At 61.5% G+C, this 57,671-nt stretch carries 48 protein-coding genes and 3 tRNA genes (1 of these 51 running past the window's edge); 42 read left to right on the forward strand and 9 right to left on the reverse strand.

Features of this window, described 5'->3' with window-relative positions:
* Window positions 1–160 precede the first annotated feature (160 nt).
* The 3 genes from DW171_RS05640 to DW171_RS05650 all read left to right on the forward strand — a co-directional run bounded on the left by DW171_RS05640 (window position 161) and on the right by DW171_RS05650 (window position 4,011).
* Window positions 161–2,140, forward strand: coding sequence for an ATP-dependent DNA helicase RecQ (locus tag DW171_RS05640; protein WP_118270684.1), 1,980 nt, complete (start codon window positions 161–163; stop codon window positions 2,138–2,140).
* Between the two features lie 2 nt (window positions 2,141–2,142).
* The gene (locus DW171_RS05645) at window positions 2,143–2,898 is read left to right on the forward strand and encodes a GntR family transcriptional regulator (RefSeq protein WP_118270685.1); all 756 of its coding nucleotides are present in this window, start codon (window positions 2,143–2,145) and stop codon (window positions 2,896–2,898) included.
* Between the two features lie 144 nt (window positions 2,899–3,042).
* Window positions 3,043–4,011 (forward strand): SIS domain-containing protein, encoded by a 969-nt coding sequence (locus DW171_RS05650; protein ID WP_118270686.1) that lies wholly within the window; start codon window positions 3,043–3,045, stop codon window positions 4,009–4,011.
* A gap of 133 nt (window positions 4,012–4,144) precedes the next feature.
* On the opposite strand, the gene DW171_RS05655 is transcribed toward DW171_RS05650, so the two are convergent.
* The gene (locus tag DW171_RS05655; RefSeq protein WP_118270687.1) at window positions 4,145–5,122 is read right to left on the reverse strand and encodes an L-lactate dehydrogenase; all 978 of its coding nucleotides are present in this window, start codon (window positions 5,120–5,122) and stop codon (window positions 4,145–4,147) included.
* A 210-nt stretch (window positions 5,123–5,332) separates the two neighbouring features.
* On the opposite strand from DW171_RS05655, the gene metA reads away from it, so the two are divergent.
* Together metA and DW171_RS10070 are read left to right on the forward strand one after the other, a co-directional pair.
* Window positions 5,333–6,259, forward strand: coding sequence for a homoserine O-succinyltransferase (gene metA / locus DW171_RS05660; protein WP_055250586.1), 927 nt, complete (start codon window positions 5,333–5,335; stop codon window positions 6,257–6,259).
* Between the two features lie 438 nt (window positions 6,260–6,697).
* Entirely contained in the window at window positions 6,698–7,660 is a 963-nt protein-coding gene (locus tag DW171_RS10070; protein WP_147357344.1) for a hypothetical protein, read from the forward strand.
* Window positions 7,661–7,878: 218 nt separating this feature from the next.
* On the opposite strand, the gene DW171_RS05670 is transcribed toward DW171_RS10070, so the two are convergent.
* Window positions 7,879–8,475, reverse strand: coding sequence for a 5-formyltetrahydrofolate cyclo-ligase (locus DW171_RS05670; RefSeq protein ID WP_055250581.1), 597 nt, complete (start codon window positions 8,473–8,475; stop codon window positions 7,879–7,881).
* 123 nt (window positions 8,476–8,598) lie between these two features.
* Complete coding sequence (locus DW171_RS05675; protein ID WP_118270689.1) at window positions 8,599–11,637, reverse strand: insulinase family protein; 3,039 nt, start codon at window positions 11,635–11,637, stop codon at window positions 8,599–8,601.
* A 569-nt stretch (window positions 11,638–12,206) separates the two neighbouring features.
* Here DW171_RS05675 and DW171_RS05680 point away from each other — a divergent pair.
* Entirely contained in the window at window positions 12,207–13,673 is a 1,467-nt protein-coding gene (locus tag DW171_RS05680; protein WP_117645965.1) for an ATP-binding protein, read from the forward strand.
* A gap of 100 nt (window positions 13,674–13,773) precedes the next feature.
* Here DW171_RS05680 and DW171_RS05685 read toward each other — a convergent pair whose 3' ends face one another.
* Window positions 13,774–14,265: a hypothetical protein gene (locus tag DW171_RS05685; protein ID WP_117648206.1), complete on the reverse strand. Its 492-nt coding sequence runs from the start codon at window positions 14,263–14,265 to the stop codon at window positions 13,774–13,776.
* 11 nt (window positions 14,266–14,276) lie between these two features.
* Here DW171_RS05685 and DW171_RS05690 point away from each other — a divergent pair, with 11 nt between their 5' ends.
* A complete protein-coding gene (locus DW171_RS05690) occupies window positions 14,277–14,846 on the forward strand; it encodes a hypothetical protein (protein WP_117839824.1) in 570 nt (189 codons plus the stop codon).
* Between the two features lie 319 nt (window positions 14,847–15,165).
* On the opposite strand, the gene DW171_RS05700 is transcribed toward DW171_RS05690, so the two are convergent.
* Both DW171_RS05700 and DW171_RS05705 read right to left on the reverse strand, forming a co-directional pair.
* Window positions 15,166–15,852, reverse strand: a complete 687-nt coding sequence (locus DW171_RS05700; protein WP_117839823.1) for a DUF5710 domain-containing protein — start codon at window positions 15,850–15,852, stop codon at window positions 15,166–15,168.
* 335 nt (window positions 15,853–16,187) lie between these two features.
* Window positions 16,188–16,262 (reverse strand) — tRNA-Val (locus DW171_RS05705).
* 289 nt (window positions 16,263–16,551) lie between these two features.
* On the opposite strand from DW171_RS05705, the gene DW171_RS05710 reads away from it, so the two are divergent.
* From DW171_RS05710 to glmM, 3 genes are all read left to right on the forward strand, one after another.
* On the forward strand, window positions 16,552–17,574 hold the full coding sequence (locus DW171_RS05710) for a DMT family transporter (RefSeq protein WP_199586864.1): 1,023 nt from the start codon (window positions 16,552–16,554) through the stop codon (window positions 17,572–17,574).
* Window positions 17,575–17,723: 149 nt separating this feature from the next.
* A complete protein-coding gene (locus tag DW171_RS05715) occupies window positions 17,724–20,036 on the forward strand; it encodes a DUF4012 domain-containing protein (RefSeq protein WP_118270691.1) in 2,313 nt (770 codons plus the stop codon).
* An 83-nt stretch (window positions 20,037–20,119) separates the two neighbouring features.
* Window positions 20,120–21,451 carry a phosphoglucosamine mutase gene (gene glmM / locus DW171_RS05720; RefSeq protein WP_117736243.1) on the forward strand — a complete coding sequence of 444 codons (1,332 nt, stop codon included), beginning with the start codon at window positions 20,120–20,122 and terminating at the stop codon, window positions 21,449–21,451.
* A 205-nt stretch (window positions 21,452–21,656) separates the two neighbouring features.
* On the opposite strand, the gene DW171_RS05725 is transcribed toward glmM, so the two are convergent.
* Window positions 21,657–23,198: a carboxypeptidase M32 gene (locus DW171_RS05725; RefSeq protein ID WP_118270692.1), complete on the reverse strand. Its 1,542-nt coding sequence runs from the start codon at window positions 23,196–23,198 to the stop codon at window positions 21,657–21,659.
* 505 nt (window positions 23,199–23,703) lie between these two features.
* Here DW171_RS05725 and pheS point away from each other — a divergent pair.
* From pheS to DW171_RS05755, 6 genes are all read left to right on the forward strand, one after another.
* On the forward strand, window positions 23,704–24,780 hold the full coding sequence (pheS, locus tag DW171_RS05730) for a phenylalanine--tRNA ligase subunit alpha (RefSeq protein WP_055250566.1): 1,077 nt from the start codon (window positions 23,704–23,706) through the stop codon (window positions 24,778–24,780).
* Between the two features lie 184 nt (window positions 24,781–24,964).
* Window positions 24,965–27,418, forward strand: coding sequence for a phenylalanine--tRNA ligase subunit beta (gene pheT, locus DW171_RS05735; RefSeq protein ID WP_118270693.1), 2,454 nt, complete (start codon window positions 24,965–24,967; stop codon window positions 27,416–27,418).
* A gap of 326 nt (window positions 27,419–27,744) precedes the next feature.
* Window positions 27,745–28,827: a cobalt transporter CbiM gene (gene cbiM / locus DW171_RS05740; protein WP_117563716.1), complete on the forward strand. Its 1,083-nt coding sequence runs from the start codon at window positions 27,745–27,747 to the stop codon at window positions 28,825–28,827.
* The gene (locus DW171_RS05745) at window positions 28,805–29,641 is read left to right on the forward strand and encodes an energy-coupling factor transporter transmembrane protein EcfT (RefSeq protein ID WP_117786095.1); all 837 of its coding nucleotides are present in this window, start codon (window positions 28,805–28,807) and stop codon (window positions 29,639–29,641) included. Before cbiM ends, DW171_RS05745 begins: the two co-directional genes overlap by 23 nt.
* Window positions 29,642–29,685: 44 nt before the next feature.
* On the forward strand, window positions 29,686–30,456 hold the full coding sequence (locus tag DW171_RS05750; protein ID WP_229071777.1) for an energy-coupling factor ABC transporter ATP-binding protein: 771 nt from the start codon (window positions 29,686–29,688) through the stop codon (window positions 30,454–30,456).
* Window positions 30,457–30,534: 78 nt separating this feature from the next.
* Window positions 30,535–31,383, forward strand: a complete 849-nt coding sequence (locus tag DW171_RS05755; RefSeq protein WP_118270695.1) for a hypothetical protein — start codon at window positions 30,535–30,537, stop codon at window positions 31,381–31,383.
* Here the strand turns inward: DW171_RS05755 and DW171_RS05760 are convergent.
* Entirely contained in the window at window positions 31,380–32,453 is a 1,074-nt protein-coding gene (locus DW171_RS05760) for a hypothetical protein (RefSeq protein ID WP_147325422.1), read from the reverse strand. The genes DW171_RS05755 and DW171_RS05760 overlap by 4 nt on opposite strands.
* Before the next feature lie 422 nt (window positions 32,454–32,875).
* Window positions 32,876–34,336, reverse strand: a complete 1,461-nt coding sequence (gene pyk, locus DW171_RS05765) for a pyruvate kinase (protein ID WP_117637393.1) — start codon at window positions 34,334–34,336, stop codon at window positions 32,876–32,878.
* A gap of 442 nt (window positions 34,337–34,778) precedes the next feature.
* Between pyk and DW171_RS05770 the strand changes: the two genes are divergently transcribed.
* The 26 genes from DW171_RS05770 to proC form a co-directional block, all read left to right on the forward strand.
* The gene (locus DW171_RS05770) at window positions 34,779–37,460 is read left to right on the forward strand and encodes a cation-translocating P-type ATPase (protein ID WP_118270696.1); all 2,682 of its coding nucleotides are present in this window, start codon (window positions 34,779–34,781) and stop codon (window positions 37,458–37,460) included.
* A 384-nt stretch (window positions 37,461–37,844) separates the two neighbouring features.
* A complete protein-coding gene (gene rsgA / locus DW171_RS05775) occupies window positions 37,845–39,029 on the forward strand; it encodes a ribosome small subunit-dependent GTPase A (protein ID WP_233539113.1) in 1,185 nt (394 codons plus the stop codon).
* A 252-nt stretch (window positions 39,030–39,281) separates the two neighbouring features.
* The gene (gene cpaB, locus DW171_RS05780) at window positions 39,282–39,941 is read left to right on the forward strand and encodes a Flp pilus assembly protein CpaB (RefSeq protein ID WP_233539114.1); all 660 of its coding nucleotides are present in this window, start codon (window positions 39,282–39,284) and stop codon (window positions 39,939–39,941) included.
* Complete coding sequence (locus tag DW171_RS05785; RefSeq protein WP_118270699.1) at window positions 39,941–41,590, forward strand: P-loop NTPase; 1,650 nt, start codon at window positions 39,941–39,943, stop codon at window positions 41,588–41,590. The genes cpaB and DW171_RS05785 overlap by 1 nt, the downstream gene beginning before the upstream one ends.
* On the forward strand, window positions 41,587–42,915 hold the full coding sequence (locus DW171_RS05790; protein ID WP_118270700.1) for a CpaF family protein: 1,329 nt from the start codon (window positions 41,587–41,589) through the stop codon (window positions 42,913–42,915). The genes DW171_RS05785 and DW171_RS05790 overlap by 4 nt, the downstream gene beginning before the upstream one ends.
* Window positions 42,888–43,814 (forward strand): type II secretion system F family protein, encoded by a 927-nt coding sequence (locus DW171_RS05795; RefSeq protein WP_118270701.1) that lies wholly within the window; start codon window positions 42,888–42,890, stop codon window positions 43,812–43,814. Before DW171_RS05790 ends, DW171_RS05795 begins: the two co-directional genes overlap by 28 nt.
* Complete coding sequence (locus DW171_RS05800; protein WP_118270702.1) at window positions 43,811–44,452, forward strand: type II secretion system F family protein; 642 nt, start codon at window positions 43,811–43,813, stop codon at window positions 44,450–44,452. Before DW171_RS05795 ends, DW171_RS05800 begins: the two co-directional genes overlap by 4 nt.
* A 10-nt stretch (window positions 44,453–44,462) precedes the next feature.
* Window positions 44,463–44,696, forward strand: a complete 234-nt coding sequence (locus DW171_RS05805) for a hypothetical protein (protein ID WP_118270703.1) — start codon at window positions 44,463–44,465, stop codon at window positions 44,694–44,696.
* Window positions 44,660–45,223, forward strand: a complete 564-nt coding sequence (locus tag DW171_RS05810) for a hypothetical protein (RefSeq protein ID WP_147357345.1) — start codon at window positions 44,660–44,662, stop codon at window positions 45,221–45,223. The genes DW171_RS05805 and DW171_RS05810 overlap by 37 nt, the downstream gene beginning before the upstream one ends.
* Before the next feature lies 1 nt (window position 45,224).
* Window positions 45,225–45,443, forward strand: coding sequence for a hypothetical protein (locus DW171_RS05815; protein WP_117637386.1), 219 nt, complete (start codon window positions 45,225–45,227; stop codon window positions 45,441–45,443).
* Window positions 45,379–45,915 carry a TadE/TadG family type IV pilus assembly protein gene (locus DW171_RS05820; RefSeq protein ID WP_117563703.1) on the forward strand — a complete coding sequence of 179 codons (537 nt, stop codon included), beginning with the start codon at window positions 45,379–45,381 and terminating at the stop codon, window positions 45,913–45,915. The genes DW171_RS05815 and DW171_RS05820 overlap by 65 nt, the downstream gene beginning before the upstream one ends.
* Window positions 45,916–45,991: 76 nt before the next feature.
* Entirely contained in the window at window positions 45,992–48,052 is a 2,061-nt protein-coding gene (locus DW171_RS05825) for a hypothetical protein (RefSeq protein WP_118270705.1), read from the forward strand.
* Window positions 48,052–48,528 carry a hypothetical protein gene (locus DW171_RS05830; protein ID WP_118270706.1) on the forward strand — a complete coding sequence of 159 codons (477 nt, stop codon included), beginning with the start codon at window positions 48,052–48,054 and terminating at the stop codon, window positions 48,526–48,528. The genes DW171_RS05825 and DW171_RS05830 overlap by 1 nt, the downstream gene beginning before the upstream one ends.
* On the forward strand, window positions 48,525–48,884 hold the full coding sequence (locus tag DW171_RS05835) for a DUF192 domain-containing protein (RefSeq protein ID WP_233539115.1): 360 nt from the start codon (window positions 48,525–48,527) through the stop codon (window positions 48,882–48,884). The genes DW171_RS05830 and DW171_RS05835 overlap by 4 nt, the downstream gene beginning before the upstream one ends.
* Window positions 48,885–48,942: 58 nt before the next feature.
* On the forward strand, window positions 48,943–49,233 hold the full coding sequence (locus DW171_RS05840; RefSeq protein ID WP_117583813.1) for a hypothetical protein: 291 nt from the start codon (window positions 48,943–48,945) through the stop codon (window positions 49,231–49,233).
* Window positions 49,208–49,492, forward strand: a complete 285-nt coding sequence (locus tag DW171_RS05845) for a ribbon-helix-helix domain-containing protein (protein WP_035137167.1) — start codon at window positions 49,208–49,210, stop codon at window positions 49,490–49,492. Before DW171_RS05840 ends, DW171_RS05845 begins: the two co-directional genes overlap by 26 nt.
* A 123-nt stretch (window positions 49,493–49,615) precedes the next feature.
* Window positions 49,616–49,688 (forward strand) — tRNA-Phe (locus DW171_RS05850).
* Window positions 49,689–49,985: 297 nt separating this feature from the next.
* Complete coding sequence (locus tag DW171_RS05855; protein WP_055309641.1) at window positions 49,986–51,047, forward strand: glycoside hydrolase family 5 protein; 1,062 nt, start codon at window positions 49,986–49,988, stop codon at window positions 51,045–51,047.
* A gap of 6 nt (window positions 51,048–51,053) precedes the next feature.
* Window positions 51,054–51,932 carry a 16S rRNA (cytidine(1402)-2'-O)-methyltransferase gene (rsmI, locus tag DW171_RS05860; protein ID WP_089572680.1) on the forward strand — a complete coding sequence of 293 codons (879 nt, stop codon included), beginning with the start codon at window positions 51,054–51,056 and terminating at the stop codon, window positions 51,930–51,932.
* A 69-nt stretch (window positions 51,933–52,001) separates the two neighbouring features.
* Window positions 52,002–53,603, forward strand: a complete 1,602-nt coding sequence (metG, locus tag DW171_RS05865) for a methionine--tRNA ligase (protein WP_089572678.1) — start codon at window positions 52,002–52,004, stop codon at window positions 53,601–53,603.
* A 110-nt stretch (window positions 53,604–53,713) separates the two neighbouring features.
* On the forward strand, window positions 53,714–54,574 hold the full coding sequence (gene rsmA, locus DW171_RS05870; protein WP_117876698.1) for a 16S rRNA (adenine(1518)-N(6)/adenine(1519)-N(6))-dimethyltransferase RsmA: 861 nt from the start codon (window positions 53,714–53,716) through the stop codon (window positions 54,572–54,574).
* On the forward strand, window positions 54,564–55,481 hold the full coding sequence (locus tag DW171_RS05875) for a TatD family hydrolase (protein ID WP_117563695.1): 918 nt from the start codon (window positions 54,564–54,566) through the stop codon (window positions 55,479–55,481). Before rsmA ends, DW171_RS05875 begins: the two co-directional genes overlap by 11 nt.
* Window positions 55,482–55,524: 43 nt before the next feature.
* Window positions 55,525–55,611 (forward strand) — tRNA-Leu (locus DW171_RS05880).
* A 306-nt stretch (window positions 55,612–55,917) separates the two neighbouring features.
* Window positions 55,918–56,856: an SPFH domain-containing protein gene (locus tag DW171_RS05885; protein WP_117765456.1), complete on the forward strand. Its 939-nt coding sequence runs from the start codon at window positions 55,918–55,920 to the stop codon at window positions 56,854–56,856.
* A gap of 6 nt (window positions 56,857–56,862) precedes the next feature.
* Window positions 56,863–57,333 carry a 23S rRNA (pseudouridine(1915)-N(3))-methyltransferase RlmH gene (gene rlmH, locus DW171_RS05890; protein ID WP_117655498.1) on the forward strand — a complete coding sequence of 157 codons (471 nt, stop codon included), beginning with the start codon at window positions 56,863–56,865 and terminating at the stop codon, window positions 57,331–57,333.
* Window positions 57,334–57,407: 74 nt separating this feature from the next.
* Window positions 57,408–57,671, forward strand: the beginning of a protein-coding gene (gene proC, locus DW171_RS05895; RefSeq protein WP_117655499.1) for a pyrroline-5-carboxylate reductase. It continues 507 nt past the right edge of the window; only the first 264 of its 771 coding nucleotides appear in the window; its start codon is at window positions 57,408–57,410; its stop codon lies off the right edge, out of view.

The following is a 57,671-nucleotide window of genomic DNA, read 5'->3' on the forward strand; positions in this document are numbered from 1 at the left end:
CGGGCTGACAATTTCGACTGTAATGGACGTTCTTAAACGACTAGTCATTTAAGAACGTCCCCAATGACTGCCCTCAGAATGAGCGTGGCCGGCAACCGTGCGGCACCGGTCCGCATGGCGGCGTATAATCGGCGGCAGATGACTTGGACGTTAGGAAACCATGACCGATAGCATGCAGCAGATGGCGCTCGACACGCTCGGCGCCTATTTTGGCTACACCTCGTTTCGCCCGGGGCAGGACCGCATGGTCGATGCGATCCTTGCCGGTCGCGATGCGCTGGGCGTTATGCCCACAGGCGCCGGCAAGTCCATTTGCTACCAGGTGCCCGCGCTCATGCTGCCCGGCATTACCTTTGTGGTGAGCCCGCTGCTGTCGCTTATGGAGGACCAGACCCGTGCGTTGCTCGCGGCGGGCGCGCGACCCAGCTATCTCAACTCCAGCCTTACTCCGGCCCAGCAAAACACCGTGCTCAAGCGCGCACGCGAGGGCCGCTACCAGCTTATGTACGTGGCGCCCGAGCGCCTGCTCGAGCCGCGCTTTTTAGCCTTTGCGCAGGAGGCCGCGGCGGACGGCGGCATCGGCGTGCCGCTCGTGGCCATTGACGAGGCCCACTGCGTAAGCCAGTGGGGCCAGGATTTCCGCCCCGCCTACCTGCAGATTCGCGAGTTCATCGATTCCCTGCCGCAGCGCCCCATCGTGGCGGCCTTTACTGCTACAGCGACTGAGCGCGTGCGTGCGGACATTCAGCAGATGCTCGGCCTGCAAAACCCGGCGACGGTGGTGACGGGCTTCGATCGCAAGAACCTCTACTTTGGCTGCGAGGAGATGGGCGACAAGGCTAAGACCGCGTGGGTGCGCGACTATGTGATTGCGCATTCGAGCGAGAGCGGCATCGTGTATTGCTCGACCCGCAAGGCCGTCGATGCGCTGGCAGGAGAGCTTACCGAGGCTCTGGGCCCCAGCGGCATTCGCGTTGGTCGCTACCATGCCGGCATGGGCAACGACGCCCGCCGCCAAAGCCAGCGCGCCTTTATCGACGACGATATTCAGGTGATGGTTGCCACCAACGCCTTTGGCATGGGCATCGACAAGCCCAACGTGCGCTACGTGATTCACAACAACGTGCCCGAGAGCATCGAGGCCTACTACCAGGAGGCGGGCCGCGCCGGCCGCGATGGCGATCCGGCAAGCTGCCACCTGCTGTGGAACGGCAACGATTTCCGTATGCGCCGCTTTTTGATCGACCGCGGTGATGCTGCCGACGAGGCGCTCGACGACGAGCAGCGCGCGTGGGCGCTCCAGAACCGTTACCGCCTGCTCAGCCAGATGGAAGGCTACTGCAACACCACCGGCTGCCTGCGCGAATACATGCTGCGCTACTTTGGCGACGAGGCCGCGGCCGAGCATGCGACAGCCGCCGCGGGCGGCACCGCCACGGACGAAGCCGAGGGCTGCGGCAACTGCAGCAACTGCCTCACGCAGTTCGAGGTCGAGGACGTCACCGATATGGCCCGCGCTGCCGTGCGCTATGTGGCCACGCGACCCATGCGCTTTGGCAAGTCGCTCATTGCCGATGTGCTTCACGGCGGCAACACCGAGCGCATTCGCCAGATGCATCTGGACGAGGACCGCGGCTACGGTGAGCTGTCGAGCGAATCGGTCGGGCGCATCAAGGACATCATCGGCCAGCTGTGCGGCCGCGGTTATTTGGCCACCTCGCAGGGGCAATACCCGGTCGTGGGTCTGGGACCGCGTGCCGGCGAGGTCGAGGACGAGGCGTTTGCCTTTACCGTTAAGCGCCGCGCGTCCAAGCGCAAGGCCTCGGCACGCGCCCGCCGTGCGGTGGATCTGCTGCGCGAGGAGGCCGAGCTGGATCAGCGCCCGCGCGTTGGCGACGATGCCGAGCTGTTCGAGCGCCTGCGCGCCCTGCGCAAGGAAATCTCGACCGAGCTCGAGATGGCGCCGTACATGGTCTTTTCCGACAAGGCCCTGCGCGGCCTGTGCCGCCTGCGCCCGCAGACGCGCGACGAGCTTATCCAGGTCAACGGCATCGGCGAGAAAAAGGCCGACGCCTTTGGCGAGCAGTTTATGGCGGCGATTGAAGAGTTTGAGTCCGAGCATGCGCGGGATGGAGCGTAACGATGGCAACCGACGATAAAACCGACCGCGCTGGCGTATCCGCCGTGCCGCTGTACCAGCAGGTTATGGACGACCTAAAGGGCGAGATCGCGCGCGGCGTGTACGCGGCCGGCTCGCGTATTCCTTCCGAGATGGAGCTCGCGAAGTCCTACGGCGTGGGACGCATCACCGTGCGCCGCGCCATCGAGGAGCTGTCGCGTGCGGGGTATCTCAGCCGCCAGCAGGGGAGGGGTACCTTTGTGTGCGCTCCCAAGCTCAAGCGCAAGATTCGCCAGAAGGGTGACGTCCAGAGCTTTACCGAGGGTTGTGCTGCCAACGACATGGTGCCGGGTGCGCGTCTGGTGTCGCGCACGGTGGTCGCAGCGACGCACGAGGATGCGGCGTTTTTTGGGGTGGAACCCGGCTGTGAGCTTATCGTGGTCGAGCGCGTGCGCACGGCCGACGGCGTGCCCGTCATGCTCGAGAACAACGCCTTTGTGCTCGCCGACCATCCCTACCTGCAGACGCTTGCCGATAAAGACCTCGCCGATAACTCGATCTTTGCGCTCGTTGCAGAGCATTCGGGCCGCGCGCCGCTCAAGTCCGATCCCTGCACCGTGGAGATTGCGCTTGCCGATGCTCAGGCGGCCCCGCTGCTGGAGGTGCCGGTCGGCGAGCCGCTCTTTTATATGGAGGCGTACTTTACCGATGCGGACGAGCGGCCCCTACTGCTCGGTCGTCAAAAGATCGTTGGCTCGCGCTACGTGTTTGACATCTAACGTCCACAGATAGAACAACATAGAACAAGTTTGGCGAAATGACTTCACCCACGACAGCTTGCGTGCTATAAATAGGACAACATAGAACGACCGCAGGTACGAGCAGCCGTCACCAAAAGCCACCACACAAGGAGGAGCATCAGCATGAACGCACATGATCTGATTCAGGAAATTATCGAGCGCAACGGCAAGGTCGAGAATGTCTTTTGGATCGCCTGCGGCGGTTCGATGATCGACCTGATGCCGGCCAACGAGCTGCTCAAGCGCGAGGCGACCACGTTTACCTCGACGGTTTACACGGCGCGCGAGTTTTGCCTGATGGCCCCCAAGAGTCTTGGCGAGAAGTCACTCGTCATCGCCTGCAGCCACAGCGGCAATACGCAGGAGGTCGTCGACGGTTGCGAGATGGCGCTGGCAGCCGGCGCCGAGGTCGTTGCCCTCACCGACTGCGAGGGCTCAAAGATCGACAACGGCAAGTGGACCACCTGGGTCTACCCTTGGGGCGAGGGCGTGTCGCAGGCCGAGGTGCCGCAGGGCATCGGCGCTCTGATCGCCGCCGAACTGCTCCACCAGCAGGAGGGTTACGAGGCGCTTGCCGACATGTACGCCGGCCTTAAGCAGATGGATGCGCTGCTGCCCGCTGCCCGCGAGAAGGTCAACGCCGAGCTGGGCGATCGCTTTGCCGAGCTCTGCCAGCAGCACGAGTTCTTCTACATCCTGGGATCCGGCCCCAACTTTAGCCAGACCTACGCCATGGCCATCTGCTCGCTCATGGAGATGCAGTGGCAGCACTGCTGCTACATCCACTCCGGCGAGTACTTCCACGGCCCGTTCGAGGCTACCGAGCCCGGCGTGTTCTACTTTGTACAGCTCGGATCGGGCGAGTGCCGCCCCATGGAGGAGCGCGCGCTGGCGTTCCTCAACACGCACACCGATACGGTCATGGTGCTCGACGCACTCGAGTACGGCGTGGGCGACGTGCCTGCCAGCGTGCGTTCGTACCTGGAGCCGATCTTCTTCTACAACATGAGCTGCGAGCTGCGCGCCGCCCGCGGCAAGGTGTTCGACCACAGCCCCGAGGTTCGTCGCTACATGGGCATCGAGCAGTACTAGGTAACGGGAAAACCATTCACCTTCGATTCGCAAGGGCGCAGCGCGAGTCAAAAAAGCGGGCCGCGCCGGGGGTTTCCGGCGCGGCCCGCTTGGTATCGCGCTTAGATTCGCGAGGTGTCGCGGCAACCGACGCTTACTTTGCGTCGTACGCCTCGGCGTCCCACCAGTCGAGCTGGGAGATGTTGTCGCGGATGTGCCGGCAGCTCTTGTGGAAGCCCTCGAGCTCGTACTCGGACAGGTCGAGCGTGTAGACCTCCTCGACGCCCTCGGCACCGATCACGCACGGCAGGGAGGTAAAGATGCCCTCCTCGCCATACTGGCCGGTCATGAGCGTGGAGGCGGAAAGCACGGCGTGCTCGTTGTGCAGAACGGCAGCGCAGACGCGCGCGGCGGAGTTGGCGACGGCGTACTCGGTGCACTGCTTGCCCTGGTAGGTCACATAGCCGCCCTTACGCGCGAGCTCCTCGACCTCCATGTGGTCAAAGGCGTACTTGTCGGGGTTTTCGGCCTGAAGCTCGGTGAGACTCTTGCCGGCGATGGTTGCGGCCTTAAAGGCGGCAAGCTGGCTAAAGCCGTGCTCGCCGATCATGTAGGCGTCGATGGACTTGGGGCTCACGCCGACCTTCTTGGAGATCTCGGTGCGCAGGCGGGCGGAATCCAGACCGCAGCCCGAGCCGATGATCTTCTTGGGATCGTAGCCGGTCAGGTGCCACAGCTCGGTGCACACGACGTCGCAGGGGTTGGAGATGCTCACGAAGATGCCGTCAAAGCCGGCGTCGACGATGCGCTTGGCAAAGGTGCGGGCGGCGTCGGTGGTAAAGAACAGCTCGCCGTCGCGGTTGCTGGCGGCCAGCGCGACCTTGCCGGCGGCGTTGACGATGACGTCGCAGCAGGCCAGCTCCTCGTAGTGGTCGTAGCAGTTGACGATCTTGGTGTTGTACGGGACAAACGAAAGGGAGTCGCGCAGGTCCTGGACCTCGGACGTCACCTTGGCCTCGTTGATATCGCATAGGTACAGCTCATCGGCAATGCCCTGCATGAGCAGGCTGTTGGCGACATGTGCTCCTACGTGGCCCTGGCCGACCACCCCGATCTTACGCGTCTGGTACATATATGTATCCTTTCGGCCGAGTTTTTCGCGTCGAACCATTGTAGCGTCCTGTTGCCACTTTGCTAGGCTAAAGCGCCACAGATTTTGGGACATGCCGTAATCTCTACTTTTGGAGTGATTTGGGCCGCTGACGGCATCGCTGGGCGATGTGCTCGCGCGGATGGGGCCGGTCGTTGTACCATAGCTGCAACTGACTCGTAAGGAGCATCCATGCCCATTCGCATCCCCGACGCCCTCCCTGCCGCCGCGCAGCTCGAGAGCGAGAACATCTTTGTCATGACCGAGTACCGCGCGCTGCACCAGGACATCCGTCCGCTGCGCGTGCTCATCCTCAACCTCATGCCCACCAAGATCGCCACCGAGACGCAGATCATGCGCAAGCTCTCCAACACGCCGCTGCAGGTGGAGGTGGACCTGCTGCGCACCAAAACGCACGAGGCCACGCACGTGAGCGCCGGCCACCTGGAGACGTTCTACCGCACGTTCGACGACATCCGCGACATCCACTACGACGGCCTGATTATCACGGGCGCGCCCGTGGAGCAGATGCCGTTCGAGGAGGTCGACTACTGGCCCGAGCTCTGCCAGATCATGGATTGGTCCACCACGCACGTGCACTCTACGCTGCACATTTGTTGGGGCGCGCAGGCCGGTCTGTACCATCATTACGGTATCCAGAAGTACGATCTGCCGGCAAAGGCGAGCGGCGTGTTCGAGCATTATCTGGTGAAGCCGCAAAGCCCGCTGGTCCGCGGCTTTGACGACCGTTTCTATGCCGTGCATTCGCGCAACACCGATGTGCGCCGCGAGGACGTGGAGGCCGAGCCGCAGCTTGAGGTCGTGGCCGTGTCCGACGAGGTGGGCCTGTACATCGTCAAGTCGACCGACAGCCGTCGCTTCTTTGTCTTTGGCCATCCCGAGTACGATACCGACACGCTGCGTCTGGAGTACGAGCGCGACGTGAAGCGCGGCCTCAACCCTCAGGTGCCGGCGCATTACTTCCCGAACGACGACCCCACCGCCGAGCCGCGCAACGTCTGGCGCAGCCAGGCTCAGCTGCTCTACACCAACTGGCTCAACTACTACGTCTACCAGACCACGCCCTACGACCTGGCTCGCGCCGGCGAGGAGCACTAGGCCGCTGTCGTGGCTGTGGCTGCGGCGGTTACCGTGGCCGCTACGCGACGAGCGTGGATAATCGGACGCATGTTGAATGAGCGTGGATAATCTCCCACTTTTGGTCGAGGAACAGGCCCAAAGTGGGAGATTTTCCACGCTCGATTTTTCTGCGGCTGTCGTAGGCGGCAGCACCACGCGTCGAGTGTTTACGGACAGCATCGCAAACTAGGTGGTTTCGAGCCACAGCATATTTTCTTTTAAGGAAATCGACGGCTTTTGAGGCATAAAGATGTGGAGACAGGGACCTCTGGACAACCGCTCTACCTGCAGATATAGAGCATTGGCCTAAAACGTCCAAAACCGTCAAGCATTTGGTCAGCTGCTGGACAGCATTTGGTCAGACTTCGCATGAAACCGTCTGGTACGTTGGCGCCGTTCCAAGAGTTTGGAGGCGACATGGCAAACATGACGGCGAATCAAAGACTTGCAGGTCACATTAAGGCATGCGAACAGCAGATGAGCTGCGTGTACGCGCGAACTGCGGCGGAGGCAAAGCAGATTGAGCGACGGGTGGCGGCGGGAAGTCTAGAGGCGGTCATGCCAGGGCTGTATGCGCGTCCGGAATATTGGTCCGAACTCAAGTTTCGACAGCGTTATCTGCATCGGGTGCGGGCCCTTGCGCAAAAGCATCCCGACTGGACGTTTTGCTCCTATACGGCGGCTGTTATCTATGGCCTTTCGGTTTCGCATGCCGATTTGACGCACATCCATATCGCCGTGGCACCGGCACAATCAACGACGCCGGGCTCTCAGGTCGTTCGCCATCGTTATGTTCGTCAAACACGGGCCACCCAGATGGACATTGCCGTGACCGATATCGATCAAACGATTACGGATTGCCTGGTCGATGCATCGTTTGTCGAGGGACTGATCATTGCGGACTCGGCGCTTCATGAGCAGCTGTTGTCGAAGGAGCATCTCGTTGAGGCAGTCAACAAGCTTGGCTTAAGTCGTCGCGGTGTTGTGACGGCGCGCAGGGTTGCAAGGTATGCCGATGGCCTGTCGGAAAGCGGTGGCGAGTCCAAGGCGCGCGCCCTGATGATCGAGCGCGGCTGGCAGACGCCGGAGCTGCAAATTGAGCTGTTCGACCCGGTTGAGCCGGGACGGCCGTATCGCGTCGACTACTTGTGGCGCGTGGAAGATCGGCTGATCATCGGGGAATTTGACGGATTCGTTAAAAGCGAGAAGGCAGCGGAGGAGGGCAAGCTCGCAAAGGCGCAGTTTGATGAGCGCCAGCGCGAGTCGAGGCTTTCGCTGCTTGATAACTGCAGGATCGTGCGCTTGTGCTGGGATGATCTGAGGGATCCGGCAAAGCTCGATCGCAAGCTCAAAGTTGCCGGCGTGCCGCGTGCATGTTGAGGCGGTTGCGGGGCGTTAAGCTGCACGAGCGCGGATAATCGGACACACGAGCGCGGAAATCTGGACGCGCGTTGATTGAGCGTGGATTTTCAGACATACGAGCGTGGATTATCGGACGTTTGAATAATGAGCGTGGATAATCTCCCGTTTTTTGCCCCCGAACAGTCCCAAAGTGGGAGTTTTTCCACGCTTATCTTGCGGGTGCGATACAACGACATTTAGGCGCTGACGATGTTGGGCAGCGGCAGGTCGTGGACGTCGGTGGGGACGTGGTCGATGCGCTGTTCGTCAAAGGCGATGCCGACGATTTGACATGCGGGCGAGAGCATGGACAGGTAACGGTCGTAGCAGCCGCCGCCGTAGCCCAGGCGCGCGCCGGTTTGGTCGAAGGCCACGAGCGGCACAACAATCATGTCGAGTGCTTCGGCAGGCACGATGGGGAAGCGGTTGCTGCCGATGTCCGCGGCAGCGAAGGCTCGCGTGGGATGAGTGATAAACGGAGCCGCGGACGCATCGTCGGCGGCAACTGCCCGCATGCACATACGCTGGCCACAAGCTGCGGCTTCGGCTGCCGAGAGCATGCACGGATAGGCTGCGCGCCAGCCGCGCGCGGCGGCCGCAGCGGCAAACGCGGCAGGGTCTGCCTCGGAACCCATCGCGGCATAGACGGCAACGGTGCGCGGCGCCGCGGCATCCAAGCGGCCCAGCAGCTCAACCAGCCGTGCACAGATATCAGCAGACTTCGCTGCCCGCAAGTCCAAATCAAGAGCATCGCGCCGAGCAATCACCGCCCGCCGCAACTCAGCCTTATCCATTCCAGCCCCCTCTCCCAAACCTACCAAAAAGGGACAGGTTTATTTTGGCAGGTTTTATCTGGGCAAATGTCGAAACCACCACAAAGGTGCCTGTCCCCTTTGTGGTGGTTTTGCTTGCTGTGGCTAGCCCAGCAGGTCGACTACGTTGAAGTTGGCGTTGCTCTTGGCGATGACGTCGCGGCCGCCAAAGACGCAGGTGGGCGACTCGGCTGCGATGCGCGTCACGTCGGTGCCGAGCGAGCGCAGCTCACCGGGCGTGGCGGCGAGCATCTGGGCGCGACGCTCCTCGCGCGCATGCGGATCGAGCCCGGCCAGGTAGGTCGTGTTGCGGCGCTTGGTGAGCGCGTACGGCTTCACCGGCGCGTCCATGCCGCTCACGCAGCTCACGATAAAGCCCTCAAAGGCGGCTTCGTCGGGCTCAAAGCTGCCAAGCCATGCACCCGCGCGCTCCACGCGCTCAATCGAAGGATCGATCGCCGGGTCGCGGTAGGTGTAGAACGCCGCCTGACGCTCACCTGCCGCGCGGAATCCGCAGCCGTACGCCCCGCCCTTCACGCGGATCTCGTTCCACAGGTAGTCGTAGGAGAGCGCGTTGGCAGCCACGGCCCAAGTGCCTGTCACGTCAATGCCCAGGCGACGCGGGTCGCACGCGCTTGCCGCAAAGCAGATGTCGCTGGGGATCACGAAAGCCTCGTGGCGGTCGCACGGCGCCGGCACCACGAGCGCGTCGCGGCCGGCACCATCGCCCGCGCCAAGCCCCAGGTCGCCCGCGGCATCCCAGTACGCGTCAAAGTCCTCATCGCTGCCGGTAAAGCTCGCCAGGCAGCCGTCGGCCACAAAGATGCGGTCTGCCAGCTCGGCAAGCTTGGCGCGCAGATTGTCCAGTCGCTCGTCAAAGTGCTCGAGCAGATCGCGCAGGAACAGGTAGAAGTCCACGCCCGAAAGCTGCTCGCGCACCACGGCCGAAGGCGAGCTGTAGCTCATCGCGCGACCGAGCGCCGCCGAGTGACCGTTGTTGATAAAGCCCTGCTCAAGCCCAATGCGAATCTGCGTGAGCACGTCGCGCACGCGGTCGGCGTCGGCATCGAGCAAAAGCGTGCTCGACCACACCTCGCGCGGCAGGCTCGCCAGCGCGTCGATCTTCTCGGACAGGGCGCCGGCGCTCACCAGCAGGTAGGGGCGCACGCCGTCCACGTCGGGCTGCGTCATGACCTCGGTCGTAAAGCTCAAAAAGCCCAGCTTGCCGGCGAGCAAGTTGTCGAGTTCCTCGGCCGAGTGCTCGCTCGTGGGCAGCTGCTTGAGCAGGCGGCAGAGCAGCGTTACATAGGGCAGGTCCTCAAACGCGACGCAGCTCAGGTCGAAATACTGCATGGCGTAGGCCAGGCGGTTGGTGGGGATGCCGTGGCGCAGGCAGGGGATGGGCGCGGTCGTGTCTACGACCAGCGGCGGCTCGGGGCGCGCCTCGCCAATGTCGGACACGCGCAGGCGCGGCAGCGTGGCCTTGGCCTCGGGCGTGTCCTCCGCCTCCTGCGCGGCACGCAGCGCGGCCGTGCGCTCGACCACGTCGGCCAGCTCGGCATCGGTCATGGCGTCGCGTTTGGCTGCCAGCTCGGCGGCTCCGGCGCCCTCCGAACCCTCGGCGGCATCCACCGGTACCAGCTCGACCAGCGCCATGTGGTCGTTTTTCAGCACGAGCTCGCGCAGCAGGTCCTCAAAATAGCTGCCGTCCAGCTCGCCGCGCAGTTCCTCGTACACCGGACCGTACTTGAGCGCCAGCGTTGCAGCATCGTCATCGTAGAGCCAGGTGCTCAGCGCGTCGCACGCAATGGCCACGCCGTCAGCGATACCGTAGTCGCGCTGGCGCAGGTCGTATTCGTTGCTACTGATGATAGCTTCCAGGCGCTCGCGCGGAACGCCGTGCTCGCACAGGTCGCGGCAGGCGTCCTGGAACACGCGACGCAGCTCGCGCGCCACGCCGGGCTGCGCGTTTTGCAGCATGATGAGCTCGTAGGGCTGCAGGCTCTCGGCCGCGGTATAGCTCACCACGTTGCCGCCCAGGCCGGCGGCCAGAATGGCCTTCTTAACTGGCGCCTCGTTAGAACCCAGCAGCGCCTCAAACAGGATATCCGCCGCGATCGTACGCTTGCGGTCGAGCGCGCTGCCCAGCACAAGGCCCAGGCCCACCAAGGCGTTCTCGGGTGTGGTGGACATCTCGATGCGTTTGTACTCGCAGGTCACGGGTGCCTGCACGACCAGCGGATTGGGCGCCAGCATGGACGGGTCCTCGCCGGCGGCAACGGCTGCGTCCATGCGGCAGCTCGCGGCACTCGGCTGCGACAGATAGCGCTCGTCCAAAAAGGCCAACGCGCGGTCCACGTCCAGGTCGCCGTAGAGCGTGATGTAGGAGTTGGAAGGATTGTAGTGGCGCGCGTGCGTGTCCAGGAACTGCTCGTAGGTGAGCGTGGGAATCGCGCGCGGATCGCCGCCGCTCTCATGCGCATAGGCGGTGTCGGGATAGAGCGCGGCGTTGACGGCGTCGTCCAGCACGCTCATGGGGTCGGACAGCGCACCCTTCATCTCGTTGAACACCACGCCGTTATAGCGCAGCGTGCCCTCGTGCAGGCTCGCGGCGCTGCCATCGCCCTCGCCCTCGGCGCCCTCCGGCAGGTCCAACTCGTAGTGCCAGCCCTCCTGCTCAAAAATGGTGGGTTTGGTATAGATGGCCGGGTTGAACACCGCGTCCAGGTACACGTCCATCAGGTTGTACAGATCTTGCTCGTTGGTGGTGGCAACGGGGTAGATGGTCTTGTCGGGGTAGGTCATGGCGTTGAGGAACGTCTGCATGGAGCTCTTGATCAGGTCGACAAACGGCTCCTTGACGGGAAACTTAGCCGATCCGCACAGCACCGAGTGCTCAAGAATATGGAACACGCCGGTGGAGTCGGCCGGCGGCGTCTTAAAGCCAATGGCAAAGGCTTTGTTTTCGTCGTCGCACGCCAGGTACAGCAGGCGAGCGCCCGAGGCGGTGTGGCGCAGCACGTAGGCGTCCGAGTCGAGCTCGGGCACGGTCTCGCAACGCTCGACGGCAAAGCCGTGGCAGGTGGTGCCGGGTGCCAGCAGCGCGGCGGCTGCGGCGCGCGGGTCGGTTGAGGTGGTGGGCATATGCAGTCTCCTTTGACGCCCCAGCGGGGGCGAATCGAGTCGAATCCCCGAGAGTATACCCATATGGGGCCGCGGCTCTGCGACGAACTGAAGACGATGCCAGCGGATTGGACAAAGGCCCCGCGCGTTCACCGCACGAGCGTGGAAACTTGGACGCCTATCGAATGAGAGTGGATTTTCGGACGGAATCAGCCTCAAAACGCCCAAAAACCGTCCAAATATCCACCCTCATTTCCCGACCGTCCAAAATCCACGCTCATCCGCCGCCCGCACATCTCTCATATCTCATTCGTCTCTAATACGAGAGATAACAGAAAGATGAGAGATAAATATGAGAGATAACAATGCTGCAAAGAGACAGACAACCATGGTATTGTCTCAATATAGATTGTTTTACCAGCGAAAACATGTTTAAATGAAACAGATGACAGACATCTTATCTTTCATCTCTCACTCCTCTCTAATATGAGAGATAACAGAAAGATGAGAGATAATTACGAGAGATAACTGAGAGACGAAGGAAATCTATTCGCGGTATTCTTCGCAGAACCGAGCGAAAGGACGTGCAGATGAACGAAAACGAACTGACCGGTCTGCTCGAGTCTTTAAGGCGCATGGGCTCGGACGATCTTAACGTTGAGGTCAAGGAGAGCGCCACGACGCTTTCCCGCGACGTATGGGAAACGGTCAGCGCTTTCGCAAACACCGCCGGCGGCATCATCGTACTCGGAGTGAGCGAGCGCGCGGGTTTTGTCCCAGTTGCAAACTTTGAGACCGAGAAAGTGCTCAACCAATTCGTGGCGGGCATGGGCGATGCTGGCGGTCGCGGAAAGCTGGCCAATCCGCCCAAATACACCATTGAGCGCGTGGAGCTCCAGGGCACCGTGGTTCTAGTCATCGCGATTGAGGAGCTTGACCCGTCGAGCAAGCCTTGCTATGTCATGGAGCGGGGCGCTCAAGGTGGCAGCTACAAACGCATCGATGACAAAGATGTCCCGCTTTCGTCGACCGAGGTTTTGGCACTGTCGTCATATGAACGGACGAGTCCTAGCGATCGCGATGCGGTGCCCGGCACGAGTGTGGGCGATCTCGACGAGTCGCTGGTCGACCGCACGATAGAGCGTGCCTATTCGTTGACGCCTCGAGCGATGCGCGGTGCGGCGGACAAGAAGACAAAGATGGAGCGTCTGAATTTCCTCGACTTCCAGGGCAATGTTACCAAGGCCGGCCTCCTTGCCGCGGGCGTTTACCCTCAGCAGTTCTATCCCAAGCTCTTCATTGATGTGGCTGTCCACGTGGGAACTCAAAAGGGAGCTGCGGGGCCACTAAGGTTTATGGACCGCACAATCTGTGAGGGAACGTTGGGCGAGATGATCTCGGATGCTGTCGCGGCCGTCGCCAAGAATTTGCGGCGAACCTCGACCGTCCAAGGCGTCTCGCGTGTCGACTCGCTGGAGATTCCCGAGGAGGTTCTGCGCGAGGCAATCGCCAACGCCGTAATCCATCGAGAATACGGGGATCGGTTCTGTGGACAATCGATTGCCGTCGACGTCTTTGACGATCGTGTCGAGGTGACGAATCCTGGCGGCCTTTACGGGGGAAAGACTCGCGAGAACTTGTTTGACGGCAGCTCCCGATGCCGTAACGCGACGCTCGTGAAACTCATGTCGATTGTCCCGCTGCCGGATGGCGCAGGTTCGCCGGCTGAGGGCAATGGCTCGGGCATCCCGATGATGATCGATGCCATGCGCGCGCATGGTCTGGCCGAGCCCCTGTTCTGCCCGGGGTTCGATCGGTTCAAGGTCGTACTTTACCGTCCAAAGATCGAGCCGGTCGATCATGGCGGGGACTTGATTATGACGGCACTCAAGCGCTACGGCGAATTGGGGACGCGCGAACTGGCGGAGCGCACGGGACTCACGGTTTCCCAGGTTAGGGCACGCGTCAATGCGCTCATTGAGCAGGGTGAGCTTGAGCCGACGGCGCCGTCGACAAGCCGCAACCGCAAATATAGACTGTCAGAGCGCGTGGAATAAATGCGTTAGTGGACGAGGCGACCCAATAATCGACCCTCGATTGGCGCCCACTAAGGTAAAGCGGTTGTTGCCCAGTCGACGGTGATGCTAAAGACTCGGCTTACGCCGGCATGGCCCCGAACCCGTCCATCAAGAACAGCCTAAGAACCAGCTTGATGACATATCCCGGTTTGATTTCTGCCGTGCCAAAGACGCTGCGCTCGGCGAGCTCGCTGCAGTATGCGTAGATGTCGCGGATAAGGTCCGCGCCCGAAAGCGTAAACATGTAGCCTGCGTCCGAAAGCGCATTGGGCGCGGCGGGCAACTTGGCCATGTGGCAGAACGTTTGCAGGTCGGGCGCCATGGCGTTCTGGTAGTCAAGGTGGCTGCCGTCTTCTTGCGCGGCGAATTCCAGCTGGCGTACTCGATCAAGCGCCGCTGCCAGCACAAAGCTCGGTGTGGGAGCATTGACGTCCTCCGTGCTCGCCACAAGCCTGCCCGCCGCCTGCGTGACAAGCCAAGCGACCTCGCGCTGGCAACGCACGGCCTTGCGCGTAACCGGCTTGATGGACGAAGAAGAAACGCTCCCCTTAGGCGGATTCGAAGCAGCCATAAGACCCTCCCATGAACGACCCGGTCCAACAAGCCCGGATGAAACACGTGCTACATCAGTATACAGGGGAGTGGGGTAGCGGGGTACAAGCGCGCCAGCGGCAAACCGAGAGCATCAACAATGTGCCTCCGCTCTATTTGGACGATGGTACGTGGGTCATTAAGTACTCGGTTCAAGCGTCGGGTACCGTTGGTTTTCGAGACCAGAATTACAACCGTAAAATGCTCAACTGCATGGAATGTGACGTCCCAGTCGGAGTCATATTTGCAACCGAGGTGGGCTATAAGGTGCTCGGCCTTGCGTTTGTTGAGCGGTTCGAGCCCGAAAACGGATGGTTTGTTCTGCACGGTCCTGTTCATAAAGGCGGACCGGACCCTCGTTTTGCGCCCGACATGAGTTATCTGAAGCACATACCCGTCGATATTGAGTTTGCCGGACAGGGTGCGACCGACGATGAAATTTGGCTTTGGCGGTCTTTTACGATCGTGCTGTTTGATCGGATCGCGTGGCGATGCAATCTCGCACACGCCTGCCGGTGCATGCTCTTCCTGATTTGTATAGCGAGAGGGGAGCGAACGTGAGCTGGCGAGGCGATATTGCGATGGGGAAGTACGGAAAACTGCCGTGCGCCCTTATAGACAACAAATTGTTTCCGAGCGTAGAAGTTGATTGCGGGTCGTTTGTCGTCGCCTGTCCTTGCTGCGGCTCGCAAATACCGTGGCTCGACATTCGGTTCATCGATGCGTGCGACAGACTTAGCGACGAAGTGAGAAAACGGACAGGCGTTCATATGCCGGTGTATCAGGAGAAATGCCCTGTTTGTGGCCTCGATATCGTGTACGACGCCGGCGACGAGGGATAGGTGATGCGGAGGAGCTGGCTGTGAAGGCATCTCTGTCCCTATAAATAAATCCCCTCACCGAGCTGCTTGTGGAACTTGGCGTGATGGTCGCGTGCCCAGGTAAAGAGCGCCTGGTCAAAGTCGGTGCGTGTGGCCGGGACGCCGAAGACGCCGGCAACTTCGACGCGCACAAACTCCAGTGCCGGCAGTTTGTTGATGGCAGTGAGGGCAAACGGGGACGAGGGCTCCTCGAACAGATAGCGGCTGCCTTGCAGCGCGTCGCAACTGGTGCACGTGTTGCCGAGCGACGGGGCTTTGGAGGCTCGCGCGCCTACGGGCTTGTAGCCGCAGCGCTTAGAAAGATAGTCGCGGATCTCGCCCGGCACGCAGCCAAGAGCGGGAACAATGGCGAGCGCGTTGGCATTGGCCGTGTCGATGGTAATGTGCCCGGCTTCGTTGGGCGCGTGCGCGATGGCGATGCCCTTGTCGTCATCGATTCGATAGGGAATGCCGAAGGCCGCGACCGAGGTCTCTTTGTGACACTTCCAGCACTCGCGCTTGCCCAGTACTAGATATATATACGGCGCTGAGGGGTCGGATCGGTCAACACCGGGCAGCCACTCGGCAAAGGGCTCGGGGTTGACGCCGCTGGGTACATACCAGATCTTCTTGGTCCGGTCCCATTTGGCGCCCAGCGCTTTGGCTTCTTCTTTGTGCGAAAAGGGGACATCGAGCTCGGTGCGCATGGCGGCTCCTTGGTGCTGCAGGTGCGAGTGGCTCAAGGATACCGCAGGGCGCAGACATCGCGGCGTTTTGTTGAGAAGTTGCGGCGCGGACTGCTTGGTTACGCCGTTAGATAAATTGGCAAGTAGATGGTCGGCTTTTGACCAGTTGGGCGGTTGGAGCAGCTTGCGGCGCAGTTTTGTGCCTGGCTATTGTTGATGTTGGGGTATTGAATATATTTGGCTGCCATTCGTCAGGTGAATTGATGTTACGTTGCGATGACGGTTGGAACTGCCAGCGGATTTAGCGACATAAAACAAAACAGCCCAGAGGACATAGCCTCTGAGCTGCGAACATTTGGTGGGCGTTAGAAGATTTGAACTTCTGACCTCTTCCGTGTCAGGGAAGCGCTCTCCCCCTGAGCTAAACGCCCGATCAAGGGTGCGCAAGCGCGCAAGGGATAATATAACGGAGCCTGAACTCGGTGGCAAGAACATTTTTAAAAATCGCTTACATTGTGGAATTCGGGGGCTTTGTCATATCCATTTCAAAAGAGCCTGCTGCCGCGATTTGACTGTCGCATAATGCAAGGCCATTGCGGTATCGAGCTATGGAAAGACGTCTGCGGAATTGTCCTACCGATAAGCGGACAAGCCTTCGGCTGGTGCCTTCGCCGTGGTAAGGTAAGCCGAATTGTTTCCAGGTTGCTTCGAGGGAATGGAATGAGCAAAGAGCGTGTCGAGCAGGTCGAAGGCGCAGGGGCTTCGGTGCCGATGACCGATATATCGAACATTGATGTGCCCGAGGGCACCGATGAGCTCAGCCGTAGCACCCGCCGCGCTTGGCGCGAGCGCCTGAACAGCGCTTCGACGCGCAAGATGATCACGGGCGTCTTGGCTACGCTGGTGGGCGGTTCGTTTTGGGGCTTCTCGGGCACCAGCGCGAGCTTTCTGTTCGATACCTACCACGTCGACACCTTGTGGCTTATGAGCGTGCGTCAGATTCTCGCCGGTCTACTCTTTATGGCCGTGGTTGTTACGCGCGACCGCGAGCGCCTGATTAAGCTCTGGACCACACCCGCCGATCGCAAGCAGCTGCTGCTCTTTACCGCCTTTGGTCTGCTGTTCAACCAGTTTTGCTATCTTTCGGCCGTGCGCCTGACGAACGCCGGAACCGCGACGGTGCTCCAGTGCCTGCAGCTCGTTATCATCATGGGCTACACCTGCGTGACCGATCGCCGCATGCCGCGTACTCGCGAAGTTATCGGCATTGGCCTGGCTCTGGGTGGAACCTTTTTAATCGCCACCGGCGGCGACCCCACCAGCCTGAATATCTCGCCGCTTGGCCTGGCAGCAGGTCTTATGTGTGCGGTCAGCGCCACGTGTATGGCGGTGATTCCCGCCAAGATCCTGCCCGAATACGGCAGCCCCATCGTCACGGGCTCGGCAATGCTCACGGCGGGCGTGTTCTCGTGTGTCTTCGTGCAGCCCTGGACGCATATGCCAGCGCTCGACGCTGCCGGCGTCGAGGCGCTCGCGGTGTTCGTGGTTATCGGATCGTTTTTTGCTTACATGCTCTATATGCAGGGCGTTAAGGACATCGGCTCGGTGCGTGCGAGCCTCATCGGAACTGTGGAGCCGGTTTCGGCGACCATCACCAGCGCCGTTATGCTGGGCACGGTGTTTTTGCCGACCGACCTTATCGGCTTTGCCATGATCATCGTGATGATGTTCCTCACGGTGTAGCTGGCGCCGCCGCCAAGACGGAAAAGGTGTTGTGCCGCATTTTCGCCAATTGATGTCCGTGTCTGGAGTTTAGCTGTCGATGCCCAAAATGCCATAAACTAGTAACGTTATGGACTTTTTCATTGCGACTCAATTGCGAGGATTTCTTTATGGCTGGTAATCACTTTAAGGGCAGCGATAGCGGCCGTCCTGCAGTTCCGCCGCGTCCGAACGGGGCTGGTAAGGCCGGCACGCCGGGCGGCACTGGACAGGGCGGTTCCGGTAAGCGCGTGTCCCCGGGCGAGACGGCGATGTTTACCGCTCTGTACGAGCAGTCACAAAAGGCAAAAAAGACCGGCCGTGCAAGAGGGAATGTCTTTGCGGACGGTGCAACCTCCACGTCGCAGCCGAGTGGGTCTCCTTCGGTACCTGCGAACAACGCAGGTGCTGCCAACGCCGCGAATGCCGCCGGCAACGTTAATGCCGGCAAGGCCGACAACAATACTCCCTCTGCCGGTGGCGCGGGGCTTACGGGTAACCTCGGCACGATTTACACCGGCGCCTCCGAGACTGGCACGTTCGCTCGCCTGGATGATAGCGGTACCGAGTTTGCGGGCTCGGGTTCCAAGGAAGATTATTACGATTTTGGCTTGAACTACGGTAGCGACGCTTCGTCGAGTTCGACCTCTGACGGTCTGGTCCGTCATCGCCATCGCAAGGGCGAGCGCAAAAAGCGTCACACCGGTGCCATTATTGCCGCTGTAGCCGCGGTGCTTCTCGTTGCGCTTGGCGCAAGCGGCTTTATGCTGCTTAACTCGGCAAAGACCGTAAAGAGTGAAGCGAAGGAGGCCGTCGAGATTGTCGGTGGCCTTAAGGACAAGGTCACGTCGGGCGATTTTTCGACGCTGCCTGACGACGCGAAGAAGATTGATGAGCTTTGCGACAGCATGAAGGCGGAGACCTCGAGCCCGCTGTGGACGGCGGCTTCGTTTATCCCGGTGTATGGCAGCGACATCAATGCGGCCCGCACCATGATCGACGCCCTGTCCGATGTCTCGAGCAATGCGCTGGTTCCCATGGCCGATAACCTTTCGCAGGCCACGCCCGGCAAGCTGTTTCAGGACGGCATGATTAACGTGTCCGCGCTGCAGGCGGTCGCCGATTCGCTTTCCAGCAGCTCGAAGGTGTTCAAGAGCGCCAACGAGAAGATCCAGGGCATTGGCGATACTCATATTTCCCAGGTGACCGAGCTGGTCGATAAGGCCAAGGACGGCTTTGCCACCCTCAACGGCGCGGTTGACGCGGCGGAGAAGGTCGCCCCCGTCCTTCCCCAGATGCTCGGCGCCAACGGCCAGACGCGTAACTACCTTGTGTACGCCATGAACAACGTCGAAATTCGTGCCTGCGGCGGCTTTGGCGGTTCGCAAGGTTTGATTTCGGTCACCGACGGCCAGATGTCGATTGGCGAGTTTGTTCCCCGCATTGGGCTCAGTGAGGATGAGGCAGTCGAGAGTGTCGACGAAGAGGATGAGGCGCTGTTCGGCAACCACAGTAACCTGTACAACTCGGGCAATACCTATTCGCCTGATTGGCCCCGCAACTCGCAGCGTGTCGCCGCGCTGTGGAAGTCCCAATATGGGCAGGACGTTGATGGCGTCGTCGGCATCGACCCGGTGTTCCTGCAGTATCTGCTGGGCCTGGTCGGTAACGTGTCGCTGCCCGACGGAACGGTTGTCGACGGCACCAACGCCGCAAAGGTCCTCATGCACGATGTGTACTGGAACTATCCGGTCGAGGAGTCGGACGGCATCTTTGCATCCGTCGCCAGCGCTGCCTTCGACAAGATCCTTGGCGGTATCGGCGATGTCGATGTTACGAAGCTTGTCAGCGCCGTTGAGCGCGGTGCCGAAGAGGGCCGCCTGATCGCGTGGATGAAAAACGATGACGAGCAGAACGCTATCAAGGAGATGAACATCGACGCCTCGCTGCCCGATCCGGATGACCCGAGTGAAGATCCCGTTGCTGGTGTCTACTTTAACAACCTGAGCTTCTCCAAGCTCGACTGGTACCTGAATGCCGATACGCAGATTGGCCAGGGCATCAAGAACGGTGACGGCACATGCTCGTATCGCATCGCCGTTACCCTGACGAACATCATGACGCAGGAGGAGGCCGGCAAGCTGCCCGACTACGTCGCGGCGAGCGCGCCCGATGCCGCGCGCGACGACGAGCGTCTGAATGTCTCGTTGTTTGCCCCGACGGGCGGCAACATTACTGATCTGACCGTCGAGGGCACCCAGTTTGGTCTTGGCGCCGCTACGTGGCATGGAATCCCCTTCTATTCGGGCACCGTTGACCTGCATGCTGGCGAGACGACGACGATCACATATACGCTGACCACGTCAGCCGAGGCGGGGGACAAGCCGCTTACGCTGCGTCAGACTCCTACATGCCAGGCGGCTCGCGACAGCGCGTCGGCGTAGGGTTTTTCTGGTAGCGCAGATAATCGAGTACCATTTTGGGGCGGACAGGCAATCTGTTCGCCCCTATTTTGTAAGGAGAGCGCATGAAGTACTTTGGCACCGACGGCTTTCGCGGTGAGGCTAACGTTGGGCTGACGGTAGAGCACGCTTATAAGATTGGCCGTTTTGTGGGCTGGTATTACGGCGCCAACCGCGAGCGCAAGGCGCGCGTCATCGTGGGTAAGGACACGCGTCGCTCGAGTTATATGTTTGAGGCGGCGCTGGTGAGCGGCTTGGTCGCGAGCGGCGCGGACGCCTATATGCTGCACGTGATCCCCACGCCGGGCGTAGCGCATCAGACCGTGGAAGGCTGCTTCGATTGCGGCATCATGATCAGCGCGAGCCACAACCCGTTTTGCGATAACGGCATTAAGCTCGTCAATAGCGACGGTTTTAAGATGGACGAGGACGTACTGGAGCTCATCGAGGACTACGTCGATAGCAAGAGCGAGGTGCCGCTGGCCACGGGCAACCACATCGGCGCCACGGTGGACTACATGCAGGGCCGCAACCGCTACATTGCCTCGCTCATCGCCAGCGCGAACTTTTCGCTTCAGGGCGTCAAGATCGGCATCGACTGCGCCAACGGCTCGGCGTCCTCGGTGGCCAAGCCGGTGTTCGACGCGCTGGGCGCCGACGTGCGCGTGATCAATGCCGCGCCTGATGGTTTTAACATCAACGTCGACTGCGGCTCCACGCATATGGAGCGTCTGCAGCGCCATGTGGTGGAGCAGGGCCTGGACGTGGGCTTTGCCTACGACGGCGATGCCGACCGCTGCCTGGCCGTGGACGAGCGCGGCCGCGTGGTCGATGGCGACCAGATCCTGTACGTGTGCGGCGTGTACCTGAACAAGCACGGTCGCCTTTCGGGCGGTACCGTGGTTCCGACGATTGCCAGCAACTTTGGCCTGATCAAGTCGTTGGAGCTTGCCGGCCTAAGTGTCGTGACCAGCGGTGTGGGCGACCGTCACGTGTATGCCAAGATGCGCGAGGGCGGTTACAGCCTGGGCGGCGAGCAGACGGGCCATACGATCTTTGGCGATATCGAGCGCACGGGCGACGGCATTATGACCTCGCTGCGCGTGATGGAAGTGATCCGCGCCGAGCGCGAGACGCTCTCGCAGCTCACGGCTCCGTGCAAGCTGCTGCCGCAGGCGCAGGTGGCCGTGCGCGTGGCGGACAAGGACGCCGCGCTCGAGAACATGGGCGTGCAGAACGCCATCGCCGAGGCCGAGGCTGCGCTGGCAGGCGAGGGCCGCGTGCTCGTACGCAAGAGCGGAACCGAGTCGGTTATCCGCGTGCTGGCCGAGGCGCCCGACCAAGCATCCGCCGATGCCGCCATGAAGCGCATCGCCAACGCACTCGAGGCTCTGTAGTTACGCGGTTTTACCAAACCGCGTAACTGCTCGACGCTGCAAACGCCCCTAAGCGGCAATCTGACGTTCAATTTCAAGGGCGCGACCAGAAGGTCAGCGCCCTTTCATTTCACGTCGCCTTGCTCGCTTAGGGTCGTTTTCGCTGACGTTGCCAAGACATTGGCGTCAACATGGTTGGCGTTGGCGATGGCGTGCTGGTCAATCCTTACAACTCGTACAGCGTGGTGAACTTGTCCTGCAGGTAGCTGCAGTAGTAGCGGGCGTCAAAGGCCATGCCGCAGGCGCCCTTGATGAGCTCCGGCGCGTCTTTGGCGCGACCCCACTGCCAAATGTGCTCGCCCAGCCACGCGCGAACGGGTGACAGATCGCCACTCGCGCAGGCACCGGTAAGGTCGACGCCGTCGCGGCACATGGCCGGCACAAACATGGCATCGTAGGCGCTACCCAGCGCATACGTGGGGAAGTAGCCAAACGAACCGCCGCTCCAATGCGTATCCTGCAGGCAGCCGTGCGTGTCGTCGGGAACTGGAATGCCCAGGTACTCGTCCATAAAGCGATTCCAAAGCGCGGGGATGTCCTTGGCCGTAGCCTCGCCGGCAAACAGCATGCGCTCGATCTGGTAGCGCACCATAATATGCAGCGGATAGGTGAGCTCGTCGGCCTCGGTGCGGATCAACGACGGCTGCGCGATGTTCACGGCGCGGTAGAGCGTGTCTTCGTCGACGTCGCCGTAGACCTCGGGCGCGTGACGACGCAGCACCTCGAGCAGCGGGCCCATAAAGGCGCGGCTGCGACCCACGGTGTTCTCGAAAAAGCGGCTCTGGCTCTCGTGGATGCCCATGGAGGTGCCGCCCTCCAGGCACGTGCGCGCATAGGCGGGATTGACGCCCAGCTCGTACATGGTGTGCCCCGCCTCGTGGATGATGCTGTAGACGTTGGAGATGCAGTCGTCCTCGTAGATGTGCGTCGCGATGCGCGCATCGCCCACGGCAAAGCCCTCGCTAAACGGATGCTCGGTAAAGGCAAGCGCGGTGTCGTCCAGGTCCAGGCCGACAAGCTTCATAAGGTCGAAGCTCATGGCGCGCTGGGCAGCCTCGGGCACGTGGGCGTGCAAAAAGTCGGCAGCCGGCTGCTGGCCGCGCTCGCCGATGGCGTGCACGAGCGGCACGACCGTGGCCTTGACCTCGTCGCAAAACGCGTCGAAGCTCTTGGCGGAAAGGCCGCGCTCGTACTGGTCGAGCCAAACGTCGTATGGATCGCGCTTGGGGTCCATGAGCTCGGCCTGATGCTTAAGTTGGGCGACGATTCTATCCACATAGGTCTCAAAGCTCGCCCAGTCGTTGGCTGCCTTGGCCTTGTGCCACACGGCGTCCGCCTCGCAGGTGAGCCTGGTCCAGGCCTCGGCTTCTTCGGTGGGGATGGCACTGGCCTCACGTTGATCGCGGCCGAGCACACGGATCTCGTCGAGCAGCTGAGGGTCGTCGATTTTGCCGCCGGCGACGGTCTCGCGCGCTAACGAGCGTACGAGCTCAACGGACTTCTCGCTGGTCAGCAGCTTGTGATGCTCGCCGGCAAGCGTGCCCATGGCGTCGGCACGCGCTGCTGCGCCGTTGGCAGGAGCAATCGTCGCTCCATCGAACTCGGCAATCTTGAGCAGGTACTCGCGAGTCCACAGCTTGCCTTCGAGCTTGCGGAGCTTCTTGATGCTCTTGCCCGCCTTGGCCTTCTTATCGAGTTTCTTTCTCATACCTATATCCTTGATCTCGCAGGTCGAGCGCCACGGGTGGGCGTGCGGCCAGTTTGCACAGCTACCTGCCTTGTACCCAGTGCGAACAAAACGGAACGCGGCGATGCACACGCAGAATGTGTTATCCTATAGCCCAATGCGTTGACGGAGAGGGTTTTGCCCGCCGCGTCGCCGGCAAGAGAGGGAAGGTCATGGGCTGCAAGCCTTCCTGCGGTGGCAAGGGCCAAGCGTTCACTCCCGAGCAGCGACCTCAACGGGCGCGCGGCTAGCGGCGGCGAAGCCCCAGTAGGGAAGCCGTGAGCCTCGCGATAAGGGGCGCAGAGTGGGCACGGCGGGCCAGACATCCGCCGGGTCAAACAAGGTGGTACCGCGGAATTCAACCGTCCTTGGGCAATGCACACGCCCGAGGGCGGTTTTTTTGTTACCGAACCGGGCCGCACATCCGCAGCTCCGGGTGGCTCCAGCCGCCGCGGCAAGTGGATGCGCGAGAGACGAAAGGGAAGACATGAGTCTGATTGATGATCTGGTCAAACTCGAGGAAGAGGCCAAGGAGCTCGTCGCAGGCGCCGATGACGCCGCCAAGCTCGAGGCTGCGCGTGTTGAGCTGCTCGGTCGCAAGGGTCGTATCACCGGCTTGATGCGCATGATGGGCAAGCTCGCCCCCGAGGATCGTCCCGTGATGGGCAAGCGCGCCAACGAGATGCGCCAGCTGATCGAGGGCATGCTCGACGAGCGAAACACCGAGATGAAGGCCGCCGCCCTCAAGCGCGCACTCGAGCACGACGCCGTCGACATCACGCTGCCGGGCATCCGTCCGCAGATCGGCCACCAGCACCTGATCAAGCAAATCATCGAGGAGGCCGAGGACATCTTCTGCGGCATCGGCTACACCGTCGAGTCCGGCCCCATGGTCGACACCTCTTACTACAACTTCACCGCGCTCAACGCTCCCATGGATCACCCGAGCCGCTCGGCCCGCGATACCTTCTACGTGGTCGACAACAACCCCGGCAGCGTCGCGCACCCCGAGGCTCACGCCCACGGCGAGTCCGACGTGCTGCTGCGCACCCAGACTTCGGGCGTGCAGATCCACACTATGGAGTCGCAGAAGCCGCCCATCTACATGATCTGCCCGGGCACCGTCTACCGTCCCGACACGGCCGATGCCTGCCACCTGCCGCAGTTCAACCAGATCGAGGGCCTGGTCGTCGACGAGGGCATCACCTTTGGCGACCTGAAGGGCACGCTCGACTACTTTGTTAAGTGCATGTTTGGCGAGGATCGCAAGACGCGTTACCGCCCGCACTTCTTCCCCTTCACCGAGCCCAGCTGCGAGGTGGACGTGAGCTGCCACGTGTGCGGCGGCAAGGGCTGCAACTTCTGCAAGCACAGCGGCTGGATCGAGATCTTGGGCTGCGGCATGGTCGACCCCAACGTCCTGATCAACTGCGGCATCGATCCCGAGAAGTACACCGGCTTCGCCTTTGGCATTGGCGCCGAGCGCGTCGCGGCCCTGCGCTACGACCTGCCGGACCTCAGAACGCTCATGACAGGCGATATGCGTTTCTTGAATCAGTTCTAGGCTGCGGCTTGCCCAAGCACGGCACCTCGGCGCTCATTCGTCGCTTGCGTACCAAAGTACGCGGCACTCCTCTTTCGGGCCGATCTGCCGCACTTGGACAACCCTCGCTTTGTAAGGAATGTTCACAAAGTTGAAGTTTCCACCTGCATCTCTTCGCAGGCTTTCAGTATGAAAGGAGAGCTAGATGCGTGTTTCTTACGACTGGCTCAAGACCATGATCGATATTCCGGAGGATCCCAAGACCCTTTCGGACGAATATATCCGTACCGGCACCGAGGTCGAGGCGATCGACACCGTGGGCGAGTCCTTCGACCACGTGGTGACCGCCAAGGTGCTCACCAAGACCCCGCACCCCGATAGCGACCACATGTATGTGTGCTCGGTCGATGTGGGCGACAAGAACCTCGATGCCGACGGCAATCCCGCTCCGCTGCAGATCGTCTGCGGCGCGCAGAACTTCGAGGCCGGCGACCACATCGTCACGGCCATGATCGGCGCTGTCCTGCCCGGCGACGTCAAGATCAAGAAGAGCAAGCTTCGCGGCGTCGTGTCCATGGGCATGAACTGCTCTGCGCGCGAGCTCGGCCTGGGTGGCGACCACTCCGGCATCATGATTCTGCCCGAGGACACGCCCTGCGGTATGCCGTTTGCCGAGTACGTGGGCTCGAGTGATACTGTGCTCGACTGCGAGATCACGCCCAACCGTCCCGATTGCCTGTCCATGATCGGCATGGCCCGCGAGACCGGTGCCATTTTCGACCGCGATTTCCACGTGGAGCTGCCCGCCATCAAGGCGGAGACTGGCCGCGCGACCGACGACGAGCTTTCCGTCGAGATTGCCGACGAGGGCCTGTGCGACCGCTATGTCGCCCGCATCGTGCGCAACGTGAAGGTCGGCCCGTCGCCCGACTGGATGGTCAAGCGCCTTAACGCCCTGGGCGTGCGTCCGCACAACAACATCGTCGACATCACCAACTACGTGATGATGCTCACCGGTCAGCCGCTGCACGCCTTTGACCTGGACACCTTTGCCGAGCGCGATGGCCACCGTCGCGTGGTGGTTCGCGCCGCCCAGCAGGATGAGAAATTCACGACGCTCGATGGCGAAGAGCGCGTGCTCGACGCCGGCATGGGCCTTATCACCGACGGCGAGCGCCCCGTGGCGTTGGCCGGCGTTATGGGCGGCATGGATTCCGAGATCGAGGACGACACCGTCGACGTGATGGTCGAGAGCGCTTGCTTCAACGCCGGTCGCACCTCGCACACCAGCCGCGATCTGTCGCTGATCTCCGACGCCTCCATTCGCTTTGAGCGCCAGGTTGACGAGACTGGCTGCGTGGATGTCGCCAACGTTACCTGCGCGCTCATCGAGGAGATCGCCGGCGGCGAGGTTGCTCCCGGCTATGTCGATGTTTTCCCCGCGCCCAAGACCATCGACAGCATCAAGCTGCGCCTGGCCCGCGTGCATGCCATCTGCGGTGCCGACATCGAGCCCGATTTTATCGAGCGTTCGCTTACCCGTCTGGGCTGCACCGTCGAGCGCGACGGCGAGGACTTTATGGTTACCCCGCCGAGCTTCCGTCCCGACCTGCCGCGCGAGATTGACCTGATCGAGGAGGTCCTGCGCCTATGGGGCATGGGCCGTGTGACGGCGACCATCCCGGCTGCCAAGAACCACATCGGCGGCCTGACCCGCGAGCAGAAGCTCACCCGCAAGGTCGGCGAGATCCTGCGCGCCTGCGGCCTCAACGAGACCACGACCTTTGGCTTTGCCGCCCCGGGCGACCTGGAGAAGATCGGCATGCCCACCGAGGGTCGCGGCTGCCCCGTGGTGCTCATGAACCCGCTGGTGGCCGAGCAGACCGAGATGCGTCGTTCGCTGCTGCCGGGCCTGCTGCAGTCCGTGGCCTACAACGAGGCGCACGGTACGCCCAACGTGCACCTGTACGAGGTCGGCAGCCTGTTCCACGGTCGCGAGAACGCCAGCCTGCCCAAGGAGACCAAGTCCGTCGCGGGTGTGCTCTCGGGCCAGTGGAGCGAGCAGTCTTGGAACATGAAGTACCGTAAACTGCGTTTCTTCTTTGGCAAGGGTATCGTCGAGGAGCTGCTCGCCCAGCTGCGCATCGAGAAGGTTCGCTTCCGTCCCGTCGAGGGCGAGGGCTATGCCTTTTTGCAGCCGGGTCGTGCGGCCGAGGTTCTGTCCGGCGGCACCGTGCTGGGTTGGGTCGGCGAGATCCACCCCGAGGCGCGCGAGGCCTGCGGCATCGACGAGGTTGTCGTTGCCTTTGAGCTTGACCTGGACAAGCTGATCAAGGGCGCCCGCAACCAGGAGAACTACCGCGAGTTCTCGCAGTACCCGGCCGTTGAGCACGACCTTGCCATTGTGGTCGACAATGCCGTGACCTGCGAGGATCTTGAGCGCCGTATTACCAGCGCCGGCGGCAAGCTGCTCGAGGGCGTGCGCCTGTTCGATGTCTACCGCGATCCGGTTCGTATCGGCAAGGGCAAGAAGTCCATGGCCTTTGCGCTCACGTATCGCTCGGACGACCACACGCTTACTAGCGAAGAGGTCGAGAAGGCGCACCAGAAGATCGTCACCAAGGTGTGCAAGGGCGTAAACGGCGAAGTCCGCTCGTAATCTTTGCTGTTCGGAACCCGCCCCCTGCGGGGTTTTCGCGGCAACGTCCTCGCCACTTCGCGGCTGCGGGATGTTGCCTTAGAAAACCCCTCTCGGGGGCGGGTTCCTGCGTTAACCTTGTTGCGAGCGGATCGCACCTTCTTCCGGGTGACCGGAAAGTTGGGAGTGCATGGGCCCTTTATTGGGCGGTGCGTGGACCTGGGCTAATAACGTACGTATTGCAAGGGCGTGCTGCGTTGTGGGCGGTGCGCCTTTTTGTTAGTATGCAGAGTCGGTGTTACGGATTGTTGGAAACGTAACACACAACGTTCTGATTGAGAGGGCTCATGCATATTCCCGATAATTATCTGTCCCCGCAGACCGATGCCGTTATGGCGGTGGCGATGGTGCCCGTATGGGTTCACTGCATCAAAAAGGTGCGCGCCACGCTCGATCGCGAGCATATGGCGTTCCTGGGCATCTGCGCCGCATTCTCCTTCTTGCTCATGATGTTCAACGTTCCGCTGCCCGGCGGTACCACTGGTCACGCCGTCGGCGGCGCACTCATCGCGCTGCTGCTGGGCCCCGAGGCCGCGGCTATCGCTGTCTCGGTCGCTCTGGCGCTGCAGGCGCTGCTGTTTGGCGACGGCGGCGTTCTGTCGTTTGGCGCCAACTGCTTTAACATGGCCTTTGTGCTGCCGTTTGTCGCTGCTATCGTGTTCCGTGCGCTCAACAGCCGTCTGCACGACAAGAGCTGGGGCACCTCGGTTTCTGCCATCGTGAGCGGTTGGGTCGGCCTGTGCCTGGCGGCCCTGTGCGCGGCAATCGAGTTTGGTATTCAGCCGATGCTCTTCACCAACGCTTCGGGCGCCCCTCTGTACTGCCCCTTCCCGCTGTCCGTGGCTATTCCGGCCATGTTGATCCCGCATATGCTGGTTGCCGGCGTGATCGAGGGCGTGGCGACGGCCGCCATCTACGGCTTCATTAAGAAGACGGCGCCGAGCATTATCGTCGGCCCCGAAGCCGCCGATGGCCAGCTTGCCGCCGATGGTACCGCCAAGAAGACTTCCCTGATTCCCACGCTCATTCTGGTCGCCGTGCTTGTCGTGGCTACGCCGCTCGGCTTGCTCGCCACCGGTGACGCCTGGGGTGAGTGGGACGCCGAGGGCGCCGCGACCGCCGTTCAGGAGGCTGGCGACGACAGCCTGCAGGCTTCGGTCGGCCTCGACACCCCGACCTTTGCCGACGCCCTGCCCACGGGCGATTATCTGCAGGCCTATTCCGAGGAGCAGGGCCTTGGCTTTGCCGGCCAGGCTGCGATGTATATTCTTTCGGGCGTGATTGGCGTGGCGGTGCTCACCATCACATTCCGCCTGGTCTCGCTGACGGTCAAGGAAAGCGGTGCTCATGGCAATAGCCGAGCTGCCTAGTTGGCTTGCGGCCGAGGAGCGTTACGAGCCCGCGGGGGCTCGGCATCGTGTGATGCAAAAGAATGTCCTGCACCTGGCGAGCCTGCTTGAGCGGGTTCGCCTGGGTGGAGGCGCGCACGAGGGCGGGTCGATGGTCGACCGCGCCCTTTCTTGCGTTTCGGCTCCGGTGCGCCTGGTGGGGATGTTCGTTTGCGTCCTGTGCGTGTGTCTGACGCAGAGCCCGCTGTACCTCATGTTGATGGCGGCCATCGCGCTGGTGCTCGTTGCCGTGCGCCCCGTACGCGGGCTGCGTGCGACCTTTGTACCGGCGCTCGGCGCCACGGGGCTTGCGGTGGTTCTGGCACTGCCTGCCCTGCTGCTGGGCGCTTCTGCCGCGGGCGCCATGCTCAAGATCGCGCTCAAGACGTTCATTAACGTGTCGTTCGTGCTGGGCGTTTCGTGGACGCTCACCTGGAGCCGCATGTCGGCGGCGCTCAAGACGCTACAGCTGCCCGACGAGGTCATCTTTACGTTTGATATGGCGCTCAAGCACATCGAGGTGCTGGGACGCACGGCGCACGATCTGACCGAATCGGTCATGCTGCGCAGTGTGGGTCGTGCGCCTGCGGGTTTTTCGCGTACCGATTCGATCGCGGGTATCATGGGCATGACCTTTATCAAGGCGATGGAATGCAGCCGCGCGATGGACGAGGCTATGCTTTGCCGTGGCTTTGCCGGTGCGTATCCGACTCCCGCGCGGAGCGGCTTTGGCTGGCGCGATGCGGTCTATGCGGTCGTCGTGGTGCTGCTCGCCGTGTTGTGCGCGGTGCTGTAGCGCGGGCGGCCGAGCCGTCGATGTGGATAGGGAAGGGCGACGTTTTGGCAAACGATACGAATGGCGTGATGGGCGCGAGCGGTGCTACTGGCGCCAAGAGCGTGCCGCTCATCGAGTTTCGCGACGTGCTGTTCTCCTATGCGGGGCATACGGTTGTCGATGGTGTGTCGCTGCAGGTCGATCGTGGTGAACTCGTTGCCCTACTCGGTCCCAACGGCTGCGGTAAGACGACGATTATGCGCCTTATCAACGGTCTTGAACTAGCGGACGCGGGTGCGTACCTGTTTGACGGGCACGTGATCGATGCGGCATATCTCAAGGATTCCGCAGCCGCTCAGCGTTTTCATCAGCGCGTGGGCTTTGTGTTCCAGAATGCCGACGCCCAGCTGTTCTGCGCTACGGTGGGCGAGGAAGTTGCTTTTGGCCCCGCGCAGATGGGGCTGCCGACAGACGAGCTCGAGCGCCGCGTCCGCGATGCCATGGAGCTGTTCCAGGTTGCCGATCTGGTCGATGCCTCGCCCTATCAGCTTTCGGGCGGGCAAAAGAAGCGCGTTGCGCTGGCTGCGGTGGTGTCGATGAACCCCGATATCCTAGTGCTCGATGAGCCCACCAACGGGCTCGATGAGGACTCGTGCGACATCGTAGTCAACTTTTTGCTGGCCTACGTTGCTGCCGGTAAGACGGTTTTGATGAGTACGCACCATCAAGATTTGGTGCGCCGCCTGGAGGCCCGTGCCATCTATATCGATCGATATCACCATGTGGTCGAGGCGCCCGTGCCGTCGTATGGAACCGAAAGCGGTGCTGCGGAATAGTTGCTGCGTAGGGTATGTATGGCCGCCTGTGCGACTCTGCCGTGATGGTATAGTTAACCAGGTTTTATGGGGGTGGCTATGCCAAGTTGGAACATTCATATCGCTCAAACGGAGCGCTTGCTGGCACGTGCTAGCGTGCTTGCCGATAGCGTGCGCGACCGTAATGCCTTTTTGTTTGGCTGCGTGGTTCCGGATATCTTCGTGGGCTATATGGTCCCTGGCATCGCCGATCCCATTCCGTATCGCATTACGCACTTTGCAAAGCCCGAGCCTATCCCTAAGCCGCGCGAGCACGAGTTCTGGGATACCTATGTGGCGCCGCTGCTTAAAGGCGCACCCGCGGGCGAACCTGCTGAGGCTACCTCGATTGTCGAGGAGCGCGAGCGACTGAACCGCGTGCACTATCCTCAGCGCTACAGGGATGCCGAGCCGGTTGTCGGTCCCGGCGCCTGTGAGTTCTCGCTTGCGTCCGAAGATGTGGCGCAGTCGCTGCTCGATTTAACGCTGGGCGTCTGGTCGCATCTGGTGGCCGACACGGTATGGAACACGCGTGTGAACCAGTATCTGGAAGCACGCGGCGGCAAGCCGTGCGAGGAATTCCGCATTAAAAAGCAGGGCGATTTTGACTGGTTTGGCAAGACGCTGGGCATCGTTTCCATTCCGCGTGCGACCGATCGCCTCTATACCGCTGCGGCCCAGTTTGGCCAGTATTCGATCCCGCAAGAGTATGTGCTCAAAACCATTGGCGTCATGCACGAGATTGTGCGCGAAAACCCCGGCGAGCCGGATCACCCGCCGTACCGCCTGCTGACCGAAGCGTTCTTTGACGCAACGTTTACCGAGGTCGTCGAGTTAACCGAGGCAGGTTTTGCCGCCCGCGTCGCATTGCCCAGCGCGCCCGCGCTGCCTCTGATCGCTAGCTGCTAGCTGGCCTGCCTGGCAGCGAATAGGTCATCCCAATCGACAAGCAGTTCTTGCCGCAGAGCATCTTCGGCGTCGCACTCCTGTTTGATCTTTGGGGTGTAGGGAAGCCCGGCCTTTTTATGGATGAGTTCGGCAAGGTTGCCAAAGCTCCTTTTGTCCTTGATCTGGCCATAGGTAATTTGGATGACGTCGTAGCCCATGCTTGTGAGTGCGGTAGTGCGCTCGGCATCGGAGAGACTCGCAGCTTCGCTGTCATGAGCGGAGCGGCCTTGGCATTCCAGAATGACGCCCATGCTGTCGGTGACACTTTCGATGAGGATATCGGCATAACAGCAGGTTTTGTCATACAGCGAACGTGCGGCTTCGCTGAGCGGGATGCGTGCGTTATTGGTGATGCCTATACCCAGACCGCCTTCGTCGCGGGGGAGTGAGACGAGCATGGACGTCTGGACCTCGAAGGGCGAGGCGGTCTGCCCTGCCATGCGTTCGGCGGCCCAGCGGAGCTGCTTAACACCGCGCAGGCCTGCGGCCTGCTTGGCGAACGCGGCGATATCCGCCGCGCTGAGGAGCGGCGCGCGTTTCCACAAGTTGGTGTCATTGCCCTTGGTGTCGACAATACGCTTCCAACCACAGTCGGGCGGAATGAACTTAAGAGATATTGCCTCATCAAGTTGCTGTTGCGTACGTTCGCAGGGCGTAAACACTGCAAATGAGCTGCACATCTCGTAGCAAGCCATGAGTAGCTGGTTGCGGGAGACCTGCGTAGCAAGGCTGAGCAGCGTGAATTCCGGTGAAGTGACATCAAATCCATGTTCAGTCTGCCTAAACGACCCAGGAGGCGGCTCTTGGGTCAGGAGGTGCGATTTAAAGAGGCTTCGCGACCCCGATTGTGCCCGAGTGAATACAAGCCTGTGAAGCGGTGCGTGAAGCAGGTCTTTTACAACTGCATGACTTCCGAGGCCGCAACATCTGCGATCTATATTGCCAAGGCTAATGGCGGGGTAAAGGCCTAATACCTGCGGCGGGATACGGTAATAGTAAAAAGCGGATTGACCGCAGAGCGTCAGGTCCATGACGTCCTCCAGATCGAAATGTGCTTTTGGACCGTGCGATGCCAGCGTCAATTCGGAAGTATGCGGCAAAATCTGAACCCTGTGAGCAGACCTGGCTTTTGAGGCTAGTTTATCAGGCATTTTGTTGTAAAAAAACGGGGTGTGTTCGAAGGTCTCAGAATTTGCCGCATACTTCCGAAAACTAGGTCGATCTGGCTCTTGCTAAAACGATTTATCAGCGTCGGTTAAGGTGTGGGTTTGCCACCGGGCGAACACTTTTAGCGCTTGGGACTTTATTTTTTGGGCCTCGAAGGGTGGATTTCGCGCTTTTGGTAAAGAAATGAGTGCGTGTTTTGCCGTGCGCCGACATTGGCACAGAAAAAGGGCCCGGAAGGCGAAGCCTTCCGGGCCCTTTGCAATGCAAGCATGCTTGCAAGTGCGATTTAGCGCACCTGAGCGACGTAAGCGACGTTGGTCGAGGAGACCTTGTCCTCGAGCTGAACACTCATGCGGGGATCGCCGGCGGTAGCGACGGTCAGATCGCCGGCCTCGACGTAGCCGAGCTCCTTAGCGGTCTCGATCGCCTTGACGATCGTGCCGTTGACGGTGCCCTGGGTAATCTCGGCCTGGTGCGGGATAACGCCCCAGTACATGATCATCTGCTGGACGGCCCACTCGTGGCGGGAGAACGCGCAGATCGGCATGTTGGGACGGAAGTGCGAGATCAGGCGTGCGGTACGACCGGTGGTCGTCGGCACGGTGATGCACTTGGCGCCAACGGTGGTGGCCATGTTCACAGCGGACATACCCACAACGTTGTTGACGACGCGGGTGCCGTGAGCGTCGGCCGGAACCTCGAGCGGAGCGTGGGCCGGGAGGTACTTCTCGGTCTCGAGAGCAATGCTAGCCTGCATCTTAACGGCCTCGACCGGGTACTTACCGGCAGCGGACTCGCCAGAGAGCATAACGGCGTCGGTGCCGTCGTAGATGGCGTTAGCAACGTCGGCAACCTCGGCGCGCGTCGGGCGCGGGTTCTGCTGCATGGAGTCGAGCATCTGCGTAGCGGTGATAACGGGCTTGTAGGCCGCGTTGCACTTGGCGATGATCTCCTTCTGGATGTGCGGAACGAGCTCGGGCTTGATCTCGATACCCAGGTCGCCACGGGCGACCATGATGCCGTCGGAAGCCTCGAGGATCTCGTCGAAGTTCTCGACGCCCAGGGCGCACTCGATCTTCGGGAAGATCGTCACGTGCTCGCCACCGTTCTCGCGGCAAAGCTTGCGGATGCCGCGGACGGACTCGCCGTCACGGATGAAGGAAGCGGCGATGTAGTCGATGTTCTCGGTCAGGCCAAAGAGGATGTCCTGACGATCGCGCTCGGTGATGGCGGGCAGCGAGATGTTGACGTTGGGCATGTTGACGCCCTTGCGCTCGCCGATCAGGCCGTCGTTCTTAACGACGCAGGTCATGTCCTGGCCGCTGACGGACTCGACCTCGAGGGCAACCAGGCCGTCATCGATCAGGATGAGGGAGCCCTTCTCGACCTCGGAAGGCAGAGCCAGGTAGTCGAGGGAGATGTGCTCAGCGGTGCCGTGGAAATCCTCGGACGTGGGCTGAGCGGTGACGACGATCTTATCGCCGGTCTTGACGGCAACCTTCTTGCCGTCGACCAGAAGGCCGGTGCGGACCTCGGGGCCCTTGGTGTCGAGCAGGATGCCGACAGGCAGACCGAGCTCCTTGGAAATACGGCGGACGCGCTCGATGCGACCGTGGTGCTCGTCGTAGGAGCCGTGCGAGAAGTTAAAACGGGCGACGTTCATGCCCGCCTTGATCATCTCGCGGATGGTCTCGTCGCTATCGCAGGCGGGACCCATGGTGCATACAATCTTAGTGCGCTTGTACATTCAGACCTCCATCTGACATCGTCTTGCGCTGATAGATAAACCATAAGAAATAAAACCGAGATGATTATAACGAAATGCCGACCGAATACCCCAAAAAATCGACCGTATGCCGAAATGGAAGTTCATTTTTTGCGGGAAAAACGGTATATGAAAAATCTTTACCAACCACTCCAACCGCTGCTATCTGGGAGATATGTCAGTTTGGCGATGTGCCGAAGAAAAAACGTTTTACCAATGTTGAGCATCACACGGTCTGCACCGTTGCGTGCGGACCATATTTCCAAACCGATTGTTTTGGCTAGACGCGTCGCTTTGGGGTACCATAGCTCCACTATCAACTGCCGCTCAGCACGGCAGCCTTGATGAGCCCTTGCCCTTCTCCTGGGAATTATGATCGGGCATCAATCTGCTGAGTGGCCCGAATCCCAGGAGGGGACTCTATATGCAAAAGGAATACCTGTCCGCCGCGGCGGAGGTGCTCAGCGACCAAGGTGTCGATGAGAACCTCGGCCTGAGCAACGACGAGGCGTCTTCGCGCCTCGCCAAGACAGGCCCTAACAAGCTCGAGGAAGCCGAGAAGACACCGCTGTGGAAGCGTTTCTTTGAGCAGATGGCCGACCCCATGGTCATCATGCTGATCGTTGCCGCCGTCATCAGTGCGCTCACGGGCATGGTCAAGGGCGAGCCCGACTTTGCCGATGTTGCCATCATCATGTTCGTCGTTATCGTCAACTCGGTGCTGGGCGTGGTCCAGGAAGCCAAGAGCGAGGAGGCCCTCGAGGCCCTGCAGGAGATGAGTGCGGCGCAGTCCAAGGTGCTGCGCGACGGCAAGCTCGTGCACCTGCCGAGCGCCGAGCTCGTGCCTGGCGATGTGATCATGCTCGAGGCGGGCGACTCCGTCCCGGCCGACTGCCGCGTGCTCGAGAGCGCCACGATGAAGATCGAAGAGGCCGCGCTCACCGGCGAGTCCGTGCCCGTAGAGAAGCACGCCAACGTGATCGAGCTCGCTGCGGGCACCGATGACGTGCCGCTCGGCGACCGTAAGAACATGTGCTATATGGGCTCCACCGTCGTGTACGGCCGCGGTCGCGCCGTCGTGGTCGGCACCGGCATGAACACCGAGATGGGCAAGATCGCCGGCGCCCTGGCCGAGGCCAAGGAAGAGCTCACGCCGCTGCAGGTGAAGCTCGCCGAGCTCAGCCGCATCCTTACCATTATGGTTATCGTCATCTGCGTCGTCATCTTTGGCGTTGATATCATCCGCCACGGCGTGGGCAACGTTCTTACCGACCCGACTGCCCTGCTCGACACCTTTATGGTTGCCGTCTCGCTCGCCGTCGCCGCCATCCCCGAGGGCCTGGTTGCCGTCGTGACCATCGTCCTCTCGCTTGGCGTGACCAAGATGGCCAAGCGCCAGGCGATTATCCGCAAGCTCTCTGCTGTCGAGACCCTTGGCTGCACACAGACCATCTGCTCCGACAAGACCGGTACCCTTACCCAGAACAAGATGACCGTCGTCAAGCACGAGCTCGCTGCGCCCAAGGAGAAGTTCCTGGCCGGCATGGCGCTGTGCTCCGATGCTCAGTGGGACGAGGAGCTGGGCGAGGCCGTGGGTGAGCCGACTGAGTGTGCGCTCGTCAACGATGCCGGCAAGGCGGGCCTCACTGGCCTGACTGCCGAGCACCCGCGCGTGGGCGAGGCCCCGTTTGACTCGGGCCGCAAGATGATGTCCGTGGTCGTCGAGACCCTTGACGGCGAGTATGAGCAGTACACCAAGGGCGCGCCCGACGTGGTGATCGGCCTGTGCACCCATATCTACGAGGGCGATAAGGTCGTCCCCCTGACCGAGGAGCGCCGTGCCGAGCTCGTGGCCGCCAACAAGGCCATGGCCGACGAGGCCCTGCGCGTGCTGGCGCTGGCAAGCCGCACCTACACCGAGGTCCCGAGCGACTGCAGCCCCGCTGCGCTCGAGCACGACCTGGTCTTCTGCGGCCTGTCCGGCATGATCGACCCTGTCCGCCCCGAGGTCGCCGACGCCATCCGCGAGGCCCACGATGCCGGTATTCGCACCGTCATGATCACGGGTGACCATATCGACACCGCCGTGGCCATCGCCAAGCAGCTGGGCATCGTCGCCGATCGCAGCCAGGCCATCACCGGCGCGGACCTCGATCGCATGAGCGACGAGGAACTCGACGCGCACATCGAGGACTACGGCGTGTACGCCCGCGTCCAGCCCGAGCACAAGACACGCATCGTCGAGGCTTGGAAGTCGCGCGACCAGATCGTGGCCATGACGGGCGATGGCGTCAACGACGCCCCGTCCATCAAGCGCGCCGACATTGGCGTTGGTATGGGCATCACCGGTACCGACGTCACCAAGAACGTCGCCGACATGGTACTTGCCGATGACAACTTCGCTACCATCATCGGCGCCTGCGAAGAGGGTCGTCGCATCTACGACAACATCCGCAAGGTCATCCAGTTCCTGCTTTCGGCCAACCTTGCCGAGGTGTTCTCGGTGTTTATCGCCACGCTCATCGGCTTTACCATCTTCCAGCCGGTGCAGCTGCTGTGGGTGAACCTGGTCACCGACTGCTTCCCCGCGCTTGCGCTGGGCATGGAGGATGCCGAGGGCGACATCATGAAGCGCAAGCCGCGCAACGCCAAGGACGGTGTCTTTGCCGGACATATGGGTCTGGACTGCGTGGTCCAGGGCCTAATCATCACCGCGCTGGTGCTGGCGAGCTTCTTTGTGGGCGTGTACTTTGACATGGGCTACATCCACATCGCCGATATGATCGCCGGCAATGCCGACGAGGAAGGCGTGATGATGGCGTTCATCACGCTCAACATGGTCGAGATTTTCCACTGCTTCAATATGCGCAGCCGTCGTGCGTCGCTGTTCACCATGAAGAAGCAGAACAAGTGGCTGTGGGCTTCCGCCGCGCTGGCACTGGTGCTGACGGTGATCGTGACCGTGCAGCCGACGCTTGCCGAGATGTTCTTTGGCCCCGTGACGCTTGAGCTCAAGGGCGTTGTCGCTGCCCTGGGCCTGGCCTTCCTGATCATCCCGCTGATGGAGATCTACAAGGCGATCATGCGCGCGGTCGAGAAGGAGTAAGTTAACCTGTCCGGGCCCGCCCCTGCGTGTTTTCTTCTTCGCTGGTCCTCGCGCTTCGCGCTGCGGGATCGCTCAGAAGAAAACACTCCCAGGGTGGGCCCTACGGTATCCTTACTGGCTTTTCTCCCGCGCGGATGAAAAAGGGCTGAGGGAAAGAAGGTGAGCGGCCGAGCAATTGCTCGGCCGCTCGTTTTGAATAAAGGATGTGCCCTTTGGAAACCCCTCTCGGCGGGCGGGCCCTGCGGTGACGTTGCTGACTTTTCTCCCGTGTGGATGATAAAGGCTGAGGGAAAGTGTGTGAGTCGGTCGAGCATTTGCTCGACCGACTCTTTTTTTGTGGGAAAATACCTGCTCAGTTGTGATTTTTGGTGCTGGGAGGCGTTTGTGGCTAAGGCTAAGGCTAAGGCGAAGAAAAAGACGACGGGGGCGCGGGCTAAGCGTGATCGTCGTCGGAAGCTCGCGACCGAACCCCCTGCATCTGCTGAGGAGTTGCTGGCGAGTGTACCGGGGCTTGACGCGCTGCAGGATGTTCCGGCGTTTGATGACCTGCCGGTCGATGAAGCTCAGCAGGCTGCCTTTGATGATTTCTGCGCACATGCCGAGGAGCCCGAGCAGATGCAGCTTGGCGCCGTGGTGCGCTTGGATCGTGGGTTTCCGCTGGTGGCGACTGCCGACGATACCTTCCGCGCCGAGCATGCCGTGGGATTTGCCAAGTCGCGCGGTGGGGACGAGGTCCTGCTGCCTGCCGTGGGCGATCGTGTGGCGGTGCGCCGCGCTCCCGGGCACGATATGGGCGTGATTGAATGCGTGCTGCCGCGCCGTACGAGCTTTGAGCGTTGGCGCGGCCGTGCCCGCGGAGAGCGCCAGGTGCTCTGCTCCAACGTGGATAGCGTGCTAATCGTGCAGGCGCTCGGTGCCGGCGAGGTGCTGCTCGACCGTGTGGCGCGTTCGCTGGTATTGGCGCTCGACTGCGATGCCGAGCCGGTGGTGGTACTCACCAAAGCTGACCGCTGCGATGCCGAGGAACTCGAGCGCGATCTGGACCGCGTGCGCCGCCTGGTGGGTCCGGACGTGCGCGTGATCGTGACGTCTTCTGCCGAGGGCCGCGGTCTGGACGAGGTCCGTGCCTGCGTGCCTGCCGGGAGCTGCGCCATGATTCTGGGCGAGTCGGGTGCCGGCAAGTCGACGCTGCTCAATGCACTGCTGGGCCACGATACGTTGGCGACCGGCGGTGTGCGCGAACGCGACGACCAGGGCCGTCACACTACCGTCGCGCGCGTGATGGTGGCGCTGCCGGGCGACGCCGGCGTGATCGCCGATGCCCCGGGTCTGCGCAGTTTGCCGCTCGTGGGTCACGAGCGGGGTCTGGCACGCGCCTTCCCCGAGATTGTCGAGGCATCGCGTGCGTGCCGGTTTGGCGACTGCACGCATACCCACGAACCGGGTTGCGCCGTTCGCGAGGCCGAGGACGCCGGGCAGATCGACAGCCTGCGTCTGGAAACTTTCCAAAATCTGGCGTCATCCATGCGCGTGAGCGCTCAAATGCTCGATCCCGATGTCCATCTGTAATTGATTTTTCCTATGACAGCCGTCTCCCAACTGTTCGGGAGACGGCTTTTTTGCTGCGGAAAAGCCTCGAAACATGCAGTTTGCTGACGTGCTGACCAAAACCTTGCCACGAGCTTGACGGGCTGGTCAGCTTTTGGTCAGCGATTGGTTTGACATCGAAAACCAAGATTGCGATTGCGCCGCTTTGCACTCTGGCCGCCCAGACAATGGTGGTACGGGCATTCGCCCGGCACTGCCATGAGAGGAGCGGCCGTGAACAAGAGCAAGCGCATCGCCATCAGTCTGGTCGCGGGCGTGCTCGCTGCTCTGCTCTGCATGGTTTACGGCTCGTCGATCCGCTCGCAAGCCGAACAGGTCCAGGCTGAGACCTTGGCCAAGTACGGTGGCGATCGCGTCGAGGTATGCGTCGCGGCGCGCGATATCGATGTGGGTGAGACCCTCGATGAGACCAATGTCATAACCCAGGAGTGGCTGACGAGTCTGCTGCCGCGTGACGCGGCGACCGAGCTACGCCAGGTGCGCGGCGACGTGACGACTTCGCGTATTCCCAAAAACGCCGTGATCTGCAATGTCTACACCAAGGCCGAGAGCCACATGCTCGAGGTACCTAAGGGCAAGGTCGCCGTTTCGGTGGCGGTCGATGCCGAGCGCTCGGTCGGCGGTGCTGCGGGCGTGGGCAGCTACGTGGACGTGTACGTGCAAAAAGACGGCGTAACCGATCGGCTGTGCGGCGCGTACGTGATCGATACCAGCGAAGATGCCGGCACCACGCGTGAAGGCAAGATCGAGTGGGTGACGCTGGCGGCAGACCCCGAAGATGTCAAGGAATTGCTGGGAGCCTCGGGAAAGGGAACGGTCAGCTTGACGATTCCCGCCACGGTGCGCGGCAAAAAGAGCGGAGGCGACGAGTGATGAAGGCGATCTGGCTTGCGTGCTGCGCATGCGGCGATTACGGGCTGCTACAGCAGGAAGTCGAGGGTCGCGATGTGGGCGCGCAGGTGCTTCGCGTGGGCGACCTGGACGGGCTGGTATCCATGGCGCGGGCGTTTCCGTCGCGTCGCGGTGCCGCCATCATCGCGGCGTCTCTGTTCGATACCGAAGACGTGCGGAAGACCGTTGCGCGCCTGACGGCCGAGGGCCGCGTGAGTCGTGTCGTCGTGTTGATCGAGACACTCGACCCGTCGGATATCGAAGGGCTGTTTCGCGCGGGGGCGACCGAGGTCATCGCTGCGCACAGTTTGTGCGGCAACGGGCGCGCGGGTGAGGGAACGGTTGATTCCGATTGGCGCATGACGATTGAGCCCGATGCTTTTGTTGATAGGGAACCCGGGGCGCCTCGCGCTACAAGAGGCCCGCGTGTTGATGAATATGGAAAAGCGGAAGCCGAGCATGGTCGGCGCCCCCGGGACCCCCTTGCATACGATGACGCTGGAGGGCCGGTGCCGTATGGCGATGACGTTCTGGCTGAAGATATGGGATACGTGCACGGCGTAAATCTGGCCGATGAGCTCGACGAGGTCGAGGGTTTTGCCGGGGCTGGCGAGCCGTGTGCCGCTGCGTCTTTGGCTTCGGAACCGCAGCCCGGGCAGCCTGCCATGCCGGCTTGGGCTCAGCACGTGACCGCGGCGGGGGAGACGGGGATGTTATCGCCCGCGTCCGTGTCGCCGGTTCCTGCGCCGTCAGCCCCCGCGCTGCCGGCGGACGCTTCGATTCCCTCGCGTCGGGCACCGGTTGTCTGCGCCGTTTCGGGTTCGGGCGGTTGCGGCAAGTCGACGATCGTTGCCACTATGGCGCATGCGGCGTCGTTGCTGGGTTTGCGTGCCGCTGTGCTCGACTTGGACCTCATGTTTGGAAACCTATACGATCTGCTGGGTGTCGATGCCCCGCACGATATGGCGACGCTTATCGAGCCGTCGGCGGCGGGCGCACTTGCCGAGCCGGATATCGTGGCCGCATCGATGCGTGTCGCCCCGGGCGTCACGCTCTGGGGACCTGTCGCGGCCCCCGAGAAGGCCGAGCTCATGGCACGTCCGGTGGAGCTATTGCTCGATGTTTTGCGTCGCGAATCCGACGTGGTCTTTGTCGACACCTCGGTCTTTTGGGGTGATGCCGTGGCCGCCGCTGTGGCGGCGAGCGACCGTTGCCTGGTCGTAGGCGATGCGGCAGTATCGTCCGCGACATCCGCTTCGCGCGTCATTGAGCTGGCGAGCCGTGTGGGCGTGCCGCGCACACGCATGAGCGCCGTGTTCAACCGGTTTGGTGCGCGCGGTGCCGACGAGGACGTCGCCATGCGCTTCGAGATTGCCTGCGCACTGAGCTCCAAGATCCGCATTGCCGATGGCGGTCAGGACTTGGCCGCGCTCATGGCATTCGGTCGCGCCGACGAGGCAGTGGGTCAGACGAGCGCTTTTGCGACCAGCGTGCGCGAAGCCACGCGCGAGATGCTCGTGGAGCTGGGCTGCGCCGTCGGTCCTTGGAGCGATATGGTCGCCGACCGCGCGACCCGCACCGAGCGCCCACGCATTCGTCTTCCCTGGTCGCGTGAGGGTGATTCGCGATGAGTCTGCAGACGAGGATTAAAGCCGCTGGCGCGGCCGCCGCGGCTGCCCCCGTTGATGCGGGGCGCCACCGTGCCGTTAAACGCCGCACCAAGCGTGCGGTGATGGACCGTATGGGCTACGACGAGGTGGCGCGCATCAGTGCCTACGTCGACCCGGCCCTTGCCCGCTCTGAGCTGCGTCCGGCGGTGGAGGCGGCGCTCAACGTGGAAGAGCCGACCGACTTGGCGACGCCTGAGCGTGAGACCATCATCGACGAGATCCTAGATGACGTGGTGGGCCTGGGACCGCTGCAGCCGCTCATCGAGGACGACACCGTTACCGAAATCATGATCAACGGCTGTCGCTCTGCCTTTTTTGAGCGCAGTGGCGTTTTGTATCCCATCGAGCACGCGTTTGAGGACGACGAACAGATCCGTGTGCTCATCGACCGTATCATCTCGCCGCTCGGCCGTCGTATCGATGAGCGTAGCCCCATCGTCAACGCCCGCCTCAAGACGGGTTATCGCGTCAACGCGGTGATTCCACCCGTGGCGATCGACGGGCCAATCCTCACTATCCGTAAGTTCTCGGACCGTATCTGTTCGCTGGACGAGCTTGTGGGGTTGGGGTCACTGCCGCTTTGGTATGCGCAGCTGCTGTCGTGCGCGGTGTCGTTGCGGCAGGACTTGGCGGTTGCGGGAGGCACGGGGTCGGGCAAGACCACGCTGCTCAACGCGCTGTCGTGCGAGATTTCCACCGGCGAGCGCATCGTGACGATCGAGGATTCCGCCGAGCTCAAGTTTGCACATCACCCACACGTCGTTCGTCTGGAGGCGCGTGAGGCGTCAATCGAGGGCGAGGGTGCGGTGACGATTCGCGACCTGGTGACCAATGCTCTGCGTATGCGCCCCGACCGCATCGTCGTGGGCGAGGTGCGCGGTGCCGAGTGCTGCGACATGCTGCAGGCCATGAACACGGGCCATGACGGCTCGCTCACCACGCTCCATGCGGGTACCGAGCAGGAGACCGTGGTTCGCCTGACGCTGCTTGCGCGCTACGGCATCGATTTGCCGAGTGAGCTTATCGAAGAGCAGATCGCCATGGCGCTCGACGGCATCGTGATGTCCGAGCGCCATGCAGATGGCAGGCGCTTTGTGGCCTCATATTCTGGGGTTCACCGCGGCGCGTCGGGTGGTGTTGAGCTCGAACGCTACGTGACGTTCGATGCCGCCGAACGTACCTGGACGCTCGACCGCGAGCCGCCGTTTATTGCGGAGGGCTTGCGGTCGGGAACGCTCACGCAAGAGGAGGTGGACGAATGGAGATCGCTATGCCCCTCGTCGTAGGGGGTTTGGCGGGGCTTTCTGTCGCGACGGCGTGTGGGGCAGAACCTCGTGTGCCGCGGATGCCGCTGGCGGAGCTGGCGCGCCAGACGCTCGAATCGATGGCGGAGAAGCTGCCGCGTGAGTTGACGGAAAACGACCTGCTGACAAAGATTGCCCGCTCGTGGGCGTCGCTGATCCCCGCAGATCGCCTTGGGCTTGCTATTGAGGATAACCCGGCTCGTCTGGCATTTCTGCTGCTGTCGAGCGGTATCTGCAGCGTTTTGCTGGCCGTTGCGTCGTTGTCGCCCACCGGCTTTGTCTTGGGGCTGGTGGCGCCGTTTGGCGTGGGTGCCGCGCGTGACACCTTCGATCGCCGACGCGAACAGCATGATGTGGAAGAGGCCATGCCCGAGGCGTTCACGGCGTTATCCATGTCGCTTGCCTCGGGGCATTCGCTGGCACAGGGCATGCGCTTTGTGGGCGCCCATGCGCAAGAGCCGGTGCATACCGAGTTTTTGCGGGTGGCGGCGGCAATCGATTGCGGTATCTCGGCGACCGACGCACTCGATGACCTACTCGTTCGCATCGATGCCCCCGGCCTTTCGCTTGTCACCTTGGCGCTCAAAGTATCGCAGCGTACCGGGGCTCCGCTTGCCGGCTTGCTGTCCGAGGCGTCGAGCATGGTGGGTGAGCGCATTGAGCTCAAACGCCGTCTGGACGTTAAGACGTCACAGGCGCGTATGTCGGCACACATGGTCGCGGCGATGCCGGCGGGCATGTGCGCGGTACTGGCTTTGCTTTCGGCAGACTTTCGCCGCGGTCTTGCGACGCCGGCTGGTGCGGGCGCCGTGGTGCTGGGACTTGCCCTCAACGTCGTTGCCCTGGTAGTTATCCGGCGCATTATGCGGGTGGAGTTATGAGCGCCCTGGTCGGGGTCGCGGCTTGTCTGTGTGCCCTGAGCGTATTTGCCGCGACAGGTCTGGAGCGTGCGGATGCTCGCAAGATTGCAGAGACGTGCAAGCGTGAGGCGGTACTGGTCATTGCTGCGGGCTGCTCGGTGGTCGATGCTCTGACCGCGCGAGTGAAGGGCGCGGTTGGAGCGGGCGGCCCGGCGCGAGTGTCGCTCGGCGAAGTGTCCGAGATGATCGATGTTGTGCGCTTGGGTCTTTCGGCCGGTCTTTCGTTTGATGCGGCGCTTGAGATTTTCTGCGCCAACCGCCGGTCAGTGCTGGCTCTTCGCCTTGAGCGCGCCTGCATGGCGTGGCAGGTGGGCGTGGGCACGCGTGAGGACGAGTTGTTGGCCGCCGCGCGCGACCTGGACGTGCGAGCGCTCGAGACCTTTGCCATCACGGTGGGGCAGGCGCTCGCCCTGGGTGCCCCACTTGCCGAGACGCTGGCCGCTCAAAGTCGCGAGATCCGTGCGGCTCATCGCGCCGCGGTCGAGCGCGAGATCGAGCGTGCGCCCGTCAAGCTGCTGATTCCCACCGGCACGCTCATCTTGCCGGCGTTGCTTCTGTCCATATTGGGCCCGCTGCTGGGAGCAGGCGGGATGATGTAGGGAGGAATACATGAACACGATGACTGACGCTGCTGGCAAGGTCCAGGGCTGGGCGTTTTGCCGGGCGGCACATGTTCGTCAGCGCGCCAAGGAACTATTGCAGGAGGAGAGTGCACAGGGTACCACCGAGTATGCCATCTTGGTCGGCGTGCTCGTGGTGATCGCGATTATCGCCATCATCGCATTTAAGGGCAAGGTCCAAGATCTATGGAACGCTATCAGCGAGGGCATCAACAGCCTGTAGAGGGCGAGCGTCCCATCGGGGTGCTGCTGGTGTTTGCTTGCCTGACCGTGGCGATAGCGGCGGTGCTTTGGGGGCTTAACGCCGCGCGGCAGCAGCGTCCTGGGACCGCCTCCGATTTGGGCTCAGATTCGGCGGTGGCGTCTCAAAAAGATGAGATGCGAGATGCGGACGATTCGGATGTCGCTGTCACGGCGCAAACCTTTCTGCGGACGCTCGACAAGCGGTCTGGCACTGCGACGGATTCGCCTGAGGGCAACGCGATTGCGGTCCGGCTTGCATGGTCCGAGGACCGACCGATGACCGAAGCGGCGGCGGATATGCTGCGTGCCTATCGCGAGGTACCCACGGCGCAACTTGCTCTGAGCGGCTATCTCGACATCAAGGGAAACGTGTGGGGCGCCATCGTGCGCGACGAACGCGGCTGGGTCGATATGGTGACAATTGCCGCGGATGCTGGCGATGCTTCGTGTCGTCTGCGCGCCGTGCTCCTGAGCCCGCAGGCAACGGACTCAAAGGAGGGATCGTGAAATGCATGATGTCCTGCGTGAGGAATCTGCCCAGGCGACGGTCGAATACGCCATCGTCACGGTGGCGCTGTTATCGATCGTGCTGGCGATCGCGGGACTTTGGCCTGCCGGCACCGATGGGCGCTTGGCGGCGCTGGTTGAGCGGGCGGCATCCCATGGCGTTGCCTCGACGTCGGTTATCGACGCCGCTGCGGCCGCTAAGGACATCGCGTTGTATTGATGCCGCGCGCGAGGACCGGGCGCAGTCTACGGTCGAGGCCGCTTTTTTGCTGCCGACGTTTCTGACACTCATCCTTCTCGCGCTGCAACCGGTGTGCCTGCTCTATACGCGCGCGGTCATGGAGTCTGCCGCCGCCGAGACCGCGCGGCTCATGACCACGACGACGGCGGAGGACGACGATCTTAAGGAGTTCACCCGCCGCCGACTTGCCGCAGTGCCCAACGTTTCGATCTTTCATGCCGGCGGGCCGTTGTCGTGGGATATCGAGCTTGGCCGGGCCGGTGCGGGTGGCGTCTCGTCCGTGTCCGTTTCCGGCGAGGTCAAGCCGTTGCCTGTGATCGGTGCGTTTGCGCAGGCTATGGGTGGTACCGCCGAGGGCGGCTACGTTGAGCTCAAGGTCGATGTCTCGTATCAATCGCGTCCCGAATGGCTGGAGGGAGATTATGATTCGTGGATTGCTGCATGGGATTAGGCGCTGCCTGTTGCGGGTGACGCAAGGGTTTGCGGCCCGCCGTCGACCAGGCGCTCTCCGCAAACGAGGCGGCTTTATGGGTCGAGCCGGTGTCGATCTGTTTATCGAAGACGGCGCCTATACCACGCTTTCTTCTGCCGTGGTCATCCTAGTGGTGCTCACATTGTTGTTTTCGTCGACCGCGGCGATATGGAGCATGTCGCGTGCCGGGGATACTCAGGTGGCGGCTGATAGTGGCGCGCTGGCGGGTGCCAACGTAGTGTCGTCCTATCACACGGCTGCCACGGTGGTTGATGCGAGCATCTTGAGTCTGGGGCTGGCGGGGTTTGCCACGATCGGGACGGGCCTGGTCGCCATCCTCATCCCGGGTGCCGAGCCGGTTGCCGGCAATATGGTCGACACCGGGATTGAGATCATTAAAACGCGCAACAAGTTTGCCAAAAGCGCATCGGAAGGCTTACAGAAAATCGAGACGGCTCTGCCGTATCTGATCGCCGCGCGTGCCACGCAGGCGGTGTCGGCGCAGGATACCGATAGTGTGACCTATACCGGTACGGCGCTTGCCGTGCCCAGGACATCCGAGTCTGACTTCGCTGCGCTCGAGGGGTCCGAGATCTCGACCGATGCCATTAAAGACACATCAGATGATTTAGAGTGTGCGGCCGAGGAGCTGCGGAAGGCTTCTGAGGACACGGCGAAGGCTAAAGAGCGTGCTTGGCTGGCGGATTGTGGTGGGTCTGACAAGGGCTCGGTCGGCAGCTGTTCTTGCATGTGGGAGCGTGCGAAAAGCCTAACGGATCTCTCCGGTGTTCAAAATCCGCATTACTCATCGAGCGTTACGTGGGAGCCTCAAGTTGCCCTTGATCGCGCGAAGGACTACTACCATTGGCGTCTGACAAATGAGAAGCCCCAGGGCTCGAGTGTCGAGATGAAGGCAGAGTCTGCGGCGCGTAAGGCGTTTTATACCTATGCGAACGCGGAGGTCGATCGGGCATATATAACCGAGAACGGAGACAGGGTTTCCTCCTATATTCCGCTGCTGCCGCGCAACTCTGATGAGGTTCGGGCGACGGAACTCTATACCGATGCGGTGTGGCCGACGAGCGTGAACGATGACAAGGCGTATCTGCATTACGGGACGACCTGCCCTAACTATAAGAAAGGGACGCCGAGCGGATTTGCTTCGGTTGCCGATTACGATGGACAGGATAAATGCAGCAAATGCCATTTTGGCGTTTTGTCGCTTGGTGCTGTTGCGGCGCCTTCAACCTCTATCGAAAACGGCTTCGAGTATCACTTTGACAAGTTTAAAGACGCCCTGGAGGACTACGTCGACTGTCGCAACAAGGAGCTCGAGCTCGAGCGTCAGACCGAGGACGAAGCCGACCGTGCGGGCAATGCGTTCGATACCGCCATCAAAGAACTTTCCGGTGAGCGTCCGCGTATCGCTCCGCCCGGTCGCAACGGCGTGGTTGCCTTTGCGGTTTCGGGTGCCATCTCGAGCCCCGATGAGCTCAACTCTTCGTTTAACACGGCAGTCAGGCTTGGCGATCGCGGTGCCATCTCTGCCGCGGTGCTGGCGCCCGATGGGGCGACGGCGCAAAACAACGTGCTTTCGCGATTTTTCTCGACATTGAAGGAACGCTCGGGTGGCGTTGCCGGCGTGCTCGATGGCGTCATGGATGTCTGGGGACGGCTGCTTGTGGGATACGGAGACATCCAAGGTTCGGCCGACGAACTTATGGACGAGATGATTAAGGGCCCAGGAGGGGGCAACGGTGCGTTGGACTCCATTGCATCGTGGCTCGGCGATACCGTTTCGGCGTCCGTGGCGGCGCTGGGTTTGGAACCGTGCGACTTGCGCCTGCGAAAGCCGGTGCTGACCGATTCCGCCAACGTCATTAAGAGTCCGGGGTCTGACATTGCCGGTCTCTCTCAAGCGCAAGACAAGCTGCGAAGTATTCCGTTGGGCGTGACCGATCCCAAGGCGCTTTGCGAGGCGTTGGAATATCAAGTCGAACGCACCATCAGCGGTACGGTGTTCACGCTTGCGGAGATTCCTCTGCCCGGCGGCGGCTCCATCCCGCTCACCGTCGATGTCGCCACGCTGGTTGGCGCTCTGGGCGGTGGGTCGTAATGAGTATCCGCATGCGTCTGCGCGAGGAGCACGCCCAAGCGACGGTGGAGATGGCAGTGGTTACGCCCGTTTTGCTGGTGCTGGCACTCATCGTGTACAACGTCATGATCTTTGCCAGTGCTGTCGCGCGCTTCGACCGCGTGGTGCCCGACATCGTGTTGGCGCACGCCGTGGCGTCGGAGGGGGAGGGCGACGAAAGCTCTGTCGATGCCTCGGCGACGGTTCAGACTCAAATTCTGAATGCCATGGAAGGCTATGGCTTGCAGATCGAAGTGTCGAGCGAGCAAGGCGCGGAGGCATCGGATGGTGGCCTGCTCTCCCTATCCGGTACGTTTAGGACCTACACCTGCACCATGCACTATGAGCCGTGGCCGACTTCTCTCAGCATCGCTGGCGTTCCGCTGGGGGCGCCGACAACGTTGTCGCACGAGCGCGCGGTGACGGTCGATCCATGGCGTCCGGGGGTGGTCATGTGACCGCGGTCTCGTCCTACATCGCGTACGCGCGGGCGCTCAACAGGCTGGGTTGGACGCCGGCCGAGTTTGTGGTGGCGGAGTCGTTTGCCGTGCGCCTGCGCGGCATGCTGGGACGGTGTCCGGTTGCCGCCAACGGTCTGCCGCTCGTCATGGCGTTTCCACGCTGCTCTTCGGTCCATACGTGTTTTATGGCCTATCCCATCGACATCGCCTTCATCGATCGCGACGGCAATATCCTCGCGCGCTACGAAAGCGTTCGTCCTTGGCGCACGTGCTCCTGCCCCGGCGCCTGGGCCGTACTAGAGCGTCCTTCAATCATTGTTTCGACCCCTGCTCTCCAACGCGTGCCGGCTTAAGAATTGGCGACAGCGGACTTTCGTCATACGAAATTGGGTAAGATGGAGGAGAAGATGCATGGATGTTGAGATCCATCCCAACGCTAAAAAGCACCTGACAGAAAAGCAGGTGCTTAGCGCTTGGCTTGCGGTTACTGAGTGCATTCGTCGCGAGCCGAAGGACGAGCCGCCGAGATGGCTTGCGATTGGATGGCTCCCAGACGGACGAAGCGTGGAGCTTGTCGCGGTCGAGCTTGTCCGTGGGGGCTTATCATTCATGCCTTGTCTCCAGTCCAGAAGAAATTTTGGCAGGAGATTGAACGGGCTCGGCAAAGGGGTCGATGATGGGCAAGACGTATACGGCCGCTAATGGTCAGGTTGTAACGGATGAAATGATTGACGCGTGGTGCGAGTCGTACGAGCGCGGAGAGTTTCCGGATGGCGAACACACCGTTGGTGGGATCGTGCATGGACGGCCCCCACTCTCAGGTGAGGGGACGGCAACGCTGTCGGTCAAGATTCCTCTGGGAATGAAGGAGGCCATTCGTCGACGGGCGGCTGCCGAGGGGATGACGCCAAGTGAGTTTGCCCGTGCGGCTCTGAGCGAAAAACTTCTTGCTGCCGGCTGATGCCTCTGACGTGCCGATTTAAAGAACCGAGGCTGTGCTCAAAAACTTTTTTGAAATTCTCGGTTGACCGGAACGCGTCCTTGGTTATACTAATCAAGCCTTGAAACAAGGCACACCTCAAATGGCTGGGTAGCTCAGTTGGTAGAGCAGAGGACTGAAAATCCTCGTGTCAGGGGTTCGATTCCCTTCCCCGCCACCTTGAATTGACTAGGACCTCTGCAAAGGGGTCCTTTTCTTTTATGTAGGGTTCTGCGGAAACTGCGTCCCAGAATAAGGGCTCAGAACGGGACACACTTTCCGGTGCCTGCCTCCGGCGCGCGTACACACCTCGTCGCACCATTCCGAGTCCGTCTGCTCCCAGACATTCCTCCCACTTTCGCGTCACTTTGCAGACCGTTCGGTCGCCTGTCCGCACACGCGGGTATACTCAAAACGATACTTATCCTACGCAATACGATGCGGGTTCGACCTGCATGATCCGAAGGGGGCAGTGATGGAGAGGATACTCGGCGTTAATCTCTCTGGCTGGTTTATTCCCGAGCCTTGGGTGACCCCGTCGCTGTACGCGGCGACCGGTGCATCCAACGCGGCCGAGCTACAGGAGGCCATGGGTACCGCCGCCTATAACGAGCGCATGCGCCGCCATTACGAGACGTTTGTGAGCGAGGACGATTTTCGTCGCATGGCGCAGATCGGTCTCAATGCCGTGCGTCTGCCGGTGCCTTGGTATGCCTTTGGCTCACAGGAGTCCGATGCCTCCTACATATCGGTTGTCGATTACATCGACCGCGCGATTGAGTGGGCTGCCAAGTACGACATCCGCGTGCTGCTCGATCTGGCAACTGTGCCCGGTGGCCAGGGCGATTCCAACGATTCGCCCACCACGCCGGAGGCTGTTGCCGAGTGGCATTCGTCCACCAACGGCCGTCATGTCGCACTCGACGTGCTCGAGCGCTTGGCCGATCGCTATGGCGAGGCCGAGAGCCTGCTGGGCATTGAGCTGCTGGACACGCCGCAGATGAGCGTTCGCAAGAGCCTCTTCACCATGACGGATGGCATTCCCGCTCACTACCTGCGCAATTTCTATCGCGATGCCTACGAGCTCGTCCGTTCGTATATGCCCGAGGATAAGATCGTCGTCTTCTCGTCGTCGGGGCATCCCAGCGAGTGGAAGCATTTTATGCGCGGCGCCAAGTACAAGAACGTCTACATGGACCTTCACCTGTACCATTACCGCGACGAGTATGCGCTCGACATCACGAGCCCCCGCGGGCTGACGACGGCGATTTCGCGTAACAAGCGCGAGCTTAAAGAGGCGATTTCGACTGGGTTCCCCGTGCTGGTGGGCGAATGGTCGGGCGCGGCGATCTTTGCTAACTCGTCGGTTACGCCCGAGGGCCGCAATGCCTACGAGCGCGTGTTTATCGCCAACCAGCTGGCTTCGTTTGCGCCGGCTGCCGGTTGGTTCTTCCAAACGTGGAAGACCGAGAAGCGCATTGCAGCATGGGACGCCCGCGCGGCGCTCGGTACGCTCGAGCGCGGCATGATTGAATAGGTTGATATGACGCAAAACAGCGCCCATACGGGCAAACTCTATGTGGTCGGCACGCCCATCGGCAACCTAGGCGACCTGTCCCCGCGCGTTGGCGAGGCTTTTGCCGCCGCCGATGCCATTTGCTGCGAAGACACGCGTGTGACGTCAAAGCTGCTGATGCACCTGGGTATTTCCAAGCCGCTTGTCCGTTGCGACGAGAATGTGATCGCTAGCCGCGCTGCCGGCCTGGTCGACCGTCTGCTGGCGGGGGAGACCCTCGCCTTTGCCTCGGACGCCGGCATGCCGAGCGTGTCCGATCCCGGCCAGGCGCTGGTCGAGGCGGCGCGTGAGGCCGATGTGCCTGTCGAAGTTATTCCCGGACCCTCTGCTTGCGTCACGGCACTCGTTTCGTCCGGCATTCCCTGCGAGCATTTTTTCTTCGAGGGCTTTTTGGGCCGAAAGCACGGCGACCGTGTGCGCCGTTTGCAGCGCCTTGCCGTGGTGCCCGGCGCACTCATCTTCTACGAGTCTCCACATCGCATCGTGGCGACGCTCGAGGCCGTGGCGGAGGTCTTTCCCCAGCGTGAGCTTGCCGTCTGCCGCGAACTCACCAAGCTGCACGAGGAGGTCTTGCGCGGGCCCGCTGACCAGCTTGCCGAGGAGCTGCGTGCTCGCGGCGAGGTAAAGGGCGAGATTGCGCTGGTCATCGCGCCGCCGAGCGAGGACGAGGAGGCCGGCATCGCGCCGGTTGGCGCTGCGGTAGCGGATCCCGACGATGCCCTGCGCGAGGATATCCGCACCGCGCTCGAGGAGGGGGAGCCCGCCTCTGCGGTGGCCAAGCGCCTGTCTCAGAAGTATTCGCGCCGCAAGCGCGATGTCTATGCCATGGTGCTCGATATGCAATAGATGGAGGATATCCAGCCCTTGCGCTAGAATCATCCCCTGTATGCAACGTTTTTCTGGAGGACAAACCCCATGGATCAAAGCAAGCCTTCGTTCTTTATCACGACGCCCATCTACTACGTCAACGCCGATCCGCACCTGGGCACGGCTTATTCCACCATCATCGCCGACGTTCAGGCTCGCTATCGCCGCTCCGCCGGCTATAACGTCAAGTTCCTGACCGGCATGGACGAGCACGGCGAGAAGGTCGCCGAGGCCGCAGCCAAGCATGGCATGACGCCGCAGGAGTGGACCGACAGCCAGGCTCCGCACTTCAAGGAGCTTTGGAGCAAGCTCGAGATCTCCAACGACGACTTCATCCGCACCACCGAGCCGCGCCAGCATCATGCCGTGCAGTACCTGTGGGAGCGCATGAAGGAGTCCGGCTATCTGTATAAGGGCAGCTACGACGGTTGGTATTGCGTGCCTGACGAGACCTACTTCACCGATACGCAGGTCCAGAAGGGCGACGAGGAGTACGGCAGCGTCGGCCAGCATCTATGCCCCGACTGCCACCGTCCGCTTGAGCGCGTCCAGGAGGAGTCCTACTTCTTTAAGCTTTCCGCCTTCCAGGACAAGCTTCTCAAGCTCTATGACGAGCACCCCGACTTTGTCGAGCCTGCGTTCCGCATGAACGAGGTTCGCAGCTTTGTCGAGGGCGGCCTCAACGACCTTTCCGTGAGTCGCACGAGCTTTGACTGGGGCATCCAGGTTCCGTTTGACGAGGGCCATGTGACCTATGTATGGTTTGACGCGCTGCTCAACTATATGACGGCCGTCGGCTACGGTGTCGACACCGACGAGGCGCGTGCCGAGCTGGCCTATCGCTGGCCCGCGCAGTTCCACATCGTGGGTAAGGACATCATCCGCTTCCACTGCGTCATTTGGCCCGCCATGCTCATGGCCATCGGCGAGGCCCTGCCCGAGCACGTCTTTGCCCACGGCTTCCTGACCGTGCGCAATGCCGAGACCGGCAAGGCCGAGAAGATGTCCAAGAGCCGCGGTAACGCCATCGCTCCGCAGGACGTTATCGACATGCTGGGCGTCGAGGGCTATCGCTACTACTTTATGACCGATGTCGTTCCCGGTACCGACGGCGCCATCAGCTTCGATCGCATGGAGCAGGTCTACAACGCCGACCTGGCCAACAGCTGGGGCAACCTTATCTCGCGTTCGCTCAACATGAGCGGCAAGTACTTTGACGGTTGCGCGCCCGCCAAGCCCGCATCGTTCGATGCGTTCGACAACCCGCTGGCAAAGATCGCCGATGGCCTGGTCGACCGCTACATGGCCAAGATGGACGTGCTCGATTACGGCGGAGCCAAGGATGAGGTCATGGAGCTCATCCACGCCGCCAACCACTACATCGAGGACTCCGAGCCCTGGGCACTTGCCAAGGACGAGGCCAAGGCTGACGAGCTGGCGTTTGTGATCTACAACCTGCTCGAGGCCATCCGCATTGCCGCTCACCTGCTGATGCCGCTCATGCCTCAGACCTCTGCCGAGGCCCTGCGCCGCCTGTCCTGCGAGAACGAGGCCGCGACCGACGACCTCAAGGGCATTTGCGCTTGGGGCCTGCTTGCTGGTGGTCAGCCCGTCGAGAAGGGCGATCCGCTGTTCCCGCGTCTGGCGTAGAGACCGCGCGAGCGCCATATCGGCAATTTGCTGTTTAGCTGTAAGGGCATGGCCGCCACGGTCCATGCCCTTTTGTTTCAAGACGCCGCCATCATGCTAAGGAGGCAACCATGACAACTTCGCCTTTGGCAAACCCCACGGCCACCAGGGAGCTGCTGGAGGAGTTTGGCCTTGCGACCAAGCATCGCCTGGGCCAGAACTTTCTAATCGACAATCATGTGATCGAGCGTATCTGCGAGCTTGCCGAGCTTGCAGGTGACGAGCGCGTACTCGAGGTGGGTCCGGGTTGTGGAACGTTGACACTTGCGTTACTGCAGGAAGCGGCGTGCGTTACGTCCATTGAGGCCGATCCCGAGCTTGAGCCGGTGCTCGATGCCCACGCCGCCGACTATGCCAACTTCCGCTTTATCATGGGCGATGCGCTCAAGGTGACGCCGGAGCAGATTGAGCAGGCCGCCGGTGGTGAACCCACGGTGTTTGTCGCGAATCTGCCCTATAACGTGGCGGCGACGATCATTCTTCAGTTCTTCCAGACGATGCCCGCGCTTAAGCGCGCTGTCGTCATGGTGCAAAAGGAGGTTGCCGATCGCATTGCCGCAGTGCCGGGCAACAAGACCTATGGCGGCTATACGGCAAAGCTCGGCCTGTATGCGCAGGTGACGGGTCGCTTTGAGGTGCCGCCGCGTTGCTTTATGCCGGCGCCGCACGTGGACTCGGCCGTCGTGCGTATCGACCGTGTTGACGGTGTGGTGCCCGAAGAACTCGATCGCGAATTTGTGGCCCGCGTGATTGACGCTGCATTTGCTCAGCGTCGCAAGACCATCCGCAATTCCATGAGCGCCAACGGTTTTGCCAAGGACGTGCTCGATGCCGCCTTTGAGGCTTGCGGTATCGCACCCACCACGCGCGCCGAGACGCTTGATGTTGCCGACTTTGTCCGTCTGGCCCAGGAGCTAATCCATGATGCCTAATGCCGAACGCGTGACGTTTACCAAGAAAAAGAAGACGGTTGCTTGTCCCGTGCCCTTGGCACCGCTTGCTGACACGCATGCGCATCTGCTTTCGTTTTGGGGCAAAGAAGTGCCCGAGACACTCGTGCGCGCCAAAGCCGCGGGCATCGACCTGTTGGTGACGGTCTTCGATCCCATTGCCGATAAGCGCAGCGTGACGGACTATAGCGACTGGCTGACGCGCGAGATTCTGCCGATGCAGGATATCCCGCAGATCAAGTATCTTGCCGGCGTGCATCCGTATGGCGCGCCGGACTATACCGACGACGTTCACGCACAGGTCGTTGCCGCACTCGATGACCCCTTATGCGCCGGTATTGGCGAAATCGGCCTGGACTACCACATGGACTATGATGACGATATCGCGCCGGCACCTCATAACGTGCAGATTGACTGCATGGCGCGCCAGCTCGAGCTTGCCGCGTGCCGTAACGTGCCGGTGGAGTTGCACCTGCGGCACGAGGACTCGGATGGGGAGCGCACCTCGCATATGGATGCGTACAACGTGCTTCGTGAGGTGGGCGTGCCCCAGGCCGGTTGTGTGCTGCACTGCTTTGGCGAGGACCGCGCCACGATGGAGCGCTTTGTGAAGCTGGGCTGCTATATCGCCTATGGTGGTGCGGCCACCTTTAAGCGCAACGACGACGTGCGCGAGGCATTTGCGGCGACCCCGCTCGACCGCATTTTGTTCGAGACGGATTGCCCGTATATGGCTCCGGAGCCCATCCGCGGTCTTGAATGCGAGCCCGCAATGATCTCCATTACGGCAAACGCGCTGGTTAACGACCGTGTCGATCGCACTGGTGAGGACGCCGAAACAATCGCGCAAGCCGCTTGGGAAAATGCCTGCAAACTTTTTCAAAAATAGTTCTTGCGTTCGCGGTGGCGCTCCGTTATTCTAATTCCTGCACGCGGGCGTGGCGGAATTGGCAGACGCGTACGGTTCAGGTCCGTATGGGGGCAACCCCATGAAGGTTCAAGTCCTTTCGCCCGCACCATTGATTGAAAGAGCTCCCAGCAATGGGGGCTTTTTTGTTATGTGCCCATCGCAGGGACTTGAACCTGTGAAGGAGCGAGCGTCAAGAAAACGCGGAGCGTTTTTAGCGAGCTGGCGAGTCCGCCGGCAGGCGGGCGAAGCCGGTGCGGATCCGCGAAGCGGATGCGCGGACGTCCTTTCGCCCGCACCATTGATTGAAAGAGCTCCCAGCAATGGGGGCTTTTTTGTTATGGGCCTCCTGTTGGTGTCACGTGGCTGCTTCGTGCGGGTATCCTAGTGCTAACGTGTGCCTATCAGAGGAGAGACCATGCTGTTGTCCGGTATTATCGCTGCTCTTACGAGCCTTCTACTTCCCATCATCATTTTGTTGCTGCTGCTCCCCAACGCCTGCTATGTCGTTGAACAGCAGCATGCCGTGATCATCGAGCGTCTGGGCAAGTTTAACCGCATCGTCAACGCGGGCTTCCACATGAAGGTGCCCGTGATCGACCGCAAGGCCGCCACGGTGAGTCTGCGCACCATGAAAAACGGCTTCGGCATCGACGTTAAGACCCAAGACAACGTGACCATCGGCCTTGAGGTCTCTGCTCAGTACCACGTGAGCTATGACATGGGCGCCGGCCCGGCAGATTCGGGCATCTACAAGAGCTACTACATGCTGCAGGAGCCCGTCGACCAGATGCGCGATTTCATCACCGATGCCCTGCGATCTTCCATCCCCGTCTATACGCTCGATGAGGTCTTTGCCAAGAAGGATGACATCGCCAAGGACGTTAATGCCACCGTGTCCGAGCAGATGGCTGCCTACGGCTTTACCCTCGTGTCGACACTCATCACCAAGATCGCGCTGCCGACCGAGGTCGAGAACTCCATGAACGACATCAACGCCGCCCAGCGCAAGCGCGCTGCTGCGCAGGAGCTCGCCGAGGCCGACCGCATCAAGCGCGTCACCGAGGCGACCGCCGAGGCCGAGGCGATGGAAAAGGCGGGCGAAGGCATCGCCAACCAGCGCAAGGCCATCGCGCTGGGCATCAAGGATTCGCTCGAGATCATCCAGGAGACGGGAGTCGGTAACGACGAGGCCAACCAGCTGTTCATGTTCACGCAGTGGTCCGAGATGATGACGGAGTTCGCTCGCACGGGTAAAACCTCGACGGTCGTGCTGCCGAGCGATTTCTCACAGTCGGCCTCGATGTTCGAGCAGATGCTGGCCGCCGGCAAAGTTCAAAACGACTCGAAGGAGTAGGTGCGCGTGAAGTACACCGTTGTATGCGTCGGTAAGCTCAAGGAGCGCTTTTGGAAGGACGCGTGCGCTGAGTACACCAAGCGCCTAGGTGCCTATGCCAAGGTGGATATCCGCGAGGTGGCCGATATCGACCCGGCTAAGGCGGGCGGCGTGGATGCCGCGCGCGACAAGGAGGGGGCGGCGATTCTTGCCGCCTTGCCATCTCGAGCGCATGTGATCCTGCTGGCTATCGAGGGCAAGGAGCGCTCGAGCGAGGAGTTTTCGGCGAGGCTCGACGATCTTATGCTGCGAGGTAGTAGCGACATTGCCTTTGTAATCGGCGGTTCGGACGGCGTGAGTGATGAGGTGCGCGCCCGCGCCGACGAGATGCTCAGCTTTGGGCGCATTACCTTGCCGCACAACCTGGCGCGCGTGGTGCTGCTGGAGCAGATCTACCGCGCCTGCAAGATTAGCCGTGGCGAGCCGTATCACAAGTAGGTCGGCAATACGAAACAATAGCGTGGGACAATGACTTTCGTTTTTGAGGAACGCATCTGAGAGGACTGTGTGATATGAAGATCGGATTTGTCGGTTTTGGCAATATGGCGAGTGCTATGGCCGATGGCTGGATTGCCGCCGGCGTGGCCGCGGGCGACATGTGCGCCTGCGCAGGCCGCTACGATGCTTTGGTCGAGCGTTGCGAGGTGCGCGGCATGGTCGCCTGCCACGATGCCGCCGAGGTTGTCGCCGCATCCGATATCGTGGTCGCTGCGGTCAAACCGTACATGATCGAGAAGGTATTCGCCCCGCTCAAGGATGCTCTTGCCAAAAAGGTC

The organism is Collinsella sp. AM15-2, assembly GCF_003471985.1.
Taxonomy (GTDB): domain Bacteria; phylum Actinomycetota; class Coriobacteriia; order Coriobacteriales; family Coriobacteriaceae; genus Collinsella.

What these genes read in the sequence shown, in the direction of transcription:
- DW171_RS05885 (WP_117765456.1), top strand. Translation starts at nt 55,918, where the DNA reads ATGCTGTTGTCCGGTATTATCGCTGCTCTTACGAGCCTTCTACTTCCC.
- metA (WP_055250586.1), top strand. Translation starts at nt 5,333, where the DNA reads ATGCCCATTCGCATCCCCGACGCCCTCCCTGCCGCCGCGCAGCTCGAG.
- glmM (WP_117736243.1), top strand. Translation starts at nt 20,120, where the DNA reads ATGAAGTACTTTGGCACCGACGGCTTTCGCGGTGAGGCTAACGTTGGG.
- DW171_RS05785 (WP_118270699.1), top strand. Translation starts at nt 39,941, where the DNA reads ATGAAGGCGATCTGGCTTGCGTGCTGCGCATGCGGCGATTACGGGCTG.
- DW171_RS05725 (WP_118270692.1), bottom strand. Translation starts at nt 23,198, where the DNA reads ATGAGAAAGAAACTCGATAAGAAGGCCAAGGCGGGCAAGAGCATCAAG.
- DW171_RS05855 (WP_055309641.1), top strand. Translation starts at nt 49,986, where the DNA reads ATGGAGAGGATACTCGGCGTTAATCTCTCTGGCTGGTTTATTCCCGAG.
- DW171_RS05790 (WP_118270700.1), top strand. Translation starts at nt 41,587, where the DNA reads ATGAGTCTGCAGACGAGGATTAAAGCCGCTGGCGCGGCCGCCGCGGCT.
- DW171_RS05760 (WP_147325422.1), bottom strand. Translation starts at nt 32,453, where the DNA reads ATGGACCTGACGCTCTGCGGTCAATCCGCTTTTTACTATTACCGTATC.
- DW171_RS05810 (WP_147357345.1), top strand. Translation starts at nt 44,660, where the DNA reads ATGGAACGCTATCAGCGAGGGCATCAACAGCCTGTAGAGGGCGAGCGT.
- DW171_RS05700 (WP_117839823.1), bottom strand. Translation starts at nt 15,852, where the DNA reads ATGCGCACCGAGCTCGATGTCCCCTTTTCGCACAAAGAAGAAGCCAAA.
- pheS (WP_055250566.1), top strand. Translation starts at nt 23,704, where the DNA reads ATGAGTCTGATTGATGATCTGGTCAAACTCGAGGAAGAGGCCAAGGAG.
- DW171_RS05680 (WP_117645965.1), top strand. Translation starts at nt 12,207, where the DNA reads ATGAACGAAAACGAACTGACCGGTCTGCTCGAGTCTTTAAGGCGCATG.
- DW171_RS05820 (WP_117563703.1), top strand. Translation starts at nt 45,379, where the DNA reads ATGGCGTTGCCTCGACGTCGGTTATCGACGCCGCTGCGGCCGCTAAGG.
- DW171_RS05800 (WP_118270702.1), top strand. Translation starts at nt 43,811, where the DNA reads ATGAGCGCCCTGGTCGGGGTCGCGGCTTGTCTGTGTGCCCTGAGCGTA.
- pyk (WP_117637393.1), bottom strand. Translation starts at nt 34,336, where the DNA reads ATGTACAAGCGCACTAAGATTGTATGCACCATGGGTCCCGCCTGCGAT.
- cbiM (WP_117563716.1), top strand. Translation starts at nt 27,745, where the DNA reads ATGCATATTCCCGATAATTATCTGTCCCCGCAGACCGATGCCGTTATG.
- DW171_RS05875 (WP_117563695.1), top strand. Translation starts at nt 54,564, where the DNA reads ATGATGCCTAATGCCGAACGCGTGACGTTTACCAAGAAAAAGAAGACG.
- DW171_RS05715 (WP_118270691.1), top strand. Translation starts at nt 17,724, where the DNA reads ATGGCTGGTAATCACTTTAAGGGCAGCGATAGCGGCCGTCCTGCAGTT.
- DW171_RS05670 (WP_055250581.1), bottom strand. Translation starts at nt 8,475, where the DNA reads ATGGATAAGGCTGAGTTGCGGCGGGCGGTGATTGCTCGGCGCGATGCT.
- rsmI (WP_089572680.1), top strand. Translation starts at nt 51,054, where the DNA reads ATGACGCAAAACAGCGCCCATACGGGCAAACTCTATGTGGTCGGCACG.
- DW171_RS05815 (WP_117637386.1), top strand. Translation starts at nt 45,225, where the DNA reads ATGCATGATGTCCTGCGTGAGGAATCTGCCCAGGCGACGGTCGAATAC.
- DW171_RS05840 (WP_117583813.1), top strand. Translation starts at nt 48,943, where the DNA reads ATGGATGTTGAGATCCATCCCAACGCTAAAAAGCACCTGACAGAAAAG.
- DW171_RS05710 (WP_199586864.1), top strand. Translation starts at nt 16,552, where the DNA reads ATGAGCAAAGAGCGTGTCGAGCAGGTCGAAGGCGCAGGGGCTTCGGTG.
- DW171_RS05745 (WP_117786095.1), top strand. Translation starts at nt 28,805, where the DNA reads ATGGCAATAGCCGAGCTGCCTAGTTGGCTTGCGGCCGAGGAGCGTTAC.
- DW171_RS05825 (WP_118270705.1), top strand. Translation starts at nt 45,992, where the DNA reads ATGGGTCGAGCCGGTGTCGATCTGTTTATCGAAGACGGCGCCTATACC.
- DW171_RS05645 (WP_118270685.1), top strand. Translation starts at nt 2,143, where the DNA reads ATGGCAACCGACGATAAAACCGACCGCGCTGGCGTATCCGCCGTGCCG.
- DW171_RS05650 (WP_118270686.1), top strand. Translation starts at nt 3,043, where the DNA reads ATGAACGCACATGATCTGATTCAGGAAATTATCGAGCGCAACGGCAAG.
- DW171_RS05690 (WP_117839824.1), top strand. Translation starts at nt 14,277, where the DNA reads ATGAACGACCCGGTCCAACAAGCCCGGATGAAACACGTGCTACATCAG.
- DW171_RS05675 (WP_118270689.1), bottom strand. Translation starts at nt 11,637, where the DNA reads ATGCCCACCACCTCAACCGACCCGCGCGCCGCAGCCGCCGCGCTGCTG.
- pheT (WP_118270693.1), top strand. Translation starts at nt 24,965, where the DNA reads ATGCGTGTTTCTTACGACTGGCTCAAGACCATGATCGATATTCCGGAG.
- DW171_RS10070 (WP_147357344.1), top strand. Translation starts at nt 6,698, where the DNA reads ATGGCAAACATGACGGCGAATCAAAGACTTGCAGGTCACATTAAGGCA.
- DW171_RS05845 (WP_035137167.1), top strand. Translation starts at nt 49,208, where the DNA reads ATGGGCAAGACGTATACGGCCGCTAATGGTCAGGTTGTAACGGATGAA.
- DW171_RS05795 (WP_118270701.1), top strand. Translation starts at nt 42,888, where the DNA reads ATGGAGATCGCTATGCCCCTCGTCGTAGGGGGTTTGGCGGGGCTTTCT.
- DW171_RS05830 (WP_118270706.1), top strand. Translation starts at nt 48,052, where the DNA reads ATGAGTATCCGCATGCGTCTGCGCGAGGAGCACGCCCAAGCGACGGTG.
- DW171_RS05755 (WP_118270695.1), top strand. Translation starts at nt 30,535, where the DNA reads ATGCCAAGTTGGAACATTCATATCGCTCAAACGGAGCGCTTGCTGGCA.
- DW171_RS05685 (WP_117648206.1), bottom strand. Translation starts at nt 14,265, where the DNA reads ATGGCTGCTTCGAATCCGCCTAAGGGGAGCGTTTCTTCTTCGTCCATC.
- DW171_RS05655 (WP_118270687.1), bottom strand. Translation starts at nt 5,122, where the DNA reads ATGTACCAGACGCGTAAGATCGGGGTGGTCGGCCAGGGCCACGTAGGA.
- DW171_RS05805 (WP_118270703.1), top strand. Translation starts at nt 44,463, where the DNA reads ATGAACACGATGACTGACGCTGCTGGCAAGGTCCAGGGCTGGGCGTTT.
- rsmA (WP_117876698.1), top strand. Translation starts at nt 53,714, where the DNA reads ATGACAACTTCGCCTTTGGCAAACCCCACGGCCACCAGGGAGCTGCTG.
- DW171_RS05640 (WP_118270684.1), top strand. Translation starts at nt 161, where the DNA reads ATGACCGATAGCATGCAGCAGATGGCGCTCGACACGCTCGGCGCCTAT.
- DW171_RS05770 (WP_118270696.1), top strand. Translation starts at nt 34,779, where the DNA reads ATGCAAAAGGAATACCTGTCCGCCGCGGCGGAGGTGCTCAGCGACCAA.
- metG (WP_089572678.1), top strand. Translation starts at nt 52,002, where the DNA reads ATGGATCAAAGCAAGCCTTCGTTCTTTATCACGACGCCCATCTACTAC.